General features: G+C 72.5%; 50 protein-coding genes, 2 pseudogenes and 1 riboswitch (1 of these 53 cut by a window edge). Of the genes and pseudogenes, 17 read left to right on the top strand and 35 right to left on the bottom strand.

The genetic code is table 11. The features are described 5' to 3' along the window. A protein-coding gene (locus Q8A52_RS36030; RefSeq protein ID WP_316759304.1) for a SixA phosphatase family protein crosses the window boundary here: on the top strand, positions 1-13 show its 3' end. 530 nt of this gene lie to the left of the window's left edge; 13 of the gene's 543 nt are visible here — the last part of the coding sequence; the start codon falls outside the window, past its left edge; its stop codon occupies positions 11-13. 54 nt (positions 14-67) lie between these two features. Then, entirely contained in the window at positions 68-694 is a 627-nt protein-coding gene (locus tag Q8A52_RS36025) for a YigZ family protein (RefSeq protein WP_316759302.1), read from the top strand. Positions 695-792: 98 nt separating this feature from the next. Here Q8A52_RS36025 and Q8A52_RS36020 read toward each other — a convergent pair whose 3' ends face one another. Both Q8A52_RS36020 and Q8A52_RS36015 read right to left on the bottom strand, forming a co-directional pair. Then, positions 793-1,809 (bottom strand): MASE1 domain-containing protein, encoded by a 1,017-nt coding sequence (locus Q8A52_RS36020; RefSeq protein WP_316759299.1) that lies wholly within the window; start codon positions 1,807-1,809, stop codon positions 793-795. A 131-nt stretch (positions 1,810-1,940) separates the two neighbouring features. Then, a complete protein-coding gene (locus tag Q8A52_RS36015; RefSeq protein ID WP_316759297.1) occupies positions 1,941-3,275 on the bottom strand; it encodes a PP2C family protein-serine/threonine phosphatase in 1,335 nt (444 codons plus the stop codon). 278 nt (positions 3,276-3,553) lie between these two features. Here Q8A52_RS36015 and Q8A52_RS36010 point away from each other — a divergent pair, with 278 nt between their 5' ends. Further along, positions 3,554-4,717 carry an exonuclease SbcCD subunit D gene (locus Q8A52_RS36010; RefSeq protein ID WP_316759294.1) on the top strand — a complete coding sequence of 388 codons (1,164 nt, stop codon included), beginning with the start codon at positions 3,554-3,556 and terminating at the stop codon, positions 4,715-4,717. Continuing rightward, positions 4,714-7,707 (top strand): SMC family ATPase, encoded by a 2,994-nt coding sequence (locus tag Q8A52_RS36005; protein ID WP_316759291.1) that lies wholly within the window; start codon positions 4,714-4,716, stop codon positions 7,705-7,707. The genes Q8A52_RS36010 and Q8A52_RS36005 overlap by 4 nt, the downstream gene beginning before the upstream one ends. A 2-nt stretch (positions 7,708-7,709) precedes the next feature. Here Q8A52_RS36005 and Q8A52_RS36000 read toward each other — a convergent pair whose 3' ends face one another. Continuing rightward, positions 7,710-8,156 carry an Lrp/AsnC family transcriptional regulator gene (locus Q8A52_RS36000; protein ID WP_316759288.1) on the bottom strand — a complete coding sequence of 149 codons (447 nt, stop codon included), beginning with the start codon at positions 8,154-8,156 and terminating at the stop codon, positions 7,710-7,712. 94 nt (positions 8,157-8,250) lie between these two features. Here Q8A52_RS36000 and Q8A52_RS35995 point away from each other — a divergent pair, with 94 nt between their 5' ends. Continuing rightward, a complete protein-coding gene (locus Q8A52_RS35995; RefSeq protein ID WP_316759285.1) occupies positions 8,251-8,724 on the top strand; it encodes a rhodanese-like domain-containing protein in 474 nt (157 codons plus the stop codon). Between the two features lie 24 nt (positions 8,725-8,748). Continuing rightward, positions 8,749-9,264 carry an immunity 21 family protein gene (locus Q8A52_RS35990; RefSeq protein ID WP_316759284.1) on the top strand — a complete coding sequence of 172 codons (516 nt, stop codon included), beginning with the start codon at positions 8,749-8,751 and terminating at the stop codon, positions 9,262-9,264. A 139-nt stretch (positions 9,265-9,403) separates the two neighbouring features. On the opposite strand, the gene Q8A52_RS35985 is transcribed toward Q8A52_RS35990, so the two are convergent. Continuing rightward, positions 9,404-11,095, bottom strand: coding sequence for a DUF885 domain-containing protein (locus Q8A52_RS35985; RefSeq protein ID WP_316759282.1), 1,692 nt, complete (start codon positions 11,093-11,095; stop codon positions 9,404-9,406). Positions 11,096-11,128: 33 nt separating this feature from the next. Continuing rightward, positions 11,129-11,632, bottom strand: coding sequence for an Lrp/AsnC family transcriptional regulator (locus tag Q8A52_RS35980; RefSeq protein ID WP_316759279.1), 504 nt, complete (start codon positions 11,630-11,632; stop codon positions 11,129-11,131). Positions 11,633-11,691: 59 nt separating this feature from the next. Here Q8A52_RS35980 and Q8A52_RS35975 point away from each other — a divergent pair, with 59 nt between their 5' ends. After that, entirely contained in the window at positions 11,692-12,897 is a 1,206-nt protein-coding gene (locus tag Q8A52_RS35975; RefSeq protein ID WP_316759276.1) for a trans-sulfuration enzyme family protein, read from the top strand. A 94-nt stretch (positions 12,898-12,991) separates the two neighbouring features. On the opposite strand, the gene Q8A52_RS35970 is transcribed toward Q8A52_RS35975, so the two are convergent. The 5 genes from Q8A52_RS35970 to pdxR all read right to left on the bottom strand — a co-directional run bounded on the left by Q8A52_RS35970 (position 12,992) and on the right by pdxR (position 21,872). Continuing rightward, positions 12,992-14,419 carry a GNAT family N-acetyltransferase gene (locus tag Q8A52_RS35970; protein WP_316759273.1) on the bottom strand — a complete coding sequence of 476 codons (1,428 nt, stop codon included), beginning with the start codon at positions 14,417-14,419 and terminating at the stop codon, positions 12,992-12,994. 89 nt (positions 14,420-14,508) lie between these two features. Then, positions 14,509-17,163: a DUF7824 domain-containing protein gene (locus tag Q8A52_RS35965; protein ID WP_316759270.1), complete on the bottom strand. Its 2,655-nt coding sequence runs from the start codon at positions 17,161-17,163 to the stop codon at positions 14,509-14,511. Beyond that, positions 17,160-18,566, bottom strand: a complete 1,407-nt coding sequence (locus tag Q8A52_RS35960) for an SWIM zinc finger domain-containing protein (protein WP_316759267.1) — start codon at positions 18,564-18,566, stop codon at positions 17,160-17,162. The genes Q8A52_RS35965 and Q8A52_RS35960 overlap by 4 nt, the downstream gene beginning before the upstream one ends. Positions 18,567-18,707: 141 nt before the next feature. Beyond that, positions 18,708-20,294 (bottom strand): alkaline phosphatase D family protein, encoded by a 1,587-nt coding sequence (locus tag Q8A52_RS35955; RefSeq protein ID WP_316759266.1) that lies wholly within the window; start codon positions 20,292-20,294, stop codon positions 18,708-18,710. 147 nt (positions 20,295-20,441) lie between these two features. Further along, the gene (gene pdxR, locus Q8A52_RS35950) at positions 20,442-21,872 is read right to left on the bottom strand and encodes a MocR-like pyridoxine biosynthesis transcription factor PdxR (RefSeq protein ID WP_316759264.1); all 1,431 of its coding nucleotides are present in this window, start codon (positions 21,870-21,872) and stop codon (positions 20,442-20,444) included. Here pdxR and Q8A52_RS35945 point away from each other — a divergent pair. After that, positions 21,863-22,705, top strand: a pseudogene (locus Q8A52_RS35945) (EamA family transporter); the annotation flags it as partial. The gene pdxR and the pseudogene Q8A52_RS35945 sit on opposite strands and share 10 nt — an antisense overlap. A gap of 93 nt (positions 22,706-22,798) precedes the next feature. Here Q8A52_RS35945 and Q8A52_RS35940 read toward each other — a convergent pair. Together Q8A52_RS35940 and Q8A52_RS35935 are read right to left on the bottom strand one after the other, a co-directional pair. Next, positions 22,799-23,629 (bottom strand): alpha/beta fold hydrolase, encoded by an 831-nt coding sequence (locus tag Q8A52_RS35940; RefSeq protein ID WP_316759261.1) that lies wholly within the window; start codon positions 23,627-23,629, stop codon positions 22,799-22,801. 108 nt (positions 23,630-23,737) lie between these two features. Beyond that, positions 23,738-24,391: an NADPH-dependent F420 reductase gene (locus Q8A52_RS35935; protein ID WP_316759258.1), complete on the bottom strand. Its 654-nt coding sequence runs from the start codon at positions 24,389-24,391 to the stop codon at positions 23,738-23,740. A gap of 122 nt (positions 24,392-24,513) precedes the next feature. Between Q8A52_RS35935 and Q8A52_RS35930 the strand changes: the two genes are divergently transcribed. Then, a complete protein-coding gene (locus Q8A52_RS35930) occupies positions 24,514-25,398 on the top strand; it encodes an RNA polymerase sigma-70 factor (RefSeq protein ID WP_316759255.1) in 885 nt (294 codons plus the stop codon). A 239-nt stretch (positions 25,399-25,637) separates the two neighbouring features. Continuing rightward, positions 25,638-26,399: a GntR family transcriptional regulator gene (locus tag Q8A52_RS35925; RefSeq protein ID WP_316759252.1), complete on the top strand. Its 762-nt coding sequence runs from the start codon at positions 25,638-25,640 to the stop codon at positions 26,397-26,399. Between the two features lie 400 nt (positions 26,400-26,799). Here Q8A52_RS35925 and Q8A52_RS35920 read toward each other — a convergent pair whose 3' ends face one another. The 3 genes from Q8A52_RS35920 to Q8A52_RS35910 form a co-directional block, all read right to left on the bottom strand. Then, on the bottom strand, positions 26,800-27,957 hold the full coding sequence (locus tag Q8A52_RS35920) for an ROK family transcriptional regulator (RefSeq protein WP_316759250.1): 1,158 nt from the start codon (positions 27,955-27,957) through the stop codon (positions 26,800-26,802). 99 nt (positions 27,958-28,056) lie between these two features. After that, entirely contained in the window at positions 28,057-28,719 is a 663-nt protein-coding gene (locus tag Q8A52_RS35915; RefSeq protein ID WP_316759247.1) for a response regulator transcription factor, read from the bottom strand. 14 nt (positions 28,720-28,733) lie between these two features. Continuing rightward, on the bottom strand, positions 28,734-29,888 hold the full coding sequence (locus Q8A52_RS35910; RefSeq protein ID WP_316759245.1) for a sensor histidine kinase: 1,155 nt from the start codon (positions 29,886-29,888) through the stop codon (positions 28,734-28,736). A gap of 107 nt (positions 29,889-29,995) precedes the next feature. Here Q8A52_RS35910 and Q8A52_RS35905 point away from each other — a divergent pair, with 107 nt between their 5' ends. From Q8A52_RS35905 to Q8A52_RS35895, 3 genes are read left to right on the top strand one after another with little or no spacing between them, the layout of a single operon-like run. Beyond that, positions 29,996-30,916, top strand: a complete 921-nt coding sequence (locus tag Q8A52_RS35905) for an ATP-binding cassette domain-containing protein (RefSeq protein ID WP_316759243.1) — start codon at positions 29,996-29,998, stop codon at positions 30,914-30,916. A gap of 2 nt (positions 30,917-30,918) precedes the next feature. Continuing rightward, on the top strand, positions 30,919-31,641 hold the full coding sequence (locus Q8A52_RS35900; RefSeq protein ID WP_316759241.1) for an ABC transporter permease subunit: 723 nt from the start codon (positions 30,919-30,921) through the stop codon (positions 31,639-31,641). 41 nt (positions 31,642-31,682) lie between these two features. Beyond that, on the top strand, positions 31,683-32,123 hold the full coding sequence (locus Q8A52_RS35895) for a hypothetical protein (protein WP_316759240.1): 441 nt from the start codon (positions 31,683-31,685) through the stop codon (positions 32,121-32,123). Positions 32,124-32,127: 4 nt separating this feature from the next. On the opposite strand, the gene mug is transcribed toward Q8A52_RS35895, so the two are convergent. The 11 genes from mug to Q8A52_RS35840 all read right to left on the bottom strand — a co-directional run bounded on the left by mug (position 32,128) and on the right by Q8A52_RS35840 (position 43,769). Continuing rightward, positions 32,128-32,673: a G/U mismatch-specific DNA glycosylase gene (mug, locus tag Q8A52_RS35890; RefSeq protein WP_316759356.1), complete on the bottom strand. Its 546-nt coding sequence runs from the start codon at positions 32,671-32,673 to the stop codon at positions 32,128-32,130. Then, the gene (purB, locus tag Q8A52_RS35885) at positions 32,670-34,112 is read right to left on the bottom strand and encodes an adenylosuccinate lyase (protein WP_316759238.1); all 1,443 of its coding nucleotides are present in this window, start codon (positions 34,110-34,112) and stop codon (positions 32,670-32,672) included. Before purB ends, mug begins: the two co-directional genes overlap by 4 nt. 144 nt (positions 34,113-34,256) lie before the next feature. Further along, on the bottom strand, positions 34,257-34,604 hold the full coding sequence (locus Q8A52_RS35880; RefSeq protein ID WP_316759235.1) for a DUF4326 domain-containing protein: 348 nt from the start codon (positions 34,602-34,604) through the stop codon (positions 34,257-34,259). A 5-nt stretch (positions 34,605-34,609) separates the two neighbouring features. Beyond that, positions 34,610-35,401, bottom strand: coding sequence for an SGNH/GDSL hydrolase family protein (locus Q8A52_RS35875; protein ID WP_316759233.1), 792 nt, complete (start codon positions 35,399-35,401; stop codon positions 34,610-34,612). Between the two features lie 69 nt (positions 35,402-35,470). After that, positions 35,471-36,484, bottom strand: coding sequence for a hemolysin family protein (locus Q8A52_RS35870; RefSeq protein WP_316759231.1), 1,014 nt, complete (start codon positions 36,482-36,484; stop codon positions 35,471-35,473). Beyond that, on the bottom strand, positions 36,481-37,821 hold the full coding sequence (locus tag Q8A52_RS35865; RefSeq protein WP_316759228.1) for a hemolysin family protein: 1,341 nt from the start codon (positions 37,819-37,821) through the stop codon (positions 36,481-36,483). The genes Q8A52_RS35870 and Q8A52_RS35865 overlap by 4 nt, the downstream gene beginning before the upstream one ends. Positions 37,822-37,975: 154 nt before the next feature. Continuing rightward, positions 37,976-38,440, bottom strand: coding sequence for a GNAT family N-acetyltransferase (locus Q8A52_RS35860; protein ID WP_316759225.1), 465 nt, complete (start codon positions 38,438-38,440; stop codon positions 37,976-37,978). Positions 38,441-38,497: 57 nt separating this feature from the next. Next, positions 38,498-39,385 carry an LLM class F420-dependent oxidoreductase gene (locus Q8A52_RS35855; protein WP_316759222.1) on the bottom strand — a complete coding sequence of 296 codons (888 nt, stop codon included), beginning with the start codon at positions 39,383-39,385 and terminating at the stop codon, positions 38,498-38,500. Between the two features lie 78 nt (positions 39,386-39,463). After that, positions 39,464-42,031, bottom strand: coding sequence for an ABC transporter permease (locus Q8A52_RS35850; RefSeq protein ID WP_316759220.1), 2,568 nt, complete (start codon positions 42,029-42,031; stop codon positions 39,464-39,466). Positions 42,032-42,035: 4 nt separating this feature from the next. Then, positions 42,036-42,845, bottom strand: coding sequence for an ABC transporter ATP-binding protein (locus tag Q8A52_RS35845; RefSeq protein ID WP_316759217.1), 810 nt, complete (start codon positions 42,843-42,845; stop codon positions 42,036-42,038). Between the two features lie 201 nt (positions 42,846-43,046). Next, positions 43,047-43,769, bottom strand: coding sequence for a class I SAM-dependent methyltransferase (locus Q8A52_RS35840; protein ID WP_316759216.1), 723 nt, complete (start codon positions 43,767-43,769; stop codon positions 43,047-43,049). Between the two features lie 131 nt (positions 43,770-43,900). Between Q8A52_RS35840 and Q8A52_RS35835 the strand changes: the two are divergent. Further along, a pseudogene (locus tag Q8A52_RS35835) lies at positions 43,901-45,136 on the top strand (helix-turn-helix transcriptional regulator); the annotation flags it as partial. 72 nt (positions 45,137-45,208) lie between these two features. On the opposite strand, the gene bioD reads toward Q8A52_RS35835, so the two are convergent. The 3 genes from bioD to bioB are packed head-to-tail and all read right to left on the bottom strand — an operon-like array spanning position 45,209 to position 48,435. Continuing rightward, on the bottom strand, positions 45,209-45,925 hold the full coding sequence (gene bioD, locus Q8A52_RS35830; RefSeq protein WP_316759214.1) for a dethiobiotin synthase: 717 nt from the start codon (positions 45,923-45,925) through the stop codon (positions 45,209-45,211). Between the two features lies 1 nt (position 45,926). Continuing rightward, positions 45,927-47,207, bottom strand: coding sequence for an adenosylmethionine--8-amino-7-oxononanoate transaminase (locus tag Q8A52_RS35825; protein WP_316759210.1), 1,281 nt, complete (start codon positions 47,205-47,207; stop codon positions 45,927-45,929). Beyond that, on the bottom strand, positions 47,200-48,435 hold the full coding sequence (gene bioB, locus Q8A52_RS35820; RefSeq protein WP_316759208.1) for a biotin synthase BioB: 1,236 nt from the start codon (positions 48,433-48,435) through the stop codon (positions 47,200-47,202). Before bioB ends, Q8A52_RS35825 begins: the two co-directional genes overlap by 8 nt. A gap of 147 nt (positions 48,436-48,582) precedes the next feature. On the opposite strand from bioB, the gene Q8A52_RS35815 reads away from it, so the two are divergent. Beyond that, positions 48,583-49,710: an 8-amino-7-oxononanoate synthase gene (locus Q8A52_RS35815; protein WP_316759206.1), complete on the top strand. Its 1,128-nt coding sequence runs from the start codon at positions 48,583-48,585 to the stop codon at positions 49,708-49,710. A gap of 75 nt (positions 49,711-49,785) precedes the next feature. Here Q8A52_RS35815 and Q8A52_RS35810 read toward each other — a convergent pair whose 3' ends face one another. Then, positions 49,786-50,010: a DUF397 domain-containing protein gene (locus Q8A52_RS35810; protein ID WP_316759205.1), complete on the bottom strand. Its 225-nt coding sequence runs from the start codon at positions 50,008-50,010 to the stop codon at positions 49,786-49,788. A gap of 9 nt (positions 50,011-50,019) precedes the next feature. Beyond that, entirely contained in the window at positions 50,020-50,886 is an 867-nt protein-coding gene (locus Q8A52_RS35805) for a helix-turn-helix domain-containing protein (RefSeq protein ID WP_316759203.1), read from the bottom strand. A 213-nt stretch (positions 50,887-51,099) separates the two neighbouring features. On the opposite strand from Q8A52_RS35805, the gene Q8A52_RS35800 reads away from it, so the two are divergent. Further along, positions 51,100-51,558 (top strand): ATP-binding protein, encoded by a 459-nt coding sequence (locus Q8A52_RS35800; RefSeq protein WP_316759201.1) that lies wholly within the window; start codon positions 51,100-51,102, stop codon positions 51,556-51,558. A 3-nt stretch (positions 51,559-51,561) separates the two neighbouring features. On the opposite strand, the gene Q8A52_RS35795 is transcribed toward Q8A52_RS35800, so the two are convergent. Then, positions 51,562-52,485 (bottom strand): LysR family transcriptional regulator, encoded by a 924-nt coding sequence (locus Q8A52_RS35795; protein WP_316759199.1) that lies wholly within the window; start codon positions 52,483-52,485, stop codon positions 51,562-51,564. 88 nt (positions 52,486-52,573) lie between these two features. Here Q8A52_RS35795 and Q8A52_RS35790 point away from each other — a divergent pair, with 88 nt between their 5' ends. After that, positions 52,574-53,194: a LysE family translocator gene (locus tag Q8A52_RS35790; protein WP_316759197.1), complete on the top strand. Its 621-nt coding sequence runs from the start codon at positions 52,574-52,576 to the stop codon at positions 53,192-53,194. 69 nt (positions 53,195-53,263) lie between these two features. Here the strand turns inward: Q8A52_RS35790 and Q8A52_RS35785 are convergent, their stop codons facing one another. The 3 genes from Q8A52_RS35785 to Q8A52_RS35775 form a co-directional block, all read right to left on the bottom strand. Beyond that, positions 53,264-53,737 carry a C40 family peptidase gene (locus Q8A52_RS35785; RefSeq protein WP_316759196.1) on the bottom strand — a complete coding sequence of 158 codons (474 nt, stop codon included), beginning with the start codon at positions 53,735-53,737 and terminating at the stop codon, positions 53,264-53,266. Positions 53,738-53,740: 3 nt separating this feature from the next. Continuing rightward, positions 53,741-53,947, bottom strand: a riboswitch (cyclic di-AMP (ydaO/yuaA leader). A 320-nt stretch (positions 53,948-54,267) separates the two neighbouring features. Beyond that, on the bottom strand, positions 54,268-54,576 hold the full coding sequence (locus tag Q8A52_RS35780) for a hypothetical protein (RefSeq protein WP_316759195.1): 309 nt from the start codon (positions 54,574-54,576) through the stop codon (positions 54,268-54,270). 8 nt (positions 54,577-54,584) lie between these two features. Continuing rightward, a complete protein-coding gene (locus Q8A52_RS35775) occupies positions 54,585-55,220 on the bottom strand; it encodes an ATP-dependent Clp protease proteolytic subunit (RefSeq protein ID WP_316759194.1) in 636 nt (211 codons plus the stop codon). Between the last annotated feature and the right edge of the window lie 69 nt (positions 55,221-55,289).

The following is a 55,289-nucleotide window of genomic DNA, read 5'->3' as shown; positions in this document are numbered from 1 at the left end:
GAAGAAGGAGTAGGCCCGGGAGCGGGGGCCGCCGGGGCCACCGCGGCAGTCCGCATAGGCTGTCCGGATGCAGGACGAGTACCGCACAGTCGCCCACGCGGGCGTGCACGAGACCGAGGTCAACCGCTCCCGCTTCCTGTGCGCCCTCGCCCCGGCGGCCACCGAGCAGGAGGCCCAGGACTTCATCGCCGCGATCCGCAAGGAGCACGCGGACGCCACCCACAACTGCTGGGCGTACGTCATCGGCGCCGACGCCTCGACCCAGAAGGCCGGTGACGACGGCGAACCGGGCGGCACGGCCGGCGTCCCGATGCTCCAGATGCTGCTGCGCCGCGACATGCGGTACGTCGTCGCCGTCGTCACGCGCTACTACGGCGGGGTCAAGCTCGGCGCGGGCGGCCTCATCCGGGCGTACGGCGGGGCGGTCGGTGAGGCCCTGGACGCGCTCGGCACACTCACCCGGCGCCGTTTCAGGCTGGCCACGGTGACCGTGGACCACCAGCGCGCGGGCAAGGTGCAGAACGACCTGCGCTCGACCGGACGCGAGGTGCGCGACGTCCGCTACGGCGAGGCGGTCACCATCGAGATCGGCCTGCCGGACGCCGACGTGGACGCCTTTCGCGCCTGGCTGGCCGACATCACTGCCGGGACGGCCGGGTTCGAACTGGGCGGGGAGGCCTACGGGGACGCGTGACGCGTGACGCGTGATGCGTGATGCGTGACGGGTGATGCGTGACGGGTGATGCGTGACGGGTGATGCGTGATGCGTGATGCGTGATGCGTGATGCGTGATCACACCGGTTTCGCGGTCCGTCCGCCGTGTTCCTCCTCCTGGCCCTGGCCGTCGGGAAGCATCGGGTGGTGATCACCGGTGGCGATCTTGGCCACCATGTCGGCCAGCTGCCCGCAGGCGCGCGCGATCTCCACCTGGATCTGGTTGCGCTCGGTGACGGCTGCCGCGAGCAGAAGCGCGGTCAGCGCGGCGGAACCATTGAACGCCTGCAGGGTGATCATGTTGGTGAGCAGGTCGTGACCGGCGAACGGCCCCGATGCCCGGCTGGCGGAGATGATCGCGAAGGTCGAGACCGCCAGTGCGCAGGGCGCGGCCCCGGCCAGCTGGAAGCGGAAGGCCGCCCAGATCAGCAGGGGGAAGCCGAGGAACAGCAGCGGCGCGCGACTGGTCTCGAGGAGACCGATGCCGACCGTGGCCGCGACAAGGAGCAGCGCCTCCCCCCAACGGGCCGGTGGCACGTCCCTCGGCAGGCGTGCCGAGCGGAGTACGAGCAGGACCGGCGCCACCACCAGGACGCCCATCGCGTCGCCGGTCCACCAGACCGACCACGCCGGCCAGAAGTCGTCGGGGCTCAGCACACCGGCCAGGCGCAGGGTCCCGCAGCCGATCGTCGAGCTGACCAGCATCCCGGCGAACGCACCGAGGAAGATGAGCGCCAGCGCATCCCGCAGACGGTCCAGTTCGACATGGAAATCCGCACGACGGAGCAGCACGTACGAGCAGATGGGCGCGAGGGTGTTGCCCGACGCGATCGCGAGCACGGCCAGGGTGGTCGGCCCGAGCGTGACGTTGACGAGGAAGGCGCCGAGCGCGATCCCGGGCCAGACCCGGGGGCCACGCAGGAGCAGGCTCGCCAGGGCGATACCGGTCGGCGGCCACAGAGGGGTGATCTGGCTGCGCACCAGCTGCTGGAGCAGCCCCATCTTGGCCGAGCCGAAATACAGCCCGGCGACCACGCAGATCTCCAGGACAGCCAGACTGCCGCGCCGGAGCCGTTCACGCCGCTCGACACTCATCGGGCGACCTCCGCATCGACATCGCCACGAGGTCCATCATCCGTCCGATCCGTCGGATCCTCCATGGCAGGCATGACGCTCACAGCAGAGACGGCCGGGTCGGCATCGGCCACCGGCGGGAGGCCCGGGGGTCAGACGGGCGGGGTGCGCAGGGCGAGAATGGCCATGTCGTCGTGTCCGTCACTGGGGTGCTGATCGGCCAGCACCTGGACGAACTCGTGCAGGGGCAGATGGGCATGCGCGCCGGCGAGAGTGCCGAGCGCGTTCAGGCTCGCGTCGATGGAACGGTGGGGGTCCTCGACCAGCCCGTCGGTGAAGAAGACCACGGTGGCGTCCGGGGGCAGGAAGCGTGAGTGGTCGGGGCGCGGTTGCTCGGGGTCTACCCCCAGCGGCAGCCCGGGCTCGGCGAACAGATATTCGGATTTCTGCTCCGGGGTGATCAGCAGGGGCGGGACATGGCCCGCGGTGCTCCAGTGCAGCCGCCAGCCCGGTCCCTCCGGCTCGATCCGCGCCAGTGTGGTGGTGGTGACGGGATTGTTCGTGATGGCCTGCAGGGTGCGGTCGAGCCGGGCGAGGACCGCGCCGGGCGTATTGCCCCGGTCGAACAGCAGGGCACGCAGCATGTTGCGGGTGGAGGCCATGGCGGCGGCGGCCCGCAGATCGTGGCCGACCACGTCACCGATGACGACCGCCACGACGTCGTCGGGCAGCGGGACGGCGTCGTACCAGTCCCCGCCGAGCTGACTGGGCTCGGCGGCGGGCCGGTAGATGGCCGCGGCGGTGAAGGGGCGCAGGTCGGGGAGGGTCGGCAGCAGAAGCCGCTGGAACTGCTCGGCTCCGACGCGAACCTGTTCAAACAGGCGGACGTTTTCGATGGCGATACCGGCGGCGCTGGCGAGGGCGACGAGGACGTTCTCGTCGTGGGCGTCGAAGGGCAGTCCGTCGAGTCGCTCCGAGAGATAGAGGTCACCGTAGATCTCGCCGCGGACGGTGATGGCGACGCCGAGCAGGGTGCGCAGACCGGGGTGGCCGGGCGGGAATCCGACGGAGGCCGGATGGGCCCGGATGTCGTCGACCCGCAGGGGCCCGGGATGGCGGATCAGGTGGCCGAGGACACCCATACCGCGAGGCGGGTCGGTCCCGGCCAGGTCGGCGCGTTCCTGCTCGGACAGACCGGCGGCGATGAACCGCGTCAAGCGCTCTCCGGACTCGCCGAGTACGCCGAGTGCTCCGTAGCGGGCGCCGACCAGGTCCATGGCGGTGGTCACGATGCGGTCCAGCACCGCGGGCAGCTCCACCTCCCGGCTGATGGCCACCACCGCGTCCAGCAGGCCCTGCAGCCGGTCCATGGCGTCCAGCAGGGAACGCAGCTGCTCGTCGATCCGGCCCAGCTCGGCACGCAGACGCAACTGCAGGTCGGGAAGGTGTGGCTGCCGGGGTCGTTTCCCTTCCTTGTCTCGTGCCATCGGTCTCGGTCGCCTCCAGCCCACGGATCCGCTCATACAGCGTCTCATCCGAGAGGCGTAAAAGGTGCAAATATCAATTTTCTGGTTATGTCATGCCTACTTGGATGATCCCGGATGTATCGAGTCATGTGCCACCGGATGTGAGTGACACATCGAGGTCCGTGATGGATCAGGCACCCAGAGGCGTTAGCGTGGTGGGTGCTGACCGCGAGTCTGTTGCCGGTCGGTGCTGGTCCGGGGGGCGTCGGAGGGGGAAGCGTGCGGGGCGGAGCGGTTTCTTGAGATTGCTGCACACGTCCGACTGGCATCTGGGCCGGGCGTTCCACCGCGTGAACATGCTGGGCGCCCAGGCAGAGTTCATCGGTCACCTCGTCACCACCGTGCGCGAGCGCGAGGTGGACGCGGTGGTCGTGTCGGGAGACGTGTACGACCGCGCGGTGCCCCCGCTCGCCGCCGTCGAGCTCTTCGACGACGCCCTGCACCGGCTCGCTGCGCTGGGCGTGCCCACGGTGATGATCTCCGGCAACCACGACTCGGCCCGCCGGCTCGGCGTCGGCGCCGGTCTCATCGGGCGCGCCGGTATCCACCTGCGGACCGAACCGACCGCCTGCGGTACGCCGGTCGTGCTGGCGGACGCCTTCGGGGACGTGGCCTTCTACGGGCTGCCGTACCTCGAACCGGCCCTGGTGAAGGACGAGTTCGGGGTCGAGAAGGCAGGCCACGAGAGCGTGCTCGCGGCCGCCATGGACCGCGTCCGCGCCGACCTCGCCGCACGTCCGCGCGGCACCCGCTCCGTGGTCCTCGCGCACGCCTTCGTCACCGGGGGCGAGGCCAGCGACAGCGAACGGGACATCACCGTCGGCGGAGTTGCCGCTGTACCGGCCGGGGTCTTCGACGGCGTGGACTACGTCGCCCTGGGGCATCTGCACGGCTGCCAGACCATCACCGAGCGGGTGCGCTACTCGGGCTCCCCGCTGGCCTACTCCTTCTCGGAGACGGATCACCGCAAGAGCATGTGGCTCGTCGACCTCGGCACCGACGGCCCGGTCGGCGCCGAGCGCGTCGACTGCCCGGTCCCGCGGCCGCTGGCCCGGATCCGCGGGACGCTGGAGGAACTCCTCGCCGACCCCGCCCTCGCCCGCCACGAGGACGCCTGGGTGGAGGCGACGCTCACCGACCCGGTCCGCCCCGCCGACCCCATGGCCCGGCTCACCGAGCGTTTCCCGCACACGCTCAGCCTCGTGTTCGCCCCGGAGCGCGCCCCGGACGACCCCGACGTGTCGTACGCCGGACGCCTCGCGGGCCGCAGCGACCAGGAGATCGCCCAGGACTTCGTGGCCCATGTACGGGGTGCCGGTCCCGACGGGCGGGAGCAGGCGGTGCTCCGAGACGCGTTCGACGCGGTGCGCGCGGACGACGTCGTACGGGAGGTGGCGCGGTGAGGCTGCACCGGCTCGATGTGACCGCCTTCGGTCCCTTCGGAGGCAGCCAGCTGGTCGACTTCGACGCCCTCTCAGCCGCCGGGCTCTTCCTGCTGCACGGACCGACGGGCGCCGGAAAGACCTCCGTCCTGGACGCCGTGTGCTACGCGCTCTACGGCTCCGTGCCCGGGGCCCGGCAGACCGGCCAGGGCCTCTCCCTGCGCAGCGACCACGCCGACGCGGGCACCCGCACCGAGGTCCGCCTCGAACTGACCGTCGCCGGACGGCGGTTGGAGGTCAGCCGGCAGCCACCCTGGGAGCGGCCCAAGAAGCGCGGCTCCGGTACGACGCTGGACAAGGCCCAGAGCCGGCTGCGCGAGTACGACGCGGCGGCCCGCGCCTGGAAGGACCTCAGCCGCTCGCACCAGGAGATCGGGACGGAGTTCGAGCAGCTTCTCGGCATGAGCCGTGAACAGTTCTGCCAGGTCGTCCTGCTGCCCCAGGGCGACTTCGCGCGCTTCCTGCGGGCCGACGCCGAGGCCCGCGGCAGACTGCTGGGCCGCCTCTTCGACACCCGGCGCTTCGCCGAGGTGGAAAAGCGCCTCGCCGAGCGCAGGCGCGCCACGGAGGCACGGGTGAGGGACGGCGACGCCGCGCTGCTGGCCGACGCGCACCGCATGCAGCAGGAGGCGGGCGACGCCATGCCGCTGCCCGAGCTGGCCCCGGGGGAGCCGGGCCTGGCCGACGCCGTGCTGGGCGCCGCGGCCGTCGCCCGCAGCACCGCCCGGGAACGGCTCACCCTCGCCCACTGCCGCCTCACCGCTGCCGAGTCCGCCCAGGCCGCCGCGGACCGTGTGCTGGCCGACGTACGCGAACTGGCGCGGCTGCAAGGCAGGTTCGCCGAGGCGCGGCAGCGGGCGGCGCAGCTCGAGGGGCGGTCCGGGGCCCACCGCGAGACGCAGACGCGGATGGAGCGGGGCCGTAAGGCGGAGACGGTGGCACCGGCCCTGGAACTGCGGGAGGCCGCCGACGCCGAACACCGGGCAGCGGCCGCCGCCGAGGCACGCGCGCGTGGACCGCTGCCCGAGACCTTCACCGACGCCGGACCCGCCGGGCTGGCCGCCGCCGCCCGCCGGGCCGCCGAGGAGCTGGGCGGCCTGGAATCGGCCCGCCGCGCGGAACAGCGGCTCGCCGAGATCGCCGAGGAACGCGCCGGACTGGACCGTCAGGAGCGCGCCGACGAGGACGTGCTGCGGGACGCCGCGGGCTGGCTCGCCGAATGGGATGTCACGCGCGCGGGACTGCAGGCCCGGATCGACTCCGCGCAGGAGGCCGCCACCCGGTCCGAGCAGCTCGCCGTACAGCGCGAGCCCGCGCGGCGGCGGCTCAACGCGGCCCGGATGCGCGACCAGCTGGCCGGTGACACCGAGGCCGCCCAGAAGCGGACGCTCGCCGCCGAGCGGCAGGCCCTGGAGACCCGGGCCCACTGGCTCGACCTCAAGGAACAGCGCCTGAACGGCATCGCCGCCGAACTCGCCGCGAACCTCACCGACGGCGAACCGTGCGCCGTCTGCGGGGCCACCGAACACCCCGCGCCCGCCCGCAGGGTCGCCGGGCACGTCGACCGCGAGGCCGAGGAGCGCGCCCTGGCCGCCTCCCGGCAGGCCGACGAGCAGCGCGCCGAAGCCGAGCGGCGCCTGGGCGTCGTACGGGAAGCCCTGGCCGCCGCCACCGCCGAGGCGGGCGACGCGCCCACGGCCCGGCTCGCCGCCGAGGCGGACGAGCTGGAACGTGCCTACACACAGGCCCGCCGGGACGCCTCCGGGCTGCACCCCGCACACGAGGAGCTGCGGCGGGCCGAGCGCGAACGCGAGCGTCGCCAGACCGAGCTACGGCAGGCCGAGGTCGGCACCGCCTCCCGGATCGCCCGGCGGGACACCCTGGAGCGCGAACGAGTCGCCCTGGAAGAGGAGTTGGCGCAGGCACGGGGCACCGCCGGCAGCGTGGCCGCGCGGGCCGCGCAGCTGGAGCGTCAGGTCGCGCTGCTGACCGACGCGGCCGATACCGCGCGCGCCGCCGAGGACACCGCCCAGCGGCTCAAGGACGCCGACGCCCGCCTCGCCGACGCCGCCTACCGGGCCGGCTTCGAGACCCCGCAGGCAGCGGCCGCGGCGCTCCTCGACGACGCGGAGCACCGCGAGCTCCAGCGGCGCCTGGACGCCTGGCACGCCGAGGAGGCAGCCGTACGCTCGGTCCTGGCCGAGGCCGACACCGCGGCCGCCGCCCAGCAGCCGCCGGCCGACCTCGAGGCGGCCGAGCGGGAAGCGGCCGCGGCCGCCCAGCGGCTGCGCGACGCGGCCTCCGCCCGCGACTGGGCCGCCCGCTGCTGCGCCGAACTCGACCGGCTCTCCGCCCGGGCGACCGACGGCGTACGACGGCTGGCGCCGTTGCGCGAGGAGTACGACCGGGTGGCCCGTCTGGCCGCCCTCACCGCGGGCACCTCGGCGGACAACGAACGCAAGATGCGCCTGGAGTCGTATGTCCTTGCGGCCCGACTCGAACAGGTCGCCGCCGCCGCCACTGTGCGGCTGCGGCGCATGTCCTCCGGCCGCTACACCCTCGTCCACTCCGACGACCGCACCGGCCGTGGCCGCAGCGGGCTCGGGCTGCATGTGGTCGACGCCTGGACCGGGCGCGAGCGGGACACGGCCACGCTGTCGGGCGGCGAGACGTTCTTCGCCTCCCTCGCGCTCGCCCTCGGCCTCGCGGACGTCGTGACGGACGAGGCCGGCGGGGTCCGCCTGGACACGCTCTTCATCGACGAGGGCTTCGGCAGCCTGGACGACCAGACCCTGGACGAGGTCCTCGACGTGCTCGACTCCCTGCGCGAACGGGACCGCAGTGTCGGCATCGTCAGCCATGTCGCCGATCTGCGGCGCCGGATCCACGCGCAGCTGGAGGTCGTGAAGGGGAGAACGGGATCGGTGCTGCGGCAGCGGGGTGCCGACTGAACTCAGCGCCCCAGCGGGCGCCGGGGCAGGGGTGACGAGTACACGACGCTCGTGGTGACCGAGCCGAGGGCGCCGATCTTCCCCGAGATCGCTTCCAGATGGGACATGGACCGCGCGGCGACCTTGATGACGAAGCAGTCGTCGCCGGTCACATGGTGCGCCTCCAGGATCTCGGGCGTCGCGGCCACCAGGTCGTGAAAAGGCTTGTAGTTGCCGTTCGGGTACCTGAGCCGCACGAACGCGAGAATCGGCAGGCCCAGGCGCTCGAGGTCGACGACCGCCGCGTACCCCTGGATGACGCCGGCCTCCTCCAGCCGGCGGACCCGCTCGGTGACGGCACTGGAGGACATCGAGACGGCACGGGCGAGTTCCGCGAAGCTGGCGCGGCCCTCGCGTTGCAGGACGTCGAGGATGTGCCAGTCGGTGGCGTCCGGGGAATAAGCGGTCATCCCCGAGAAATAGCAGGGGAATCCCCGGCCGATCAAGCAGAACCCCGGGGATCCCCGCTTCAGGGAGCGGGCCGGGGGCCATAGATTTTTTGCCATGAGCACCAACACCGTGAACCCCGTCCTGCGGGTCGCCCCCGCCGCCCCCGCCGAGGCCGCCGCCCATTTCCGGGCGAGCCTCGCCTTCCACGCCGACGTCTCCGACGTGGCCGCCGCGCTCGCGGGGGACGGCGATCCCGGCTTCGTCGTCCTCGACTCCCGCTCCACCGAGTCCTGGGACCAGGGCCACATCCCCGGCGCCGTCCATCTGCCGACCGCTCTCATCCCCGAGCAGGCCGAGCAGCTCCTCGACAAGTCCGTGCCGGTGGTGACGTACTGCTGGGGTCCCGGCTGCAACGGCGCCACCCGGGCCGCCCTCGCCCTGGCCGAACTCGGCTACCGGGTCAAGGAGATGCTCGGCGGATTCGAATACTGGGCGCGGGAAGGTTTCGCCTACGAGACCTGGCAGGGGCCGGCGAACCGGGACGCCGACCCGCTGACGGCACCCGTGGCGGGCGAGTGCGGCTGCTGACACCCACCCGTGTAGGTTCTGCCCATGGCTCGATACGCGGATCCAGGCGTACTGGAGTGGGTGGAGTCGGGCGGCGGCCCGCTCATAGCCGTCCCGGAGGCGGTGCTGCCGTTCTGGTCCGGGGCCGACGGCGAGGAGATGGACACCGACTACGACCGTGCGTGCGAGGTCGACGGGTACGTCGGTCTGCTCCCCGTCGGCGACAGCGCGGCCCTGGTGCTCGGCGACGAACCGGCCGCCACCTCCTTCCTGGCCGACCACGGCACCTTCGTACGGTGGAGTGCGGCGAACTCCGAGGACGATCTGCTGGCCGGAATTCCCGCCGCCCTCCACGCGGCCGCATGGGAGGACGAGGTCGGCTGGGACGTGCCCGGTCCCGTCGTCCTGTTCGACTCGGCCTGGTCCGGCACGGACACCGCCCACCAGGAGCACCTGAGGGTGCCGCTGGCACCGGGCCGGTACGCGGTGCGTGCCGCTTACGCCCAGCCGGGACCGGAGACCTGGGTCGGACTCGTACAGCTGCGGCGGCTTCCGCACTAGGACCTGCCCGGCCGATCAAGTCGCAGGAAACCAACGGTGGCCGGGTAGCTCGCGTCTGCGGCATGATCGGCCGGACAGGTCCCAAGGGGCGGCCGGTGACCGGCGGCGCCCACGAGGGCGTCGCCGGTCCCGCTCTCGATCAGAGCTGGGACAGCTCGTCCACCAGGTCGTCCAGGCCCAGTGAGCCCTGGGAGAGGGCCGCCATGTGCCAGGCCTTCAGGTCGAAGGCGTCGCCGTGCCGCTTGCGCGCGTTCTCCCGGCCCAGCAGCCAGGCCCGCTCGCCGAGCTTGTAGCCGATCGCCTGGCCCGGGATGGTCAGATAGCGGGTCAGCTCGCTCTCCACGAAGTCCGCCGGGCGGCTGCTGTGCGCGCCGAAGAACTCCTGGGCCAGCTCCGGCGTCCAGCGCTCACCCGGGTGGAAGGGCGAGTCCGCCGGGATCTCCAGCTCCAGGTGCATGCCGATGTCCACGATCACGCGGGCCGCGCGCATCATCTGCGCGTCGAGGTAGCCGAGGCGGTGCTCCGGGTCCGTGAGATAGCCCAGCTCGTCCATCAGACGCTCCGCGTACAGCGCCCAGCCCTCCGCATTGGCGCTCACCCCGCCGATCGTGGCCTGGTAGCGGGAGAGGTCCTTGGCCACGTGCGCCCACTGCGCCAGCTGTAGATGGTGACCGGGCACGCCCTCGTGGTACCAGGTCGACACCAGGTCGTACGCCGGGAACCGGGTCTGGCCCATCGTCGGCAGCCAGGTGCGGCCGGGGCGCGAGAAGTCCTCCGAGGGGGCCGTGTAGTACGGGGCTGCCGCGCCGCCGGGCGGTGCGATGCGCGACTCGACCTTCCGCACCCGCTCGGCGAGTTCGAAGTGCGTGCCGTCCAGGTCGGCGATCGCACGGTCCATCAGCCCCTGCAGCCACTCGCGGACCTCGTCGACGCCCTCGATGTGCGTGCCGTGCTCGTCGAGGTGCGCGAGCGCCACCCACGGCGTCTCGGCACCCGGCAGGATCTTCTCGGCCTCCTGCTTCATCTCGCCGAGGATGCGGTGGAACTCCGACCAGCCGTACGCGTACGCCTCGTCCAGGTCCAGGTCCGTGCCGTTGAAGTAGCGCGACCAGCGCGCGTACCGCTCGCGGCCCACCGTGTTCGCAGAGCCCTCGATGGCCGGTGCGTAGACGTCCCGCAGCCAGTCCCGCAGCTCCACGACGGCCGCGGTCGCCCCGCGGGCGGCCTCGTCCAGCTCCGCGCGCAGCGCCTGGGGCCCGGCCGAGACGAAGTCCTCGAACCAGCCGCGGCCCTGGCCGTCGGTGTCCGACCACTCCGTGAGCTGGTCGACGAAGGTGGCGGTCGGACGTGGCGCCGCGTACAGCTTGCGCTCCAGACCGAGCGCCAGGGACTCGCGATAGCCGGCCAGCGCGGCCGGGACCGCGCGCAGCCGCTCGGCGATCGCCGACCAGTCCTCGTCCGTCTGCGTCGGCATCACGGTGAACACGTCGCGCACCACATGTCCGGGCGTGTGCAGGTTGCCGATCGCGCGCAGGCTCTCCTCGGCCTCGTGCACCGCGAGTTCGGCGCTGAGCCGCTCGCGCAGCAGACGCCCGCAGCGGCGCTCCACGTCGCTGTCCGCCCCGGGCTGCCGCTCGGCCTCGTCCAGCTTCGCGAGGGTGGTCCGCGCCAGCTCCGCCAGGGCCTGCTGGCCCGCGGGAGAGAAGTCGGGCAGCCTGCTCGCACTCTCCTTCACTCCGAGGTACGTGCCGGTGACCGGGTCGAGGGCGACGAGTTCGTCGACGTAGGCGTCGGCGACCTCACGGGGCAGCGGGCTCTTGGTCTCAGACATGCCGCCCATCCTCATACGGCGACGATGTCTGCGTCACCCATGTATTGCTGATTCAGCTGTGGGCGTGGCCGGGGGCAGCAGGGGGCCGCACTCCCACTGCTGGAAGATCAACCGGGTCTCCACCCGAGCCACCTCGCGCCGGGCCGTGAACTCGTCGAGGACCAGCCGCTGCAGGTCCGCCATGTCCGCCACGGCCACATGCACCAGATAGTCGTCGGGTCCGGTCAGATGGAACACCGTCCGTGACTCCGGCAGGGCGCGGATCCGCTCCACGAAGGGGCCCACCAGCTCCCGCCGGTGCGGCCGCACCTGCACCGAGAGCAGCGCCTCCAGACCGCGCCCCAGCTTGGCCGGATCGAGCCTGAGCTGATGCCCGAGGATCACGCCCGAGCGGCGCAGCCGGGCAACCCGGTCCAGACACGTCGACGGCGCCACGCCCACCTGGGTGGCGAGGTCGCGATAGGTGATCCGGGCGTCGTTCTGCAGCAGGCGCAGCAGATGCAGGTCCACCGGATCCAGTACGACAGATTCGGCCATTGGCCGAACGTAGCACGGTGTTCGATTCCTGTGGCCCGCTCGGTGTTCACCCTCTGCCCATGGACTCAGCGAGCACGGGTGCCTACGACGCCGTAAGCACCGCATCGAGAGCACTGGCCACCGAGGCCGTGCACGCCGGCCGCGACGACCTCGCCCGGCAGGGCCTGCACGCGCCGCCCATCGACCTGTCCACCACCTACCCCTCCTACGACAGCAGGGGCGAGGCCGCCCGCATCGACGCCTTCGCCGCCACCGGCGCCGCCCTGGACGGGATGCCGGTGTACGGGCGGCTGGGCAATCCGACCGTGGCCCGCTTCGAGACCGCGCTGGCCCGGCTGGAGGGCACCGAGTCCGCGGTCGCGTTCGCCAGCGGGATGGCGGCGCTGAGCGCGGTTCTCCTCGCCCGCTCCTCGACGGGCCTGCGCCACGTCGTCGCCGTACGTCCCCTGTACGGCTGCAGCGACCACCTGCTGACCGCCGGACTGCTGGGTACGGAGGTGACCTGGACCGATCCGGCCGGGATCGCGGACGCGCTGCGCCCGGACACCGGCCTCGTCATGGTCGAGACCCCGGCGAATCCGACACTGGCCGAGGTCGATCTGCGCGCGGTCGCCCACGCCTGCGGCACTGTGCCGCTGCTCGCCGACAACACCTTCGCCACACCCGTGCTCCAGCGCCCGGCCGAGCAGGGCGCCCGGCTCGTGCTGCACAGCGCCACCAAGTACCTCGGCGGGCACGGCGACGTGCTCGCGGGTGTGGTGGCCTGTGACGAGGAGTTCGCGCGGCAGCTGCGGCAGATACGGTTCGCCACGGGCGGCGTGCTGCATCCGCTGGCCGGCTATCTGCTGCTGAGGGGACTGTCCACGCTGCCGGTGCGGGTGCGGGCCGCCTCCGCGAGCGCCGCCGAGCTGGCCCGGCGCCTCGCCGCCGACCCGCGTGTCGCGCGGGTCCACTATCCGCGGATCGGCGGGGCGATGATCGCCTTCGAGGTCCAAGGTGACCCGCACGAGGTCATCGCCCGGGTCGGGCTGATCACCCCGGCCGTGAGCCTGGGCAGCGTCGACACCCTGATCCAGCATCCGGCGTCGATCAGCCACCGCATCGTGGACGCGGAGGACCGGCGCGGAGCCGGAGTGAGCGACCGGCTGCTGCGGATGTCGGTCGGGCTGGAGGACGTCGAGGATCTGTGGACGGATCTGGACTCCGCGCTGGGGGAGCACGGTGAGGCGTCGTCGACGGCGGAACTTCAGGCGGCCGTGAGCTGAGGCCTGACACGGGGCAGGTCGACGGGTGAACGGCCCGGCGGGGTTCCGCCGGGCCGCTCGCCGTTCGCCGAGCGGGAGCTCGGCCCTGCCTCTCTCAGTCCCGGCGGGCCGGCCCGCCGAACTGCTCCTGCCTGCCCTCGTACGACAGCAGCGAGGTGACCGGGCCGGTGCCCAAGCGGGCCGTGATGACCAGCGTGCCCTCCTCGATCTGGTAGTCGAGGGGCAGCCCCAGACCGCGCATCGCGGTGACCATGCCGGTGTTGGACGCCTGCGTCACGGCGTACACGCTCTCGCAGCCGGCCTCGACCGCCAGCGCCACCAGGCGGCTCAGCAGTTCGCCGCCGATGCCGCGCTGCTGCCACTCGTCCTCGACGAGCAGCGCGACCTCCGTCTCGTCGCCGTCCCACAGCAGATGACCGAGGCCGACGATACGGCCCGACGCCGTCTGCACAGCCAGCGTGCGCCCGAAACGCGGGCTCAGCAGGTGGTTCAGATAGCGGTCCGCGTCACCGATCGGCCCGTGGTAGCGCATCGCGAGTGTCCGCGCCGAGCACCGCTCGTGCATCGCCTTCGCCGCCTCGACGTCCCGCGTGTCGGCCCGGCGCACGGTGATCGCGTTGCCCTCGGGCAGCGTCAGCACGTCCTGGCTGCGCGGGATGCGCGGGCCGAGCCGGGCGTCCAGCTCCACCAGTGCCCGCGCCCGCGCGAACTCGGTCGGCGTGAACGGCAGATAGGGCCGCTCCACGGTGATGACTCCGCCTTCCGGTGCCCGCAACCGCATCACGGTGTCCTCGAGCGCTCCCTCGGCCGGCACCTCCTCCGGCGCGCGGCGGCCGCCGAACGGCGTGGCGGGCAGCGAACGGATGGTGCACCGTCCCAGCAACTGCCGCAGTGCCAGCGGAAGTTCCGCCGCGTCCAGCGCGGTGCGCGCCGCCAGGCCCAGGACCCGGGTCGGGGCGTCCACCAGGTCGTGCGCGTCGGCCCGCTCGATCCAGGTGCTCGTGCCCCCCGCCTTCGCGACCGCACGGCTGATCTCGGCAGCCGGGAGCACACCCGGGGCGCGCAGCAGGAACTCGTCCACCGTGCCCTCGGCGAGCGGATGCGCCTGCAGGCTCAGGATGTCGACCCGCTGCCCGGCGAGAGCCGTGCACAGCGCGGCCAGCGAGCCCGGTTCGTCCTTCACCGTCGTCCGCATCCGCCACAGCGCGCTTGCCCCGGCCACCGCCTGGGGCGTCGCCGCGCGCTCGTCGGACGGCCCGGCCTGGGTGATCGGCCGGGCACCGGTATCGCTCGTCGGCGGTGCGTGACCATGGCGCCGTGACCACCAGATGTGGAACCCTGCCGTCGCGGCCAGCGCCACCGCCGAGATCAGCAGCAGTGCCGGGCCGTCGGGCCCGTGCCCGATCAGGTTCGCCACCACGTCCGCCACCGCGACGGCCGTGAACAGAGCGGCGAGTTCGACGACGTCCCGTCGCCAGTGGTGCACGGGACGCCCGTGCTTTGCCCGCGTCACATCAGACATTCCTCGATTCATGCAACCACTGTGAAGGAACGGTGTTGCGTGATCACGAACGACTTGTGACCGATGGGTAAAGCATGTTTCTGCCCCTTTTATTGTTCTTTCCAATACCGGGCAGGAGCGGCCAGGGCTTCCTGGAGCCGCCGGGCCTGGGTCACCAACCGCGACGAACCGCGCCGGGCGGCGGTCGCGGCGAGGTGCGGCAGCTCGCCGCGTGCCCCGGACCGCTCGGCGCACTCGGCGGCCACGGCCAGCAGGTCCCCGACTCCACGGGCGGACGTGGTCCCGAGGTCCGCGAGCAGCACGGGCAACGTGTGGCGGAGCATCTCCCATATCGTGGCGTTCGCCCCCGTGGCCGCCGCCGTCCGGGCCGACTCGGCGAGCCGGAGCGGCTTCACCGTGCCGTTCTGCACCAGCAGTCCGAGATCCGAACCCAGCCGCTGTGCGTCGAGCTGTCCGCGCGCGGCGAGCACCAGCAGCGCGTCCACCGCGGCGAGCCGGTCCTCCGCATGCCGGGCGCCCAGCCCGTACGCCACGCACAGATGCACGCTCTCGCCTGCCTCGCCGCCGGACTCGGCCAGCAGCGGGAGGACGCCGACGGGGCCCCGGGTGTCGTTCAGCGTCGCCCTGGAGAGGTCGTGCACCATCCGTGCCGCCACCAGTTCGCGCTGCTCCGGGAGGGCGGCCAGCCAGTGCTGCCGTAGCTCGTCGCTCCAGTGAGAGCAGTACCAGCGGTCCCCGTAGGCGGCGAGCGGACGCCCGAGCCGCTGGAACTCCGCCGGGAAGTCCTCCTGCAGTTCCAGCAGTTCGCCGAGCTCGACCACGATCCGTGTCGCCGAGGTCCGCCGACTGGCCCGGGGCAGGGCGGGACCCCCCGCGGACAGCCGGCGGGCGAGCCGGTCTCCCTCCGCCGTGCCGAGCGCCGCCGCCCGCCGGGCCGCCGCGGCGGCCGCCGTCCGGTCCGTGCGCCGCACCCGCAGGAGAGCCTGCGCGAAGTCGGCCGCCGCGACGCGGGCGCCCAGGCGCCGGTAGGTGTCGAGGCGGTCCACCAGCTCGTCCGGCTCCAGGAGTCCCGTGCTCCAGGTGGGCGTCGACAGCAGCAACGGCAGCGGGTCGGTGCGAAACCGGTACGCCACCTCCCGCAGCCGGGCTTCGAACACCTGGGAGAGGCCGGCGTGTATGCAGCCGGTGCCGGTCGAGCCGTTCCGGAGCGCACGGTGGAGGGTGCTGGTCTTCACTCCTCCGCGCAGCGTCGCTAGAAGGAGGTCGAGAGCGTCCTGGGCGCTGTGGAAGTCGTTGTGCGGGTTGAAGTAAGAGTCCGCGTGCCGCCACTGGCCCGGTTCCGCGGTGTGCCAGTGGCGTCGGCCGATCACCGGCTCGAGCGCGTCCAGCAGGGCGTCGAGGTTCCGATGGGCCTGGCGCACCAGGCCGTCCAGGGCCCGCTCGAACGCGGCAACGTCACCGCCGGCGGCCAGCAGGGCGCTCACCTCTTCGGCCAGTTCGACCGCCGTCTCGGGCGCCGCCGCGAGGCGCACCGGCTCCGGGGCGGGCGGCAGCACCTCCTCGTACACCGCCGGCTCCGGGTCCACGGCCGTGATGCCCAGGGTGTCCACCGCGCGGGTGCGCAGGGAAGGCGTCAACTGTTCCACCGCGAAGGTCAGTTCGGTGCGCAGGGCGTCGGAGTCGAGTTTCTTCATGTGGCGCTCGACCAGTTTGAGTGCCCGCTCCTGCATCTGGGTGTCCTCGTGCCCGAACGCCTGGGCCGCGACGGGGAGCAGCTCGGGCGCCGTGGACGGATCGAGGGAGAGCACCTTGCCGAGCAGCACGAGCTGGGCCCGCACCAGCTTCTTCTCGCTGCGGAACAGCAGAGCTTCGGAGGCCTCGGCCAGCAGGCGTGTGGTCAGCTCGCCGACCAGCGCGAGGGAGGCCAGGACCGACTGGGCGTGGGCGGCGACGGGGGAGGCGGCGTCGCGAGCCAGGGCGATCCAGTCGGCCGTCCGCTCCCGCTCCTCCTCCCGGGTGAGGCCGAGCATTTCGAGCAGGGGGAGGAAGACCCGGTGGTCGGTGGGGCCGCCGCCGCGCAGGAGGCGGGCGACACAGGCGTCGACCATGGTCTTGCGGTCCAGCGATCCCTTCCGGGTGAGCTCGGCGAGGGCGCTCTGCCAGGAGTTCGGTCCGTCGCCGAACAGCCACCGGACCTCCCTGAGGTCCGTGAGCTCGAAGAGGCCGGCCACGAGCCGGGCCAGATCCGGCTCACCGCGCAGCCGGTCGAGGATCGAGCCCTGCCCCCAGGAGCCGCCGATGTGCCGGATCCAGCCGACCACATAGGCCTCCGTCACCGGAACGTCGCAGCCCGCCCGGTGCACCAGCCCGGACATCAGCTCGTACGGCACGTCCGCGGACACCGGCCGCTGCGCGAGCCGGTGCGCCACATCGGCCAGCCATGCGCCGCCACGGCCCTCCAGCGCCTGCAGCAGCAGCTTGGGCGACGCCTGCCACCAGCGCATGTCCGAGCCCGACAGCCAGCTCGCGGCGGCCGCCGCTCCCGTGTGACAGGCCGCCCCGGCCGCGTGCAGCGCCGGGTGGGCGTCGCGGGACGAGTCGCCCAGGGGATCGTTCCGCAGCTCCTTGCGGACCGCCTTCAACTCGGGCAGCAGCGCCCGCCGTTCTGCGTCCGTCATCCCCTTGAGCAGGCGCAGCGTCTCGGACGTCCGCCCCGCCCGCACCGCCTCCAGCACCGCACTCATCGCGCACCCCCGTCGACTCCCGCGAACTCCTGTCCCACCACGGCACCCCGCCGCACCATCCGCACCGCCAGCGCGTGCTTGCACGGCCCGCGCCCACCGCGGTACTTCGCCCACCACAGACAGCTGCAGCTGAGCACCCCGGCCTCGTCACGCACCCGGTGCACATGGCCGTCCTCGGCGGTCACGGTCCCCAGCGGCCCGTCCAGGGCGACCGCACCCGCGTCCACCAGCGCCCGGGCCGACCGAAGCCGCGGGTTGTGGCGCTCCACGCGCCCGGCGTCGTACGGCAGTTCCCGGTGGAAGTAGGCCGCCTCCGCCGTGTCGTAGCCGACGCGTCCGGAGGTGCCGAGCCGGACCAGGGCCGCGTGGACCCGCTCCGGCGTGAGCCCGGCGGAGTCGGCGAGGCCGGCGACGTCGACGCGGGGCTCCCAGGCCAGCAGCACCTCGATCAGCTCCGCGTCCTCGGCGGCCTCGTCGGTGGCGAGCGCGTCCAGGACGCCGCCCTCGCCGGAGAATCCGCGCGAGGCGTCGGGCGACAGCGTGAGCGTGAGCCGCATGCCCGGCAGGACCACCTCCCAGGCGGCCGCCGTGGCGCCGGCACCGGCGGCGGCCGGGCCGTACACGCGCAGGGCCGTCGCGTGCCGCAGCACCCGCTGGAGCGCGGCCAGCCGCTCGGGGCCGGGCAGGCACACCGCGCCCGGCACCGGCCGGGTCGTCGGCCGCAGCCCGCGGCCCACCGGTACCACCCAGCGGGGACCGCCCACGGCACGCCCTGTTCCGGCGGCCCGGGGCAGCCCGCGCAGGAACCGCACCGCCTCGTCGGCCGGCAGCTCGGCCCGCAGGTCGAAACCTGCCGCTGTCACCTGGGCCTCGGCGAATCCGCGCAGCCAGCGGTCCGGGAGCGGCACCTTCTTCTCCACCACCGGCCCGTCCAGCGTGGTGACGGCCAGTTCCTCGGGGCCCACGCGGAGATGGAGCGGGTCGGCCGTGCCGATCCGGGACAGGGCCTCGCGCAGCGGGTTGTTGACGTCGACGTTCGTCGTCCCATGGCCCACCTCGCCGCCGTCGAGGCCCGGGCCGAGGACGTCCAGGCGCGCGTACACCCCGCCGCAGCCGGAGAAGGACTCGAAACGCAGCCGGTCGCCGTTGCCGGTCACCACCGGGTCGAGCGAGGCGCGCAGCTGCGGCTGGTAGTAGCGCGCGGCCGCCACGTCGGCCACCGCGAGCAGTCCGGCGGCGGCGACCTGAGGCGAGGTCAGAAAGCCCGCGAAGAACCGCGGATGGTCCTCGACACCGGTCGGTGTCGCGCCCCGGGAGGTCTCGAGTCCGAGGCGTCGTCCGTCCGTTGCGGATTCCAGCACGGAGGGTTGGCGATAGGCCACGGCCTGTACGGATCGCGTCATGGAAAAACCGTAGAGGCGACCACTGACAATCGGTCCTGACCTGCGAAAAAGCCCCTCCCGGCGCTGAGTTGGGAGGGGCGGTGCGGTGCCGCGCGCCGGGGGATGACGCCGGTGCGCGGCACAGCGAAAAGAGTACGGGAGTTACTGGCCGACCAGGCCCGGCTGGAGCGTCTGGGTGAACAGCACGGAGCCGTCCTGCTCGCGCAGCCGCACCGTCAGCTCCCCGCTGTGGCCGTCGATGTCGACCTCGCCGAAGAACTGGTAGCCGCCGGCGGGCGAGACGTTCGAGGCGGTCGGCGCCTTCACGAACACCCGCTCCGGACCGAAGGTGTTGTCGAGGGCGTTGGCCGGGAAGGCGCCCGCGTTCAGCGGACCCGAGACGAACTCCCAGAACGGTTCGAAGTCGGTGAAGGCGGCCCGTGACGGCTGGTAGTGCTGGGCCGAGGTGTGGTGCACGTCCGCCGTCAGCCACAGCGTGCCGGTGATCCGCGCGTGCTTGATGAACCGCAGGAGCTCGGCGATCTGCAGCTCACGGCCCAGCGGCATGCCGGGATCGCCCTGGGCCACCGCCTCGATGTTCGGCAGGCCCTCCATCGGGTCGGGCACGACCAGCCCGAGCGGCATGTCGGCCGCGATCACCTTCCACACCGCCCGCGACCGGGACAGCTCCCGCTTGAGCCACTCCAGCTGCTCCCGGCCCAGGATGCCCTGCGGGTCCACGGTCTGGTTGTCGGGGGAGTTGGCGTTGCGGTACGTCCGCATGTCGAGGACGAACACGTCGAGCAGCGGCCCCTGCCGCAGGACGCGGTTCACCCGGCCTTCCTTCGCGCCCGGCCGCAGTGTCGAGACGGGGAAGTACTCGCTGAACGCCCGCCGGGCGCGCGCGGCCAGGACGTCGATGCTCTTCTCGGTGTAGCGGGTGTCCGAGGCGGCGATCACCTCGCCCGGGTACCAGTTGTTGCGCACCTCGTGGTCGTCCCACTGGATGATCGAGGGGACCTGCGCATTGAACCGCTTGAGGTTCTCGTCGAGCAGGTTGTAGCGGAAGTTGCCGCGGTACTCGGCGAGGGTCTCGGCGACCTTGGACTTCTCCTCGGTGGTGATGTTCCGCCATGCGCTGCCGTCCGGCAGGGCCTGGGTGGCCGAGATCGGCCCGTCGGCGTAGATGTTGTCGCCGCTGCAGATGAAGAAGTCGGGGTCGAGCTTCGCCATCGCGTCGTAGATCCGGTAGCCGCCGAGGTCGGGGTTGATGCCCCAGCCCTGGCCGGCCAGGTCGCCGGACCACAGGAACCGCACGCCGTCGCGCCGGTGCGCGGACACGGTGCGGAAGGTGCCCGTCACCGGCTCGCCGGTGCGCCGCGGGTCGTCCGGGTCGGCGAGCAGCACGCGGTAGTGGATCTGCTCGCCGGACGGCAGGCCGCGCAGCCGGGTGGTGCCGGTGAAGTCGGTGTCCGGGCCCAGCAGCGGACCGTGCCATCTGTGCGGCTTGCGGAACGAGTCGGTGGCCGACGTCTCCACGATCATCCGGGCCGGCCGGTCCGAACGCACCCACACGAGACCGGAGTCGCAGGTCACGTCGCCCGTCTGCACGCCCCAGCCCGCCTTGGGGCGCCCGGACAGGGCGAATGCCGGTGCCGCGCCCAGGGCAGTGGGCAGGGCCAGGGCCGCCGACGCGGCCAGGGAGCCGCGCAGGACGCTGCGGCGGCCGGGGAACGGACGATGTGACATGGAAGGGCCTCCTGAACGGGATCCGGCCAATGTGCACTGTCACAACTACTGGTGCGCCGCAGCGCACACGGAAACCACAAGTGAACAACTGGCCCCATCGGCAAGGGAACCGGTGTGCGATTCGGAGGGAACCGGGAGCCCGGGCCGTCACCCGGCGAGCGCCTCGGCCATCAGCTGCACGCCCGCCCTGATCCGCGCCGGCGACAGATGCGCGTACCCCAGGACCAGCCGTACGCCGGAGACGTCGGCACGCGTGTGTGTGCAGGCGCTGAGCGGCCGCACCGCGACACCGGCCGCGGCCATCCGCTCCAGGAAGCGCTCCTCGGGCCCGTACCGCCGCGGCAGTTCGGCGATGGCGTGCAGACCTGCGGCGATCCCCGAGACCCTGGCCTCAGGGAAGTGCGTCTCCAGCGCCGCGACCAGGACGTCGCGCCGCTCGCGGTAGGCGCGCTGACAGCGCCGCAACTGCCGGTCGTAGTCGCCGTGCTCCAGGAACCGCGCGAACAGCGCCTGGTCCAGCGACGGATGCCCGAGATCCATGGTCCGTTTGCGCTCGACCACCTCGTCGGCCAGCCACTCGGGCACGAGCAGCCAGCCCAGCCTCAGGCCCGGGGCGAGGGACTTGCTGACCGACCCCGTGTAGGCCACCCGCTCCGGGTCCAGTCCCTGGAGCGCGCCCACGGGGGCACGGTCGTACCGGAAGTCGCCGTCGTAGTCGTCCTCCAGGACGAGCCCGTCCACCGACCGGGCCCAGTCGAGCAATGCGGTGCGCCGCCGCGCCGAGTACGCGATACCGGTGGGGAACTGGTGGGCCGGCGTCGTCACCACGGCGCTGACACCCGAGACGCGCAGCGGGTTCAGGGCCAGGCCCTCGCCGTCCAGGGGCAGGGGTACGGTGCCCATGCCGGCCGCGGCGTAGAGGGCCTCGTGCTGCGGGCTCCCCGGGTCCTCGACGCCGACCGTGCGCATCCCGCGCGCGTGGAGCACGAATCCCAGCAGGGTCGTGGCCTGCGCGACCCCCGATACGACCACGATCCGCTCCGGGTCGGCGGCCACGCCCCGGCGACGGACCAGCAGTTCGGCGAGGGCGGTGCGCAGCCGGGGCAGTCCGCGTGGGTCGGGGTAGCCGAGGTCGTGGTGCGGCAGGTCCGCCAGCACCGCGCGCTGCGCCGCGGCCCAGGCGGCGCGCGGGAACAGCGACAGGTCCGGTGTCCCCGGGACGAAGTCGGCGCGTGCACCGGGGGAGCGGGGCGCGAGGTCGCGCGCACGGGGCGAGGCCGCACGAACGCTGCCGCCCACCCACGTCCCCGCTCCCCGGTCGCTGCGCAGATAGCCCTCGGCCGTCAGCTGCTCGTACGCCTCGGTGACCAGCCCGCGCGACACCCCGAGATCGGCCGCGAGGTCCCGGCTGGACGGCAGCCGTGTGCCCGGCGCGAGCCGTCCCGAGCGGATCGCCTCGCGCAGGGCTGCCTGGAGGGCGCGGCCACGCGCGCGTGCCGGCGCCGACGCTGCCGGGAGCAGCAGTTCCCACGCGGCGGTGCCCGTCAGGCCGCCCGGATTGGTCCCCGATGACGTCATGGAAGTGGACCTTAAACCGGGCCGCCGCGCTCCCTAACGTCGCCGTCATGAACGCGACCCGTCGCGGCGCCCTGCTCGCCGCGTTCGCCTGCGTGCTCGTCGGCGGCTCCTTCACCGCCAACAGCCTGCTCGGTGACTACCCGTATGCGGGCGGCCAGTGCCTGCGCTACGGACTGGCCTGTCTCCTGCTGCTCCCGCTCGCCGGCCGGGGGTCGACCAAACGCCTGCGCGGGCTCGCACCCCGCCAGTGGGCCCGCCTCGCCCTGCTCGCGGCCCTTGGCATGGTCGGCTTCAACCTGGCCGTCCTCGCCGCCGGGCGCACCGCCGAGCCGGCGGTACCGGGCGTCTTCGTGGGCTGCGCTCCCGTGGTGGTGGCGGTCGTCGTCCCGTTCCTCCACGGCCGCCGTCCGCGGCGCGTCGTGCTGTATGGGGCGCTGCTGGTCGCCGTCGGCGCGTTCACCGTGCAGGGGTGGGGCCGTACCGACGCGGCCGGGATCGTCTTCTCCGCCTGTGCCCTGGCCGGTGAGGTCGGGTTCGCGGTTCTCGCGGTCCCCGTGCTGCGGCCGCTGGGACCGCGGCTGCTGTCCGCCACGGTGAGCGCAGTCGCCGCAGCCGAGTCGGCGGTCGCCGGTGTCGTCCTCGACGGGGACGGGTGGCTGCGGCGCCCCGATGCCACCGAGGCCGCCGCGCTGCTGTGGCAGGCGGCGGTCGTCACGGTCGTCGGCTTCGTGTGCTGGTACATGGGCATGCAGCGGATCGGCGCGGAGCGCGCCACGCTCTTCTCCGGGCTCATCCCGGTGGCGGCCGCCTGCACCGCCCCCTTCGCCGGAACCGGCTCCTACGGTCCGGCCCAGGCCGCGGGCAGCGCCCTGGTGGGCGCCGGAGTCGCCCTGGGATCCGGGGCGTTGACCGGGGTCCGGCGCCGGTCAGTGGCTGCCGTCGAGGATCACGCGGGCGACGAGCGCCGGGTCGTCGTTCATCGGGCAGTGCCCGCAGCCGGGCAGCCGCACCAGCCGGGCCCGGGGGATGACCTGCTTGGCGCGGACGCCCTGGCGGCGCACCAGCAGCCAGTCCCTGGTGCCCCAGCCCACGGTGACCGGGATCCCCGGGAGGTCGTCGGTGAACTGGATGGAGGCACCGGCGCGCAGCGTCGCGTCGAATCCGGTGGCCCGGGCAAGCGCGAGTGTCTCGGCGACCACGGCCTCGGGTGAACGGCGGGCCGGACGGGCGTAGATGGTGCTCGTCAGGGCCGTCCGGCCGGCCGCCGTGCGGGCCAGCCGCTCGACGAGCGGCACTGGGAGCTGCTGGGAGATCCGCCGCATCGTGATGAGGACGCCGAAGGCGTACAGCCGCTCGGCCTGCGACCAGAACCCGGCGGGGGAGAGGGCGGTGACGGACCGTACGAGCTTCTCGCGGCCCAGCTCCAGGGCCAGCAGCCCGCCCAGCGAGTTGCCCGCCACGTGCGGGCGGTCCAGCTCCAGTGCCTCGAACAGGGCGGCGAGTACGGCGTTGGTGGTGGGCAGGTCGTAGGTGAGGCCGTCCGGCAGACCCGGGGACGCGCCGAAGCCGGGCAGGTCCACGGCGATCACATCGCGCTCGGTCGCGAGGATGTCCACCACGGGGTCCCACGCCTGCCGGTGGTGGCCGATGCCGTGCAGCAGAACCAGCGGGTCACCGGTCCCCACGCGCGCGTAGGAGACGGTCACCGGCTGCTGGCCGTGCGGGGAGGGGACCGTGAAGGAGACGGTGGCGGACATGGGGGTGCTCCTCGTCTGGACTGGCCGATGGACGCCGTAGACAGCTTGTCAGCAATTGCTACCGGCGGGTAGCCCCCAGTCGCGGCGTGTCGCGCCGCGGTACTGGCCTCAACGCGCTGTGCGGACCTGCACGTTGAAGTCGGCGTGGCCGAGGCTCTGAAGCAGATTCATCCACAGAGGCAGATACATCTCCAGGGAACGCGCCGCCTGGATACCGCCCAGGTCCAGCACTCGTTGGGCCGGCCAGCCGAACTCGCCGAGCAGGGCCGTCACCTGTTCCTTGGCGTCGGCGTCCTCACCACAGAGGAACATCTGGTGCTCGCCCGGCACCCGCGCCGGATCCACCATCACCTGGCAGTTGACGGTGTTGAGCGTCTTCACCACGCGCGCGTGAGGGAAGGCCCGCTGGATCCGCTCGCCCACGCTGTCCGACTCGACGGGGTCCAGCCGCAACCGGCCCTCCTCGAAGGCCAGCGGGTTGGAGACGTCGACGACCACCTTGCCCTCGAGATTCGCCGCGCCGGCCGCCTCCAGAGCCGCCTGCGCCACCCGGCCGCCCACGGCGTTCACGATCACCTCGGCGGCCGCGGCCGCCTCCGCGAACGTCCCGGCACTCGCCCCGGCGCCCGCGTCCCGCGCCCACTTCAGAGCGGCCGGATTGTCCTTCGTGCGCGAACCCAGGGTCACCTCGTGCCCCAACCGCACCAGCTTGCCGCCGAGTGTGCGGCCCACCTCGCCCGTACCCAGCACCGCGTACCGCATCGGCCACCTCCCGTGCCCCGTCCGCCGACCGCCGACGGTCCGCCGATCATTGTGGTCCGGGCGCGCCCTGGACGGGTCGATTCCGCCTGGACAGCGCGGGTTGTGTCGGATGGGATGGAGGCGTGAGCGCCGACACAGTGACCGACGTCTTCGAAGAGCACCGTCCCGTTCTCATGGGCGTCGCCTACCGCATGCTCGGACGTGTGGCCGACGCGGAGGACGTCGTCCAGGACGCCTGGCTGCGCTGGTCCGGCGCGGACCGCGGCGACGTGCGCGAACCGCGTGGTTATCTGGTGCGCGTCACCACCCGGCTGGCCATCGACCGGCTGCGGCAGATCCGGGCGCGGGACGAGGCTTACGTCGGCCCCTGGCTCCCGGAGCCGTACGTCACCGACTTCGGCGACACCGTCCCGGACACGGCGGAGCGCGCCGTGCTGGCCGATTCCGTCTCCCTCGCCGTGCTCGTCGTGCTGGAGTCGCTGTCCCCGCTGGAGCGCGCCGTGTTCGTCCTTCGGGAGGCGTTCGCCTATCCGTACGCCGACATCGCGGCCATGCTCGACCGCGGTGAGCCGGCGGTGCGTCAACTCGCCGGGCGGGCCCGCCGGCATGTCGACGAGCGGCGGCCGCGCTACGTGGTCGACCCGGCCCAGCGCCGGGACCTGACCGAGCGTTTCCTCACCGCGGCGGCCGAGGGCGACATCGAGGGCCTGATGTCGCTGCTGGCCCCCGATGTGCGCCTGGTCGGCGACAGCGGCGGCAAGGCGAAGGCACCGCTGCGGGTCCTGGAGAGCGCCGACAAGGTGGGCCGGTTCGTCATCGGCGCCGCGCGCAAGGACGGAGCCGGACTGTCCTTCCGCCTCCTGGAGGTCAACGGCGGCCTCGCGGTGCTGGCCCTGTCCGGGGACAAGCCCGACAGCGTGCTGCAGATCGACGCCGCCGACGGCGTCGTCCGCGCGGTGTACATCATCCGCAACCCCGACAAGCTGCAGTCCCTGGCGGCCCGCTGAGCCGTACCGCCCGAGGCCTCCGTCACGTGACGGAGGCTTTGCCGCGATGTCACGAACACGGCCCCGTGAGAACGCCTCATGAACGCTCCGCGGCGCCGGTCCTGTGCGCTGCGTAAGGGATCGAGGATTGGTCTTGACCAAGGGTGGGGGCCGCCCTATGGTCGCAGATAAGTGCAACAACCTTTAATAAACAAGGGCGCCAAAAACGCCGCCGGACCACGGCGATTGCGGAGGACAGGGTGGGGACCACGCAGCTGGAACCGGTGCCGGAACCGAAGTACTGGCACCTCAAGACCGTGCTCAGTGAGGCACTCGACTCCGAGTTCTCGGTCGGCGAGATCCTGCCCAACGAGCGCGATCTCGCAGCCCGCTTCGGCGTCGCCCGCGCCACGCTCCGCCAGGCCCTCGAACAGCTCGAGCTGGAAGGCCGGCTGCAGCGCCGCCGCGGCGTCGGGACGACCGTCGCACCGCCGCGCGTCGGCGTGTCCGTCGGCGCCGAGCAGCACGTCTGGCCGGGCGCCGCCGGTGACGCCTGGCAGCCCGTCGACAGCACGCGGGCGGCGCCGCCCGCCGCCGTCGCCACCGCCCTGGGGACCGGCCCCGAGGAGCCCGTGCACACCGTGCGCCGCTCCCGTGTCTCCCACGGCCAGCCGGTCGCCGCCGAACTGCTCTACATCCCGGCCTCCTCGGTGCCCGATCTGTCGGCGATCGACGCACCGAACGGCACCGCACGCGCGCGTGCCGTCCTGCGCGAACTGCAGCGCCTCGAGCTGGAGAGCCAGGACCGCTCCGTGGAGCTCGGCTCGGCCCGCGCCGACGACGCCAAGGAACTCGACCGGCTACCCGGCGCGCCCGTCCTCGTCGTCACCACCCGCTTCTTCGCCGAGGGCCGCACCGCCGCGCTCTCCGTCGCCACCTACCGCGCGGACACCTGCCGGCTCACCTTCGGCGACTCCGGCGGCGTGGAGATCCACCACGGACCCGAGCGGCAGGCCTCGTAACCCCGCGCCGCCTCCGCCCCGGCACAAGCCCCCAGAACCGCACCGACCGGGCCCCGGAACCCCACCGGGGCCCGGCGCGCTTCCCTGCCGCCGGCTCGCAATCCACCGCAGCGCTGTCGGGGCGGGGCGCGTCGGACGCGGAGCCGCCGAGGGTGTTGGTGGGCCCTGGGACCGACGCCGCCCGGCAGCCGTCGGGCCTGGGGCGTTGCTCCCTAAGCCGACAGCGGTGCCTCGTCGGTGCTCGGGTCGCCGCCGGTTGGCCGATGTCGCGGGCGGCGCGCTTCACCGGTGGCAGCCCCCGGCGCTCCGCAGCAGCCGTACGCAGCGCGGGCGGCCCGTACGGCGGTGTCGACGTCCTCGGCGGTACCGGCCGGGACCCGGCCGCGCACGTCGCCCGGAGTCAGCGCCGCGCGGTCACCGTGCCCTCCACCGCGAACAGCTGTTCCTCCACATGGTCCAGGGCGAGCCGCAGGGCGCCCGTGGCCACGGCCGCCTCGCCCAGGAGGGAGAGCGTCACCTTGGGGGGCCGCAGACAGTAGCGGGCCAGTTCATGGCGCAACGGCTCCAGCACGCCGTCCAGACCTGCCGCCCACCCGCCGACGACGACCAGCTCCGGGTCGAGGGCCAGGACGAGCGCCGCCACGTCGTGGACCAGCCGCTGGATGAAACGGTCGACGGCCGCGCGGGCCCGCTTGTCGCCCTCGCGCGCGAGCGCGAAAACCTCCGCCACCGCCTGCTCGTCCAGCGGGTGCAGCGGCTCGTCCGTGGTGGACAGGAGCGTCTCCGGGGTCGCCTCCCGGCCCAGCAGGTGCAGCGCGCCGATCTCGCCGGCAGCCCCGCCGTACCCGCGGTGCAGCCGCCCGCCGATCAGCGAACCGGCGCCCGGGCTCAGTCCCGCCAGGACGAACACGATGTCGTCCGACTCGGTCGCGGCGCCCTTCCAGTGCTCGGCGACGGCCGCGGCGTTGGCGTCGTTCTCGACCAGGACCGGGCACTTGAAGGAGCGGCTGAGCCGTTCGCCGAGCCGCAGGCCCGTCCACTGGGGCAGCGCGGTGCCGAGCCGCACGGTGCCGTCGGCCTCGACGATCCCCGGTGTGCCGACACCCACCGCACGCAGCGAGCCGCGCGCGACCCCGGCCCGGCGCAGCAGCTCGGCGACGGCCGTACGCAGGCGCTCCAGGCGCTCGTCCGCGTCGGCCGTCTCGTCGACGTCCTTGGCCTGGGCGCCCAGCACCCGGCCGTCCAGGTCGGCGAGGAGCGCGGTGACGCGGTGCGCCCCGATCTCCAGGCCCAGCAGATGTCCGGCCTCGGCCCGGAACCGGAACCGCCGCGCCGGCCGCCCCTGACGCCGGGTGACGCCCTCTTCTGCGGCCTTCTCGACGACGAGACCGCCCTCGATGAGCCCCTCGACGACGCCCTCGACGGTCGGCCGGGACAGTCCGGTCACCCGGGTGATCTCGGTGAGCGTCGCACAGTCCGTGGCACGCAGTGCGTGCAGCACCACCGCGGAATTGATCCTTCGCAGCAGCGAGGGATCGCCGCCGGTCAGCCGCCCCAACGTCCGTCCTCCCAGCTCGTGCGCGTGTTGGGCGGATCGTACTCGGCACGGCGGAGCCCGGCGAGTGCCGGGCCGCCCCGGACCCGTGGGCGCACCGGATCAGCCGGGGGCCACGAAACCCGACTCGTACGCCGTGATCACCGCCTGGGTGCGGTCCCGGGCGCCGAGCTTCGCCAGTACGGCGCTGACATGCGACTTGACCGTCTCGGTGCCGACGACCAGGCGTTCCGCGATCTCCGCGTTCGACAGCCCCCGGGTCATCAGCCGCAGCACCTCGGCCTCCCGCTCGGTCAGCCGGGCCCGCTCCAGCGCGGCGCGCGCCGCCCGGTTTCCACCGCCGTCGCCGTACTGTGCGGCAAGTTGGCGCACCGACGCGGGGAACAGCAGCGACTCGCCCGCGGCGACCAGCCGCACGGCGTGCACGATCTCGGCGGGCCGGGCCCGCTTCAGCAGGAACCCGTCGGCGCCCGCGCGCAGTGCCTCGTACACGTACTCGTCGTTCTCGAACGTGGTCACCACGAGGATCTTCGGCGGATCGTCGACGGTGCGCAGCACCACGCGCGTGGCCTCGATCCCGTCGAGCAGCGGCATCCGCACGTCCATGGCGACCACATCGGGCCGCAGCTGCCGGACCAACGGGATCACCGCCGCCCCGTCGGCCGCCTCGCCGACCACTTCGATGTCGGGCTGCGCCTCCAGCACGGCTCGCAGACCGGCGCGGACCAGGGGTTCGTCGTCGACGAGAAGAACGGTGACCGGCATCCGCCAAGCCTAGATCACCGCAAGGGCAGTTCGGCGTGCACCTGCCAGTCGCCCTCGTGCGGTCCGGTGTGCGCGCGGCCGCCGAGCAGGGCCGCGCGCTCGCGTATGCCCCGCAGCCCGCTGCCCCGGCCGGGTCCGGGCACCGGGGCCGTGAGCGGATTGCGCACCTCCAGCGCGAGGGTGCCCCCGGCGACCGTGACACGGACCCGCACGGGCACGGCCCCCGCATGGCGCAGCACATTGGTGAGAGCCTCTTGGAGGATGCGGTAGCCCTCGCGGGAGACCGGTCCGGGCACCGTCTCCACGGGACCGGTCACCTCGGCGTCGACCTTGGCGCCGGAAGCGCGCGCGGAGTCCAGGAGCCGGTCGGCGTCGGCCAGGGTGGGCCGGCTGCTCACCGGCCGTTCCGACTCCCGCAGGACACCCAGCACCCGCTCCAGGTCCTCCAGCGCCGCCCGCCCCGTCTCCTCGATGGCGCCCAGGGCGCGGTCGGTGAACTCCGGGTCGTCGGCCGTCCGCGCCGCGCCCGCCTGCACCACCGCCACCGTCAGCGCATGCCCGATCGAGTCGTGCAGCTCACGGGCGATGCGAGTGCGCTCCAGGAGCTGCTCGGTCCGTTCCTCCAGGGCGGCGAGCCGCTCGGAGGCGGACGTACCGAGCAGTCGCCGCGCCACGGCGGTGACGAGCTCGCCGAGCCCCACGAGGGCGCCGTAGAGCGCGACCAGGGGCAGCGGGATCAGCAAGGCGTAGGCCCAGTGCGGCTCCGCCCGGTTCAGCACCGGGATGTCGGCGGGAACCTGTCCCCACGCCATGCTGCCGAGTTCGTACGCGAGCAACGGCAGCCACACCGAGACCATCGAGGTGGCCACGCCCAGGATCAGCCGCACCTCCATCCACAGCACCGTGCGCAGTCGGTCCGGCCAGGTCGCCGACGGCGTCGCGGAGATCCCCGGCTCCTCCACGCCGGGCGTGAGCAGCAGCCGAGCCTGTACGCCCTCGCCCATCCGCACGACGGCGAGGAGCCCGATCGGAACGAGCACGAGCGCGGGCACCCACGGCTTCGACGAGTCGATGAACATCCACACGCTGAAGATCAGCACCGGCAGCCACAGATGCAGCAGTCGCGTGTACGTCGTCCCCCGCGTCAGCGGGCGCAGAAAGCGGGCCATCGGACCATCGTGGCAGGTGGCGCCGACAACAGGCCTCCCCCGGGCGGGGGAGACGATCTCCACCGGCGAGGGAGGAACCAACGCCCGTGAGGCGTCAGGGTGTTGCCATGACCAGCATCGACGTACGAGACCTCACCAAGGAGTACCGCAGCCGACGGGCCGTGGACCAGCTCACCTTCAGCGTCCGCCCCGGTCGCGTCACGGGCTTTCTCGGCCCCAACGGCGCCGGGAAATCGACCACCATGCGGCTCGTCCTCGGCCTGGACCGGCCGACCTCCGGCACCGCCACGATCGGCGGCCACGCCTACGGTGAACTCCGCGAGCCACTGCGCACGGTGGGCGCCCTGCTCGACGCGCGGGCCGCGCACGGCTCCCGCACGGCACGCGACCATCTGCGCGCCCTCGCGGCCGGCAACCGCATCCCGGACCGCAGGATCGACGCCGTGCTGGAACAGACCGGACTCGCCGCCGTGGCCCGGCGCCGGGTGAAGACGTACTCGCTCGGTATGCGCCAGCGGCTCGGCATCGCCGCCGCCCTGCTCGGCGACCCCGAGGTGATCCTGCTGGACGAGCCCGCCAACGGCCTCGACCCCGAAGGCATCGTCTGGATCCGCACCCTGCTGCGCGCACTGGCGGCGGACGGCAGGACCGTCCTGGTCTCCAGCCACCTGATGCACGAGACCGCCGCCTTCGCCGACCACCTCGTGATCCTCGGTCGCGGCCGCCTCCTCGCCGACACTCCCGTCCAGGACTTCATCCACGCACGCGTACGACCCGAGGTCAGGATCCGCACCAGCGACGATGCCGCGCTCGGTGACCTGCTCACCCGGCACGGTCACGACACCTCCCGGGGCGAGGACGGGACGTGGACCGTACGGCACGCGCGCGTGGACGACCTCGGCCGCCTCATGTCCGAGGCGGGCGTGCCCGTACTGGAACTGGCCGCCCGGGAGGCCACCTTGGAGCAGGCCTACTTCGATCTGACCGCGACCGAGGCCGAGTTCACCACCCAGCCCCAGGAGGCCTGACCATGCCCTTCGCACCCGTTCTGCACGCGGAGTGGATCAAGATCCGGACGCTGCGCTCGCTCGTCGGCAGCCTGGCGGCGATCCTCGTCGCCACCGCTGCGTTCTCCGCGCTGGCCTCCTCCTCCGCGGACGCGGGCACCGACGACGTGGACCCGCTGTTCTCGGTCTTCTTCGGCATCAGTTTCGGGCAGATCGCCGCGATCGCCTTCGGTACGACGGCCCTGTCCTCGGAATTCCGGGGCGGCGCGCTGCGGCTGACCCTGTCGGCCGTGCCCGACCGGCGGCGCTGGTTCGCCGCGAAGGCCACGGCGATCGCACTGCCCGTCCTCGCCGTCGGGCTCGTCACCGGGGTGGTGACCCTGCTGGTGGGCAAGGCCGTCCTCGGCGCTTCCGGGCCGACCTGGACCGAGGGAATGCGCGGCGTGCTCGGTTGTGGCCTGCACCTCACGCTGATGGCGCTGTTCGCCGCCGGACTCGCGGCCGTACTGCGCAGCGGCGTCGCCACCCTCTCCATTCTGATCCCGTTCCTGCTGATCGTGTCCTTCGTCATCGGCGACCTGTCCGCGGGTGTCGCCGACTACCTGCCGGACCGGGCCGGCCAAGTGGCCCTGCACAGCACGTGGGACGGCTCCCTCGGCCCCTGGACCGGCCTCGCGGTGACCGCGCTGTGGACGGCGGCCGCCCTGTGCGCGGGAGCCTGGAGCATCCAGCGCAGGGACGCCTGACAGCCCGCCAATTGTCAGTGGGGCCCGCTTTACTGGATCACATGGACATCGTGAACTGCCTTGCTGTGATCGAGCGGCTGTGCGCCCGGGAGTTCCCCGCGGCGGACGGCAGGACCGATGTGGGCACGGGCGGGCCGGGGTACCTGATAGCCGAGTTACAGACCAGCGGCGACTTCTACGAGGACGACGGCACCGAGCGGGAGGAGACGGAGGCGCAGTACGAGGCCGACCGGGACGCGTTGGCGGAGCGGCTCGCCGAGCGGTGGGGACCGGCGGACGTGTTCAGCCTGGACAGCGTGTTCCGGCGCGGCCTTGAGGGGGAGGAGCCGGCGGAGCCTTGGGACACTCTCGCCTCGCACGTCCCCGATGTGCATGCGTGGCGGACGGAGTCCGGCCGCTGGGTCGCGCTGGGCGTGTCCCAGTGGGACACCGAACTGCCCTTCCAGCTGCTGGCGGTGGTCACCGAGACCGACCCGCCCTGACCCGTCAGGTCCGCGCGGCCTCCCGCAACCGCCCGAACTCCTCCGCCATCGTCGCCGCCGTCCAATGGGCGTTCAGCCCGCTGGGATTGGGCAGCACCCACACACGCGTGTCCCCGATCGTCCGCTCCTGAGGCCCCACCTGGGCCCCGCGGTCCCCGAAGGCGGCCCGGTAGGCGGTCACCCCGACCACGGCCAGCCACGTCGGCCGCAGTCGCGTCACCTTCGCCGACAGCAGTCGCCCGCCCTCCGCGTACTCCTCCGCCGTCAGCTCGTCGGCCCGGGCGGTCGCCCGCGCCACGACGTTGGTGATGCCGAGACCGTACGACAGCAACTCCCGCTGCTCCGCGGGCTTCACCAGCCTCGGGGTGAACCCGGACAGGTGCAGGACCGGCCAGAACCGGTTTCCGGGACGGGCGAAGTGGTGTCCCGTCGCCGCCGTCATCAATCCGGGATTGATCCCGCAGAACAGCACCCGGAGACCGGCCGCGACCACGTCAGGGACGAGACGGTCGCGGGCGGCCTCCAGTTCCGCCTGGGTGAAGCGGGTCAGAGGATCGCTCCCGGGGTGTACCCGGCGGCCTCCGGGTGCTGCTTGACGATCTCCTGGATGCGGCCGACGACGACACCCACCTGGTCGGCGGCGGCGCCGGTGAAGGACAGCTTGTCGGCCATCAGCTCGGCGAGCTGCGCGCGGTCGAGCGGGAGGCGCTCGTCGGCGGCCAGCTTGTCGAGCAGGTCGTTGCGCTCGGCGCCCTGCTCGCGCATCGCCAGCGCGGTGGCGACCGCGTTCTCCTTGATCGCCTCGTGCGCGACCTCGCGGCCGACGCCCGCGCGCACCGCGCCCATCAGCACCTTGGTCGTGGCGAGGAACGGCAGGTAGCGGTCGAGCTCACGGGCGACGACCGCCGGGAAGGCACCGAACTCGTCGAGCACGGTCAGGAAGGTCTCCAGCAGACCGTCGAGCGCGAAGAACGCGTCCGGCAGCGCGACTCGGCGCACCACCGAGCAGGACACGTCGCCCTCGTTCCACTGGTCGCCCGCCAGCTCGCCGGTCATCGAGGCGTAGCCGCGCAGGATGACCATGAGGCCGTTGACGCGCTCGCAGGAGCGGGTGTTCATCTTGTGCGGCATCGCGGACGAGCCGACCTGGCCGGGCTTGAAGCCCTCGGTCACCAGCTCGTGCCCGGCCATCAGCCGGATCGTCTTGGCCAGCGAGGACGGCGCGGCCGCCAGCTGCACCAGAGCGGTGACGACGTCGTAGTCCAGGGAGCGCGGGTAGACCTGCCCGACCGAGGTGAACGCCCGCGAGAAGCCGAGGTGCGCCGCGATCCGGTCCTCCAGCTCGGCGAGCTTCGTCGCGTCACCGCCCAGCAGGTCCAGCATGTCCTGCGCCGTACCGACCGGGCCCTTGATGCCGCGCAGCGGGTAGCGGGACAGGAGTTCCTCGACCCGGCCGTGGGCGACGAGCAGCTCGTCGGCCGTGGTCGCGAAGCGCTTGCCGAGGGTCGTGGCCTGGGCGGCGACGTTGTGGGACCGGCCGGCCATGACCAGCTCGGCGTACTCGCCGGCCAGCTTGCCCAGCCGCGCCAGGACGGCCACCGTACGGTCGCGCATCAGCTCCAGCGAGAGCCGGATCTGCAGCTGCTCGACGTTCTCCGTCAGGTCGCGGGACGTCATGCCCTTGTGCACGTGCTCGTGCCCGGCGAGGTCGTTGAACTCCTCGATACGGGCCTTCACGTCGTGCCGGGTGACCTTCTCGCGCTCGGCGATCGAGGCCAGGTCGACGGTGTCGAGGACGCGCTCGTAGTCGGCGATCGCCTCGTCCGGCACCTCGATGCCGAGGTCCTTCTGGGCCCGCAGCACGGCGAGCCAGAGCTGCCGCTCCAGCTTCACCTTCTGCTCGGGGGACCAGAGCGTGGCGAGCTCGGCGGAGGCGTAACGTCCGGCGAGGACGTTCGGGATGCGGGGCTTGGCGGGCGCTGGAGTCACGTGTACGGATTCTACTGGCGATTCGTGCAGGCCAGCGCCACGGGGCCGTTCGGCGGAACCTACAAGGGGCCGATGAGGCCCAGGGCACGTCGTCCCCGAGGCCTGGGCCCTGTCGTCAAATCCCCGCCTGCCCGGCGACAGGACCTAGGACAGGGCGTCCGTGTCGGCCAGTTCCGCCAGCACGTCCGCATGGCACGGCTCGGGTGCGCACCAGCAGGCCAGCGTCTTCCCGCGCAGCTCCGGCACCAGGTCCAGCAGCTCGGGCCGCTCCAGCAGATACGCCCGGTACATCGCCATGACCTCGGCCCGGGTGCCGTCCCGCTTCTTCTTCGGGGTGTCGTAGGCGAAGGGGTTGTACAGCGGGTGCCGGGGCAGGTCCCAGCCGCCCATCGTCCAGCGCCGGCCGACGTAGACCACGTCCTCGGGGGCGTACTCCAGCCGGGGGCCGAACTCGTGGATCCGGCCCCGGACGTTGATCACCCGTGTGGTCACGGCCGCTACGCCGCCGGACCCTCGTAGGGCAGCAGCTCCGGCCGCTTCGCCGGGCGGCCGTCCCCGGACGAGCGGCCGGTCAGGCGGCGGCCGATCCACGGCAGCAGGTGCCGCTTGGCGAACCGCGCGTCCGCGACCCGCCGGGTGACCCAGCCCGGCGGCAGAGTGGCTTCCATCGGCGTGTGCCACTCGGTGTCCTCGGGTGCGTAGCCGAGCGTCTGCCAGACCGCCTCGGCGACCCGCCGGTGCCCCTCGGCCGTCAGATGCAGCCGGTCCACGTCCCACATCCGGGGGTCGGCCAGCGAGGGCGCCCCGTAGAGGTCCACCACCAGAGCGCCGTGCCGCTGCGCCAGCTCGTCGACGCAGGCGAACAGCTCTTCCATGCGCGGCCGGAACCGCTCCAGGACCGGGCCCTGGCGGCCGGGGCTGCGCATCAGCACCAGTTGCCCGCAGGCGGGCGCCAGACGCTCCACGGCCTCCGTCAGCAGGCCCCGTACCCGTTCCATGTCGCACTTGGGCCGCAGCGTGTCGTTGAGCCCGCCGACCAGCGTGATCACATCGGGGTTCATCGCCGCCGCCACGTCGACCTGCTCGTCGACGATCTGCCCGATCAGCTTGCCCCGCACCGCCAGGTTGGCGTACCGGAAGCCGGGGCTGCGGGCGGCCATTCGCGTCGCGAGGAGGTCGGCCCAGCCTCGGTAGGAGCCGTCCGGCAGCAGGTCCGACATGCCCTCGGTGAAGGAGTCGCCGACCGCGACCAGGCTGGTGTGCGTGGGGTGCGTGGGATTCGTCTGCATGGCGACAGCGATGGTATCCCGGCTCCATACCCATCGGTCGGTCGGCCCCGGACCGCCCGCGTGGGCCGGTCAGGCGTGCTGCCCGAAGAGCTCCCGCAGCACGTCCTCCATCGTCACCAGCCCCGCGAGCCGTCCGTCCGAGCCGATCACGCCCGCCAGGTGCGTACGGCTGCCCCGCATCGCCGTGAGCACGTCGTCCAGCGGGGTGTTCTCCCGCACACGCGCGATCGGCCGCATGTCCCGCAGCCGGAACGCCTCGTCGCGCGGTGAGGCGTCCAGCGCGTCCTTGACGTGCAGGTAGCCCACGATCCGGCGGCCCTCGTCCACCACGGGGAACCGGGAGAAGCCGGATTCCGCCGAGAGCCGCTCCACCTGCTCCGGTGTGACACCCACGCGCGCGTAGACGACGCGTTCCAGCGGGACCACCACGTCCTGCACCGGCCGGCTGCCCAGTTCCAGGGCGTCGTGCAGCCGCTCCCGCGCCCGGTCGTCGATCAGACCCGCCTCGCCCGCGGCCCTGACGATCTGGGCCAGTTCCGCGTCCGAGAAGCTCGCCGTCACCTCGTCCTTGGTCTCCACCCCGAGCAGCTTCAGCAGCCCGTTCGCGCAGGCGTTGACCGTGAAGATCACCGGACGCAGCGCACGGGACAGGGCAACCAGGGGCGGGCCGAGCAGCAGCGCGCTGCGCACCGGTTCGGCGAGCGCGATGTTCTTCGGCACCATCTCGCCGAGCAGCATGTGCAGATACGTCGCCAGCGTCAGCGCGATCACGAAGGACACGACGTGACCCGCGCCCTTGGGCACGCCCAGCGCATGGAACACGGGCTCCAGCAGATGCGCGATCGCCGGTTCGGCGACCACACCCAGCACCAGCGTGCACAGAGTGATACCGAGCTGGGCGGCCGCCAGCAGCGCCGACACATGCTCCAGGCCCCACAGCACGGCCTTCGCGCGCCGTTCGCCCTGCTCGGCGTGCGGCTCGATCTGGCTGCGGCGTACCGAGATCAGCGCGAACTCGGCTCCGACGAAGAAGGCGTTGGCGATCAGCGTCAGCAGACCGATCAGCAACTGTACGGCGGTCACTTCGCGTCCTCCCCCTGCGCCCTCTGCTCGTCGTCGAGCGGCGCGTGCAGCAGCACCCGGGCCGCCCGGCGCCCCGAGGCGTCCACCACGTCCAGCCGCCATCCGGCGACCTCGACGCGATCACCGGTCCGCGGTATGCGGCCCAGCGCCGTCGCGACGAGGCCGGCCAGCGTCTCGTACGGCCCCTCGGGCGCGCGGAGACCCACGCGCGCGAGCTGGTCCATGCGGGCGGCACCGTCCGCCGAGTACAGCGTCCGGCCCTCCTCGTCGGCCCCGGCGGGGGCGAGATCGGGGGTCTCGTGCGGGTCGTGCTCGTCCCGCACCTCGCCGACGACCTCCTCGACGATGTCCTCCAGGGTCGCGACGCCCGCCGTACCGCCGTACTCGTCGATGACGACGGCCATCGTGCGCTTGCCGGAAAGCCGGTCGAGCAGCCGGTCGACGGTGAGCGACTCGGGGACCAGCAAAGGCTCGCGCATCACCTGGGAGACGGGCCGGTGCGGCCGCTCGTCGGCGGGCAGGGCCAGGACGTCCTTGATGTGGGCGATGCCGACGACCGAGTCGAGGCTGCCGCGGTAGACGGGGAACCGGGACAGTCCGGTCGCCCGGGTCGCGTTCGCCACGTCCTCGCAGGTGGCCTGGACGTCCAGGGCGACGACCTGGACGCGCGGCGTCATCACGTTCTCCGAGCTGAGGTCGGCGAGGTTCAGGGTCCGTACGAACAGTTCGGCGGTGTCGGCCTCCAGGGCGCCCTCCTTGGCGGAGTGCCGGGCCAGCGCCACCAGCTCCTGGGGTCCGCGCGCGGAGGCCAGCTCCTCGGCGGGCTCGACGCCCAAACGGCGCACCACGTGGTTGGCCGTGCTGTTGAGGTGGGTGATGAAGGGGCGGAAGGCGGCGCTGAACAGGCGCTGCGGATTGCCCACCCTTTTCGCCACGGCCAGCGGCGAGGAGATCGCCCAGTTCTTGGGCACCAGCTCGCCGACGACCATCAGGAACACGGTCGACAGAGCCGTGCCCAGCACCAGCGCGACCGAGCTCGCCGTGGTCGAGGAGAGTCCGAGCGCCTCCAGCGGGCCCGCGATCAGTCTGGCGATCGACGGTTCGGAGAGCATGCCGACCACCAGGTTGGTGACGGTGATGCCGAGCTGCGCGCCGGACAGCTGGAACGTCAGACTCCGTACGGCCTTGAGGGCGCCCGCCGCGCCGCGCTCGCCGCGCTCGGCGGCCCGCTCCAGCTCGCCGCGCTCGACCGTGGTCAGCGAGAACTCGGCCGCGACGAAGGCGCCACAGGCGAGCGAGAGCAGCACCGCCACGAGCAGGAGGAGCACTTCGGTCATCGGGTCACCTCCGTCCCATCGTCGGCCAGGGCAGGGGGGAGCGCGCGATGTCGTTGACCGGGAGGCTCGCCCATGGGCGGACGCTCACACCTTTCGTCGGAGGGCCGAGTGGCCGGAACCGTTTCCCTCAATAGTAAAGGATGGGCAAAGTCGCTCAGTCGGTCAGCGGTTTCACCCAGCGCCGCCACTGCTCCTCCGGCGCGTAACCGGCCGCCCGCCAGGCGTGCTGAGCCGTCTCGTTGCGGACCAGCACCATGGCGTCCGCACGCCGGCCGCCCAGCCGTACGAACCGTTCATCGGCGGCGGCCAGCAGCGCCGAGCCGATGCCCTGCCGCCGCCGCTCGGGATGCACGGCGAGCCGGTACAGATGACAGCGCCAGCCGTCGAAGCCCGCGATCACCGTGCCGACCAGCTCCCCTTCCCTCCCCCGGGCTCTCGACTCCGCTCCACGAGTGGGGACCCTCATCGCCAGGATGAGTGCCTCGGGGTCGCGTCCGATGAGCCGCTCCAAGCCGTCGCGGTCGTCGCTGATGCTCGTACCCTCCGCGGCCGACTTCCAGAAGGCCAGCACGGCGTCGAGGTCGTCGGGTCCGGCGGCCCGTATGCGCAGTTCCGTCATGCGGGCGATCACACCACGGGCCACGGAACCCGACGCGGAATTCCGGCATGCGGACGGCTATGCGCCGCGCAACTCCGCGATCACCGGCGCGAACTCCTCCATGTACGGCTCCAGCACGGTCAGATACGAGAACCCGTACCGCTCGCGCCGCGCCCGCACCTGCTCCACGACCCGCTCCGGCGGACCGGCCAGCACGACGGGCAGCTCCAGCGCCTGTTCGGCGGTGAGCTGCGGCTGGCGTTCCAGCAGTGGCTTGAGCGCGGACTCGGGGTCGTCGGTGAGGGCCACCGTCTGGAGGAGCAGGTTCAGCTCGGCGGGCTCCGTGCGTCCGGCCGCGAGTTCCCGGTAGCGGCCCACGCGCTCGTCCAGCTCCTCGGGTGGCATGGGCCGCAGCCGTCCCGTCGTGCTCCCCGGCACCAGCCCGACCCCCGTGAAGCCGGCGATGTCGGCGTGCGCGGCGGCCAGCCGCAGTACGCGGTCGCCGTTGCCGCCGACCAGCAGCGGGACCCGTGACTGCGCCGGGCGGGGCCGGTGGTCCGCGGAACCGAGCAGCCGGTCCAGTTCCTCGACCGTGCGCCGGAGATGGTCCACCCGCTCGCGCGGCGAGCCGTAGGGCAGACCCGCCGTGTCGTGCTCCGCCCGGACATAGCCGGTGCCGAGCCCGAGTTCCAGGCGGCCGCCGGTCAGCGCGTCGGTCGTCGCCACCTCACGTGCCAGCAGAGCCGGGTTCCAGAAGCCCGCGTTGAGCACGAACGTGCCCAGGCGCGGCCGCTCGGTCGCCTCGGCGGCCGCCACCAGCGCCGGGAATGGCGCGGGCATGCCGAGGTGGTCGGGGACGAGGATCACGTCGTACCCGAGCTCCTCGGCGCGCCGGCACTTCGCGCGCCACTGCGCGGTGGGCGCGGGAGTGAGCAGGTTGACCCCGAAGCGGAACGGACGCGGCATGAACTCTCCTCAACGGCACGCGACTTGGGATTCCGCCGCGATTCCGTCAGTCATGGACGATGGCGGCCGGCACTTTCATCACTCGTGCGCGATGGCCGCCAGCACATTCATGCGGGAGGCACGCAACGCCGGCAGCAGCGCCGCCACGATGCCCACGACCGCGGAGCCGATGACGACCGCGACGATCGTGCCCCAGGGGATCGCGAGCGCCGTCATGCCCTGCAGCGCCAGCACCTGCTGGGTGCACACGCCCCACACCAGCCCCAGCGCCAGCCCCAGGACCGCGCCGAACACCGCGATCACCACCGACTCCAGCCGGATCATCCGGCGCAGCTGCCGCCGGGCGAGCCCGATCGCGCGCAGCAGGCCGATCTCCCGCGTGCGTTCCACGACCGACAGGGCGAGGGTGTTGACGACACCCAGTACCGCGATGACGATCGCCAGCCCGAGCAGCGCGTACACCAGGTAGAGCAGCACCGCGATCTGGTCGTGGACCAGCTTCTTGTAGTCGGCCTGGTCGCGCACCTGCACCTGCGGATACTCGGCGAGCGTCTTCTCCAGGCGCGAGCGCAGCTGGTCGGCGGAGGTGCCGGGGGACTTGTTGACGTACAGGGACGCGTCCTGGCCGCCGGGCACGTACTTCTTGACCGTGCCGATGCCGAAGAAGAGCCCGCCCTGCATGCCGAACCCGCCGGAGCCGGCCTGGTCGGTGAGGGCGCCGACCTTCATCCCGGTCGTCCGGCCGCCCGGGAACTCGACCGGGATCACACTGCCGAGGCGCACCTTGTGGTCCTTGGCGAAGTCGGAGTCCATGCCGAGGCTGCCGTCCGCCAACGCGGCCGCGGTGTTGCCGCTCGCATAGGTGACGTGGGCGACGTCGTCGACCTGGGAGTCGTATCCGGCGGCGGTCGTCTCGATCCGCTTGCCGTCCGGCAGCCGCACCGCCACTGGCGCGAACCGCTGCCGTACGACCAGGCCCACACCCTCCGTGCCGCGCACCTTGTCGGTGATCTCCTGTGTGAACGGCAGGAAGTTGCTGTTCTGCACGACGAAGTCGGCGCCGAGCGTCTTGTCGATCTGCTGGTCGAACGACTTGGACATGGAGGCGCTCGCCACCGACATCCCGCCGACCAGGGCCAGTCCGACCATCAGGGCGGCCGCGGTGGCGCCGGTGCGGCGCGGGTTGCGCAGGGCGTTGCGCTGGCTCATCCGGCCGATCGAACCGAACAGCGCGGGGAAGGCCCCGCCGAGGACGCGGATCACCGGCCGGACGAGCAGCGGTCCGGCGATCACGGTCGCGATGAGCGTCAGGACGACACCGAGGCCGAGGAACGAGGCCGCCGAACTCGTCCTGCTCGCGCCCGCGCAGCCGGCGAGCGCGGCTGCGCCGGCCGCCCCGACGACGGATCCGACGATCGCCCGCGTGCGCAACGGCCGTCCCACACCGGCGATCTCGGCGTCCGCGAGCGCGGCCATCGGCGACACGGTCGCCGCGCGACGGGCGGGCAGATACGCCGCGACGAAGGTGACACCGACACCGACGACGTACGCCGCGACGGGGGTCGGCCATCCGACGACCATCTCGGTGGCCTTGAGATTCATGCCGAACGCGCTCATCAGCTTGATCAGCCCGAACGCGAGCCCGATCCCGGCGGCCAGACCCAGCGTGGAGCCGACCACGCCGAGCAGCACCGCCTCGGTCAGCACGGACCGCCGCACCTGGCGCCGGTCGGCGCCCAGGGCACGCAGCAGGCCCAGTTCGCGGGTGCGCTGGGCGATCAGCATGGAGAAGGTGTTGACGATCAGGAAGATGCCGACCAGGACCGCGATCCCGGCGAAGCCGAGCATCACGTACTTGATCACGTCGAGGAATCCGCCGAGGTCGGCGGCGTCCGACTTGGCCTGCTCGTCGGCGGTCTTCAGGTCGTAGCTGCCGGTGCCGACCGCCTGTCCGACGCGCTGCTTGAGCACGTCGTCGGTCACGCCCTTCGCCGCGTCCACCGAGATGGCGGTGGCCCGGTCGGCGGAGCCGAGCAGTTCGCGGGCGGCGACCGCGGGGTCGAGGAAGACCAGCGCCGCGCCCGGGTTGGTGGTGGTGAAGGTGGCGATGCCGACGACCCGCACCTTGAAGGTGCCCGGTTGCGCCTGCACGGTCAGCGAGTCGCCGATCCGTACGTGCTTCTTGTCGGCGGTGTCCGCGTCGAGCAGCGCCTCTCCCGCGCCGCCCGGGGCGTGGCCGGAGGTCAGCTTCACCGGACTGCGGTCGGTGACGTACCAGTCGGTGGCGATGGTCGGGGCGCCCGTGGTCGGGCCGACGGACTTGTTCCTGCTGTCGACCACCACGATGTTCTGCACGGACACGTCCGCGTGGGTCGTCGCGACCCCGTCCACCTTTGCGACCTGGTCCGCGAGGGCCGCGGGGACCGTCTGCACGGCGCCGGTCGGCACGGACGACTTGAGGTCCTCCTTCGGTCCCACCGTCACATCGGCGGCGGTGGAGGCGAAGAGCCGGTCGAAGGTGCGGCTGACCGTGTCGGAGAAGATCAGGCTGCCCGCGACGAACGCCACGGACAGGACGACGGCCAGCGCGGACAGCAGCAGCCGTCCCTTGTGGGCGAGGAAGCTTCTGAGGGTTGCCTTCAGCACGGGGTCAGTCCTCCTCGGCGGCGCTGTCGCCGTCGAACGAGCCGCGCGCCACGTCGAACCGCTTCATCCGCTCCAGCACCGCCTCCGCCGTCGGCTGCTCCATCCGGTCCACGATCCGCCCGTCGGCGAGGAAGAGAACCAGGTCGGAGTGGGCGGCCGCGCCCGGGTCGTGGGTCACCATGACGACGGTCTGGCCGAGGTCGTCCACGGCGTCCCGAAGGAACCCCAGGACTTCGAGGCCGGCGCGCGAGTCGAGGTTGCCGGTCGGCTCGTCGGCGAAGATCAGCTCGGGCCGGGAGGCCAGCGCCCGCGCACAGGCGACCCGCTGCTGCTGCCCGCCGGACAACTGCGTGGGCCGGTGCCTCAGCCGGTCGCGCAGCCCGAGGGTGTCGATGACCTGGTCCAGCCACTTCTCGTCGGGCTTCTTGCCCGCGATGTCCATGGGCAGGGTGATGTTCTCGGCCGCGTTCAGCGTCGGAATGAGGTTGAACGACTGGAACATGAAGCCGATCCGGTCCCGGCGCAGCCGGGTCAGCTCCCGCTCCTTCAGACCCGTGATCTCGGTGTCGCCGAGCCACACCTGACCGGCGGAGACGCTGTCGAGCCCCGCCAGACAGTGCATGAGGGTGGACTTCCCGGAGCCCGAGGGCCCCATGACCGCGGTGAAGCGGCCACGGGCTATGTCCACGTCCACCGAGTCGAGGGCGCGCACCGTGGTCTCGCCCGAGCCGTACGCCTTCGTCAGACCGCGCGCGCGGGCGGCGATCCCGTCGGCCGACCGCCCCGGCGGGTGCTCCGCAGCAGGTGTGGACAAGGCCGCCTCCTCGCTCGCCTGGACTTCAGCACTCCCTTGCCGCGGCCGAGCCTAGTGTGACGGTGGGCACAGCCGGTATCCCCCCTGTGGCCGAGGCGGTCTCCGCCCCAGGAAGGGTCCCTGATACCGGTGTAAGGGGCAACCTCCACCCGTGGGCGGACAGTGGGCGCCGCGGGACCGGCTTTCTGCGCCGTCGCCGGATCAGCTCTCCGCCGCGCCGGATTCGCGATCGGCGGCCCCCTCGCCGAGGGCGGGGCGCCGGGCCGAGCCCAGGACGCAGTACGACGTGGGCAGCTTCGGCCCCTTCTCCGGCATCAGCACCTGCCGGTAGGGGCCGAGTTCGAACCCGGCCTCGCGCAGTGCGGCGACCGGTTCGCGGGCCAGGTGGCAGCCGCCGCTCAGCCCGGGCCACAGTGTGCGGTCCAGGGCGCGCTGGGTGAAGGCCATCGCCCGGCCGCCGCCCCGGCCGTGCTCGAAGAACCGCACCTCGCCGCCGGGCCGCAGCACGCGCCGCAGCTCCCCGAGGGCACGCGGCACGTCACGGACGCTGCACAGCACCAGGGACAGCACGGCCGCGTCGTACGCCTCGCTCTTCACCGGCAGCGCCTCCGCCGCACCCGGCACCACGTCCACCGGCACCTCGCAGCGCCGGGCGGCCTGCAGGGCCAACTGCCGCAGCAGGCGCTCCGGTTCGATCGCGACCACCTCCGACACCGTGCCCGGGTAGTGCGCGAAGTTCAGTCCGTTGCCCGCGCCGATCTCGATCACACGCCCGGACAGTCCGGCGAGCAGCCGGTCACGCACCCGGGCCATGCCGAGTCTGGTCTCGGCCCGTGTACTGACGCGGGCGTAGCAGCGGGCGAACAGCGGGTGGTGGACGGGATCCCGCGCCAGCTTGCCGGAGTCCGCGGGTCGTATCCCCATGGCAACCTCCCAGACAGGACGGCCAGGTCGGGCCTACGGGGATTGTCCCCCGTGCGGGCCCGTCACACCCCCGCCGTTGGGCTCATGCGATGAAGTCGCGCACCTGTTCGTATATGCCGTGGTCGTTGATGGTGCTCGCACTGGCCATCGAAGCCGCCGTCTACACCGGGGACCTGAGGAGATGCCGGGAGGCGTTCGTCGTCGCCCACTGGCTGGGCGTCGCACCGCCCGGCGCCCTCGCCGGCCTCTGTGCCGCCGTCGAGGGCCGCTACGAGGACGCCCGTGCCGTACTGAAAGCGTCAGCGGGCCGGTGCGGGCCCGGCGGCGACCCCACCTTGCTGATCCACTCCGGTATCGCCGCCCTGATGCTCGGCGACCACACCCGCGCCGCGACCGCCACCCTCCGGGCCGCCGCCTCCGCCCGGGCGCGGGGCACCCCCGTCACCGCCGTACAGGCGATGGAGTTCCGCGCGTACGCCGACTTCTGGACCGGACGGACCCGCGCCGCCGAGGCCGCCGCACAGGACGCGCTGGGCCAGGCGTACGCCACCGGGCAGGACAACGGGGCCTGTCATCTGCGGGCCGCCCTCGCCACGTTCGCGGCGGTCACCGGTGACGAGGACGCCTGCCGGGAGCGCGCCGGGCCGCCCGCTCGCACGCCCTCGCCCGCGGCCTGGGCCTGCCCGCCGCGCTGGCCCAGTGGGCGCTCGCCTTCCTGGACCTCGGCAGCGGCCGGTACCCCGCCGCCGCGGCCCGGCTGCGTGCAATCGCCCAATTCGGGCCCGGTCACGGTCACCGTGCCATCCGGCACCTGGCCACCCCGCACTACGTGGAGGCCGCCGCACGCACCGGGGACACCCGGGTCGCGCGCGCCGCCCACGCCGACTACCAGCGCTGGGCGAGCGCCGTCCGCAGCCCCGACGACGCGGCGTTCGGCGCCCGCTGCCGGGCCCTGCTCGCGCCCGGCGCCACGGCCGTGGAGCACTACCGCACGGCCCTCGACCTGCACGCCCGTGGCACCCGCGACTTCGAACGCGCCCGCACGGAACTGCTGTTCGCGGGCCAGCGCCCTGGAGGCCTTCGAGTCCTTCGGCGCCCCGCACTGCGCCGCACAGGCCCGCGCCGAACTGCGGGTCCTGGGCACCCCGGTACAGGCGCCCGCCGCCAGGGATCCGGCCGCCCTCCTCACCGCCCAGCAGCTGATGGTCGCCCGCATGGCCGCCGAGGGCGCCACCAACCGCGAGATCGCCGACCGCCTCGCCCTCAGCCCCCGCACGGTCGACCACCATCTGCGCGGCGTCTTCGCCCGGTTGGGCATCCGGTCAAGGATCGAGCTGGTACGGCTGCTCGCGCAGGGAGCCGGCTGAGGCGCTCCGGACACAGGCGCGGGGCCGCCCCGACAGAAGCGGCCCCACGTCCGAGCCACGGGACTGCCGTCCCTACGGGGCCTCTCGCACCCGGAACGCCTCCGCGTCCCAGCTGCCGTCCAGCCGAGGTGACAGCCAGCCCGGAGCCGCACCGCGGAAGTCGGCGGGCGCCAGTGCCCCGGCCCCGGCGGGCAGCGCGCCCAGCAGCGGAGCGGCCGCCACCTCCGGCAGGTCCGCGAGGTTGCAGCGCGAGGCGAGGTCGGGCTCCTCCGGCCAGCTGCCGATCACCACGCCGAGCAGCCCGATCTCCCGGGACCGCAGTTCACGCGCCGTCAGCTCGGTGGTGTTCAGGGTGCCGAGCCCGGCGCTGGCGACGATCAGCACGGGCGCGTTCAGCAGCCGCGCCGCGTCCGCCAGCGTGCCGCCCGCCGCGTCGAACCGTACGAGCAGCCCGCCCGCCCCCTCGACCAGCACGAGGTCGTGGTCGGTGGCCAGCTTGGCGGCCGCCTCGGCCACCTCGTGCGGGTGCACGGGTGCGAGCCCCGCCCGCCGCGCCGCCGTGCCCGGGGCCAACGGGTCCGGGTAGCGCGCCAGTTCGGTCACGGTCATCGCGCCCGCGAGACGCGCGACCTCGTCGGCGTCCCCGCGCTCGTCCGGCCCCACCCCGGTCTGCGCGGCCTTCAGCACGGCCACCGACCGACCGGCCGCGAGCGCCGCGGCGGCCACCGCGGCGGTCGTGACCGTCTTGCCGACCTCCGTGCCCGTGCCTGTGATCACCAGTACCGGCATCTCATCCCTCCCGCGCCGCCGCGCACACCGCGCGCGCGATCCGCGCCACGTCCGCGTCACCCGTCACGTACGGCGGCATCGTGTAGATCAGATCGCGGAACGGCCGCAGCCACACGCCCTCCCGCACGGCGGCCCGCGTGGCCGCCGCCATGTCCACCTCGTGGTCGAGCTGTACGACCCCGATCGCGCCCAGAACCCGGACGTCCTTCACCCCGGGCAGGTCCGCGGCCGGGGCAAGTCCCTCCCGCAGGCCCGTCCCGATCCGCTTGACCTCGGCCTGCCAGTCCTGTCCGAGCAGCAGCCCGATCGAGGCACAGGCCACGGCGGCCGCCAGCGGATTGCCCATGAACGTCGGACCGTGGGCCAGCACCGGCACCTCGCCCTGCGAGATGCCGTCGGCCACCCGCGGGGTGCACAGGGTGGCCGCCATGGTCAGATAGCCGCCGGTCAGCGCCTTGCCCACGCACATCACGTCCGGTGTCACGGCCGCGTGGTCCGCCGCGAACAGCGCGCCCGTGCGGCCGAAACCGGTCGCGATCTCGTCGAACACCAGCAGCACGTCGTGCGCGTCGCAAGCCTCGCGCAGCACCCGCAGATAGGCGGGGGAGTGGAAGCGCATCCCGCCCGCACCCTGCACCACCGGCTCGACGATCACGGCGGCCAGTTCGCCGGCGTGCCGCTCGATCGCCGCGCGCAGCTGCTCGGCGTACGACTCCTCGTACTCGGCGGGCGGCGCGTCCGTGAACACCTGGCGCGGCAGGATGCCGGACCACAGCTGGTGCATGCCGCCGTCGGGATCGCACACGGCCATCGGCTGCCAGGTGTCCCCGTGGTAGCCGCCCCGCCAGGTCAGCAGACGTTGCTTCTCCGGTCGGCCCAGCGAACGCCAGTACTGCAGGCACATCTTGACCGCGACCTCGACCGACACCGAGCCGGAGTCGGCCAGGAAGACATGCTCCAGACCGTCTGGTGACATGTCGACAAGGAGCTTCGCGAGCCGGACGGCGGGCTCGTGCGTGAGCCCGCCGAACATCACATGGCTCATCCGCCCGAGCTGCCCCTGTGCCGCCTCGTTGAGCACCGGGTGGTTGTAGCCGTGGATCGCCGACCACCAGGAAGACATGCCGTCGACGAGTTCGCCCGAGCCGTCCGCGAGCTTCAGCCGCACCCCGCTCGCCGACTCCACGACGAGCGGTTCGGCGCGCCCGGGCATCGGACCGTACGGGTGCCACACGTGCCGTCGGTCGAGCTCGAGCAGCTCGGGCACGCTGAGGTCAGGCATTGGGAGCGAGATCCGTTCCGGCACCCCGGCGGCGCACGGCGACCAGATCGGGTCGCGGCTCGTTCACCTGTGCGGTGGCGTCCGCCGGCGCGGCGGCGACGGAACCGCAGACCCCGCCGCCTTCGTGGGAGCCGCAGCCGGCACTCTCGTGCGAACCGCAGCCGTCGCCCTCGTGCGACCCGCAGCCCGCCTCGGCGTGCGAACCGCAGCCGCCCGCGACAGCCGCGCGGTGCTCCGGAAGCGTCACCTGGTCGGAGCCCTCGACCTCGAACCCGGCGTCCGCGATCATCTCCAGGTCCGCCTTGCCGGCCTGGCCCTCGCTGGTGAGGTAGTCACCGAGGAAGATCGAGTTGGCCAGGTTCAGCGCGAGGGGCTGCATGGTGCGCAGGTGCACCTCGCGGCCGCCCGCGATCCGCACCTCGACGTCCGGGCAGACGAACCGGACCATCGCCAGGATGCGCAGACACCGCTGCGGGGTGAGGTTCCACTCCTTGGCGAGCGGGGTGCCCTCGAACGGGATCAGGAAGTTCACCGGCACCGAGTCCGGGTCGAGCTCGCGCAGCGAGAAGACCACGTCCACCAGGTCCTCGTCGCTCTCGCCCATGCCCGCGATCAGACCGGAACACGCGGACAGGCCGGCCGAGTGCGCCTTTTGCACCGTGTCCACCCGGTCGGCGTACGTGTGCGTGGTCGTGATGTCCGCGTATGTTCCCTCGGAGGTGTTGAGGTTGTGGTTGTACGCGTCCGCGCCCGCGTCGCGCAGCCGCTCGGCCTGGCCGTCGGAGAGCAGACCGAGACAGGCGCACACCTCGACGCCGTCGTTCTGCTCCTTGATCGCCTTGATGGTGTCCGACACCCGGTCCACGTCCCGGTCCGTCGGGCCGCGTCCGCTGGCCACCAGACAGACCCGCTTGGCACCCCCGGCCAGGCCCGCGGCGGCGGCCTGGGAGGCCTCGTCGGGCTTGAGCCAGGTGTACTTCAGGATGCCGGCGGTGGAGCCGAGCCGCTGCGAGCAGTAGGAGCAGTCCTCGGGGCACAAGCCGGACTTGAGGTTGACCAGGTAGTTAAGTTTTACGCGCCGGCCGAACCAGTGCCGGCGCACCTTGCCGGCCGCGGCCACCACATCGAGCAGGTCGTCGTCGGAGGTGGCGAGCACGGCGAGTGCTTCGTCGCGGGTCGGCAGCTCGCGCCGAAGCCCCTTGTCCACCAGCGTGTTCAGCAGGTCCATGAGGTCCGATCCTGTCCTACGGGACCGCCCCGGGCCAAGGAGAGTTTGCACAACGGAGACGGATCACCGTGTGGGTATTGCCACACCCTGGGCGGCTGGGCGTCCGGCTAGTGTCTGTCCGCTACCTACAAAAGCCCCGGAGGACCCATGGCGTTCGGCTGGATCGACGACCAGGTGGAGCAGCGCCGCCGCGCCGGACTCGTACGGACGCTGCGCCCCCGCCCCGCCGACTCGCCCCTGTTGGATCTGGCCAGCAATGACTACCTGGGACTGGCCCACCACCCCGAGGTCACCGAGGGAGCCGCGGCCGCCGCGCGCACCTGGGGCGGCGGTGCCACCGGGTCACGGCTGGTCACCGGTACGACCGAGCTGCACACCGAGCTCGAGCGCGAGCTGGCCGGGTTCTGCGGCTTCGAGGCGGCCCTGGTCTTCTCCTCCGGCTACGCCGCCAACCTCGCCGCCGTCACGGCACTGGGCCCGCACGGCTCCCTGATCGTCTCCGACGCGGGCAACCACGCCTCCCTGATCGACGGCTGCCGGCTCGCCCGTGGTGCCAGGCAGGTCGTGGGGCACGCCGACCCGGACGCGGTGCGCAAGGCGCTCGGCACGCACGAGGGGCCGGCGATCGTCGTCTCGGACACGGTGTTCTCGGTCGACGGGGACGCCGCGCCACTGGCCGCGCTCGCGGCGGCGAGCCGGGAGCACGGCGCCGGGCTGGTCGTCGACGACGCCCACGGACTCGGCGTCCTGGGCGACGGCGGGCGGGGAGCCCCAAACGCGGCCGGACTCGCGGGCGCCGAGGACGTCGTCGTGACCGTCACCCTGTCGAAGTCGCTGGGCAGCCAGGGCGGCGCCGTGCTCGGTCCCGCCCGGGTGATCGACCACCTGGTCAACGCGGCACGGACGTTCATCTTCGACACGGGCCTGGCCCCCGCCGCGGCCGGCGCGGCCCTGGCCGCCCTCCGGCTGCTGCGCCGTGAGCCGGCCCGGGCGGAGCGGGCCCGCGAGGTGGCCGCCGAACTGCACGCACGCCTGACCGCCATGGGTCTGGAGGCGGTACGCCCGGACGCCGCGGTCGTCTCCGTGCGTGCGCCGTCGCCCGAGGAGGCGGTGCGCTGGGCGGCCGACTGCCGAACGGCAGGCCTGGCCGTGGGCTGTTTCCGTCCTCCTTCCGTGCCCGACGGCATCTCACGGCTGAGGCTGACCGCCCGCGCGGACCTCTCCGAGGCCGAGATCGAACGCGCTGTACGTGTGATCGGCGAGGCGCGACCATGAGTCGGCGTGACACGGCCGTGCGCCGCCTGGGCGGAACCGATCAATAGCGATCGGTCGGATCGGGTCGTACGGGGATCAGCGGAACGTGGCCAGGAACCCCGCCCAGCTCTCGGGGGAGAAGAGCAGCGCGGGTCCGGCCGGTGCCTTGGAGTCGCGCACGGCGAGCAGTCCGGTCAGCGGACCGGAGCGCGGCCGTGCCGCCTCCACGCAGTTGTTCGCTCCCGTGCTGTAGCTGCTGCGCAGCCACCGCACGCCGTGCAGATCGGTACTGGAAGGTACGTTCCGAGGCAGTGCAGACATGGTGCCTCCTTACGCGCCGTCAGCTATCCCGGCGATGTAATCCAACGATTCCTCGGGCGAAAGGGCGTGGATCCGAAGGGTGTTGAAGGCCTCGGAGTAGGCCTGGAGGTCTTCTTTCCGTTCGAGATAGAGGCTACTCGTCAAGTGGTCGAGAACAACCACATCCAGATCAGCCGTGCTCGGAAATGAGAAGATAACGAAAGGGCCCGTGATGCCGATGTGAGCGCCGGCGGCGAACGGGAGAACCTGAAGCCTCACTTGGGGCAGTCGCGCCGCCTCTACCAGCCGTTCCAGCTGCCGCGCCATGACGCCAGGGCCGCCCACCTCCCGCCGCAGCACCGCCTCGTCCAGGACGGCACTCAGCTCCAGCGGCGGCTGTGACCGCAGCACGTCCTGCCGGGCCAGCCGCACCTTGACCAGCGCGTCCAGCCGCTCCTCGGCGTCGTCGAAGCCGCTCACGGCCGCCCGGGTCACCGCGCGGGCGTACTCCGGCGTCTGCAGCAGCCCCGGGACCACCGATGTCTCCAGCGTGCGCATCCCGCGCGCCTGCGACTCCAGGCTGATGAAGTCCCGGTAGGCGGGCGGCAGCACCCCGCGGTACGCGTGCCACCAGTGGTGTCGGCCGCCGACGTCGTCCGAGCCCGCCAACACCATCAGCAACTCGCGCAGTTGGCCGTCCACCACGCCGTACGCGTCCAGGAGTAAACGCACATCGGCCGGTTTCACCCCACTGGTGCCCGTCTCGATTCGGCTCACCTTCGACTGGTGCCAGCCCACCAGCCGGGCCGCCTCACCACTCGTGAGGCTCGCGCCGGTGCGCAGCGCGCGCAGTTCGGCGCCCAGTTTCCGGCGGCGTACCGCGGGACCGTTCTGCATGGGCTACTCCCTACTCCCTTCGAGCCGCCCAAATACGGTCTGCCGTCGCAGAGTTCACCGCTTCGAGCGACAGATATATGCATATCTTGGTGGATCGCCCCCGTGACACGTGCCGTAATGGCAGTCTGACGACGAAGCACCAGTCCGGGACCGTACTCGAACCATCCGGCTCCGTGCCGGACTGCGGTCCCGTGGGAAAGGGACGACGTCGTCATGGCAGACCATCTGGAAGCATCCGTCACTCTGCCGAGCGATCCCGCCTCGGTCTCCGCGGCCCGTTCCTACGCGCTGGCCACTCTCGCGGAATGGGGCCTGCCACCGGACACGGAAGTGGCCGACACGGTCCGGCTCATCGTCTCCGAACTCGCCACCAATGCCGTACAGCACACCTTCGGTCAGTCACCCACCTTCACGGTGGACCTCGTGCTCGATCGTGACGAACACCTGCGCATCGGCGTCACCGACAGCCATCCGCGCTTCCCGAAGAGACTGCCCGCCGCCGTCCAGCAGGACAACGGCCGAGGCATGGTGATCATCCGCTGGCTCACCGCCGAATGCGGCGGCAAGCTACGGGTCAGGCCCACCCGCGAGGGCGGCAAGACCGTCTCCATCGAACTTCCCTGGACGGTACCCGCCCAGCCGGTCACGGCGGCGGGACAGCAGGAGCCGTAGCACTCAGGCCCCCGGCGTCCGATACGCACGCCCGAACGCCCCGCGCAGCAGGGCCCGGAAGGTGTCGGCGGCCGGAGCCACCTCGTCGGCCCGGAACGCGACCGAGATCGTCCGGCGCAGTTCTCCCGCTCCCAGCGGGCGCACCCCGACCGGAGTGACCGCCGTCCGCGCCACCATCTCCGGTACGACGGCCACGCCGAGCCCGGCACTCACCAGCGCGCACACCACGGCGTACCCCGGGGTCGGCACCAGCACGGACGGCGTTGCCCCCGCCCGGGCCAGAAGCGCCTCCACTCCCTGCCGGGCGGGCAGTTCCGGCGCCATGCTGACCAGCGGCTGACCCGCCAGCCCCGACAGCGGCAGCCGGGAGGAGTCACTGCTCAGCGCATGCCCCGGGGCGGTCACCAGGACCAGCTCCTCGACCAGCACCGGCTCCAGACCCACCGAGGACGGCACCGGAACCGGCTCCGCCGGGTGATACGCGTGCGTCAGCGCCAGGTCCACCTCCCCGGCCGCCACCGCCGCCACGCCGGTCGGCGGATCGTAGTCGGCCACCGACAGCTCCACATCAGGATGCGCCCGGTGGAACGCGCTCAGCACCGGCGGCAGCAGATGGGTCCCGGCCGTCGGAAACGTACCGAGCCGGAGTGTGCCGCCCGACAGACCGGCCAGCCGGGCCAGTTCGTGCCGGGCCTGCTCCAACTCGTCGAGCACCCGGCGGGCCCGGGCCACCAGCAGCTCGCCCGCGTCCGTCAGCCGCGCCCCGCGGTGGTGCCGGACCAGCAACGCCGTCCCCGCCTCCCGCTCCAGCTTGGCCAGCTGCTGGGAGAGCGCCGGGGGTGTGTAGCCGAGCCGCTCGGCGGCACGGGTGATGGACCCCGCCTCCGCCACCGCGACGAGGGCGGCGAGTCGGATGGGGTCGTACATACCGGTTGCCCGCCCAAAGGAATGCTTAAGGTTCACCCAGGATATCCGAAATACCTGCTGAAGGCCCGTCCGCGGGAGGCTGGGGGCCATGGACGGACAGCTCATCGCCTTCACCGGGATCGCCGCCGGCATGGTCGCCATGCCCGGCGCCGACTTCACGGTCGTCGTACGCAACGCACTGGTCTCCCGCCGGGCGGGCATCGCCTGTGCGCTCGGCATCGCGGGCGGGCTGCTCGTCCACACGGCTCTGGTGGCCGCGGGGGTCGCCGCGGTCCTGGTCGCCGTGCCCCCGCTGTTCCGCGCCCTGCAACTGCTCGGCGGCGCGTATGTGCTGTATCTGGGCGGACGGACGCTGTGGTCGCTGCGGCAGCCGCAGAGCGGCGACACGGACAGCGGCACTCCGTCGGCCGCGCACCCGCTGCGTCAGGGGTTCATGACCAATGCCCTCAACCCCAAGGCCTCGCTGACCTTTCTCAGCCTGCTGCCCCAGTTCGTACCGGCGGGCAGCTCCGCGCTGCCCAGGACCCTGCTGCTCGCACTGATCGTGATCGGGCTGACCCTGGTGTGGTTCCCGACGGTGGCGCTGCTGGTGGACCGGCTCGGCCGGTGGCTGCGCCGGCCGCGGGCCGCCATGGCTCTTCGGTCGGCGACCGGTGTGGCGCTGACGGTTCTGGGCGCGGCCCTGCTCCTCGAACCGTTCCTGACGTGACACCAGGTCAGGCCGGAGCGGGACCCGAGGGGGTGACGGCGCCACAGGCCTGCCACCCCCTCGGGCGGGTCAGCTGACCCGGCCGTACCAGACGCTCCTCGTCCAGATCTTCTGCAGCTTCACCACGTCCCCGGTCTTCGGGGCGTGCCAGATCTTCCCCTTCCCGGCGTAGATCCCCACGTGGTACACGCTGGAGCCCGAGTGGAAGAAGACCAGGTCACCGGCCTTGCGGTGCTTGGCCGAGATGTGGTGGGTCTTGTTGTACTGCTGGGCGGCCGTACGGGGCAGGGTCTTGCCCGCCTTCTTGTACGAGTACAGCGTCAGCCCGGAGCAGTCGAACCTCCGCGGCCCGGTGGCGCCCCACCTGTAGGGGGACCCCTTCTTGGAAGCCGCGACCTGGAGTGCCTTCGTCGCCATCGTCGCGGCCGATGCGTCGGCGGCGACACCCGGAACCACGATCGAGCCGCCCACGGCGGCGATGGTGAGGGCCGAGGCCGTACCGGCCCGGGCCATGAGCGACGGGACACGATTGAGCGCAGTCATGCGCAACCCTTCGTCAGCCGCCTGTGAAGGATGACCTGTCGGATTCGGGCTGGCGAAGTAGCCCGGCCGCGTTGCCGCGGCTTCACCCCAAGGGCTGCTCGGAACGAACAAACAGACGAACGAACATCCGTTCCGGCGACCCGTCTTGCTTGGGTCCTCCACTCCTGCCGATCCACTCCTGTCGACCGGTCATCCGGGCGGCGGCAGGACTCGGCGTCCGCCCGGACCGCCCCGCCGCTGTGGCGGGGGCTTGTCGTCAGACAGGGATCTTCACTCACAGGTGTCCGAAAATCCCAATGGAATCGGGGATTTGTGGCGTTACTCACCACTCAGCCGTTCGGGTGGACACCGCTGTGTTCGAGTCAAGGTCGAGGGGGTCGGGGACCCCCGGACCAGCGCGGAAGCGTCTCACCGTCCCCCTCGGGCAAGCGTGTTGCGCAACCTCCACGGCCTTGGAAACGGACCCGCGACTACTCCAAACAGCGGTACACCTTTTGGGTCGTTTCAACTCCGTTCCGGACGGCAGTGCGTCAATCGGCGGCGTCGGGTGGGACGGTGACCCTCGCCGTCCGGCGTTCGCCGTCCAGCACCCGCAGTGCGCGCGCCAACGTGGCCGCGTGCAACTCCGTCTCGCCGCGCTGGTGCATGAGGGTCAGCGCGTCGCGCAGCTCCACCGCCGCACGGACCAGCGCCTGGGCGGCCCGCAGCCCGCGGTAGGTGTCCTCGTGCTGGGCCGGATTGATCCGGCCCAGGAGGTCGACCACATCGAGGTAACGGTCGATCAACTCACCCTCGGCCCGCGTCAGGGCAGGCAGCGGAGGCAGCTCCGGAGGCAGCATCCGCCGGCTCACCCCGCGTCCCGAGCGGCGCGGGAGGCCTTGCGGCTGGGGATGATCCCGTCCACCAGCCCGTGCTCCAGCGCGCCCGGCGCGTCCAGGATCAGATCCCGCTCCAGGTCCTCGTGGACCTGCTCCGGGCTGCGTCCGGTGTGCCGAACGAGCATTTCTTCGAGGAGGGTCCGGGTCCTGGCCAACTCCTCGGCCTGGATGACGAGGTCACTCGGCTGGCCCTCCACCGGCTCGGGCAGCGAGGGCTGCCCGAGCAGCACACGCGCGCCGGGCAGCGCGAACCGCTTGCCCGGCGTACCGGCGGCGAGCAGCACCGCGGCGGACGAGCCGGCCTGTCCCAGGCAGATCGTCTCCACGTCGCAGCCGACGTACCGCATCGTGTCGTAGACGGCCGCCATCGCGCTGAACGAGCCGCCGGGCGAGTTCAGATACAGCGAGATGTCCCGGTCCGGGTTGTCGTGCTCGAGATGCATGAACTGCGCCATCACGTCGTTCGCCGACGTGTCGTCGATCGGCGTGCCCAGGAAGACGATCCGCTCCTCCAGCAGCTTCGAGTACGGATCCAGCGTGCGGTGACCCGTGCTGGTGCGCTCGGTGAACTCGGGCAGGACATAGCGGGCGGACGGTCGGGACATGGCGTACCCCTCCTTGCGGCAGAGCCGTCTCCGGCAGAGCTCTCCGTATAAAATGTACAGGACGTACAG

It is taken from the genome of Streptomyces herbicida, assembly GCF_032656585.1.
GTDB lineage: Bacteria > Actinomycetota > Actinomycetes > Streptomycetales > Streptomycetaceae > Streptomyces > Streptomyces herbicida.
Note: the sequence above shows the minus strand (reverse complement) of the source record. Positions and strands in the feature narration are given on the sequence as shown.

What these genes read in the sequence shown, in the direction of transcription:
- Q8A52_RS35875 (WP_316759233.1), bottom strand. Translation starts at nt 35,401, where the DNA reads ATGCAGACGAATCCCACGCACCCCACGCACACCAGCCTGGTCGCGGTC.
- Q8A52_RS35975 (WP_316759276.1), top strand. Translation starts at nt 11,692, where the DNA reads ATGGACTCAGCGAGCACGGGTGCCTACGACGCCGTAAGCACCGCATCG.
- bioB (WP_316759208.1), bottom strand. Translation starts at nt 48,435, where the DNA reads ATGGACCTGCTGAACACGCTGGTGGACAAGGGGCTTCGGCGCGAGCTG.
- Q8A52_RS35905 (WP_316759243.1), top strand. Translation starts at nt 29,996, where the DNA reads ATGACCAGCATCGACGTACGAGACCTCACCAAGGAGTACCGCAGCCGA.
- Q8A52_RS35915 (WP_316759247.1), bottom strand. Translation starts at nt 28,719, where the DNA reads ATGCCGGTCACCGTTCTTCTCGTCGACGACGAACCCCTGGTCCGCGCC.
- pdxR (WP_316759264.1), bottom strand. Translation starts at nt 21,872, where the DNA reads ATGACGTCATCGGGGACCAATCCGGGCGGCCTGACGGGCACCGCCGCG.
- Q8A52_RS36015 (WP_316759297.1), bottom strand. Translation starts at nt 3,275, where the DNA reads ATGGCACGAGACAAGGAAGGGAAACGACCCCGGCAGCCACACCTTCCC.
- Q8A52_RS35960 (WP_316759267.1), bottom strand. Translation starts at nt 18,566, where the DNA reads ATGACGCGATCCGTACAGGCCGTGGCCTATCGCCAACCCTCCGTGCTG.
- Q8A52_RS35810 (WP_316759205.1), bottom strand. Translation starts at nt 50,010, where the DNA reads ATGTCTGCACTGCCTCGGAACGTACCTTCCAGTACCGATCTGCACGGC.
- Q8A52_RS35855 (WP_316759222.1), bottom strand. Translation starts at nt 39,385, where the DNA reads ATGCCGCGTCCGTTCCGCTTCGGGGTCAACCTGCTCACTCCCGCGCCC.
- Q8A52_RS35815 (WP_316759206.1), top strand. Translation starts at nt 48,583, where the DNA reads ATGGCGTTCGGCTGGATCGACGACCAGGTGGAGCAGCGCCGCCGCGCC.
- Q8A52_RS35980 (WP_316759279.1), bottom strand. Translation starts at nt 11,632, where the DNA reads ATGGCCGAATCTGTCGTACTGGATCCGGTGGACCTGCATCTGCTGCGC.
- Q8A52_RS35940 (WP_316759261.1), bottom strand. Translation starts at nt 23,629, where the DNA reads ATGTCCGCCACCGTCTCCTTCACGGTCCCCTCCCCGCACGGCCAGCAG.
- Q8A52_RS35910 (WP_316759245.1), bottom strand. Translation starts at nt 29,888, where the DNA reads ATGGCCCGCTTTCTGCGCCCGCTGACGCGGGGGACGACGTACACGCGA.
- bioD (WP_316759214.1), bottom strand. Translation starts at nt 45,925, where the DNA reads ATGCCGGTACTGGTGATCACAGGCACGGGCACGGAGGTCGGCAAGACG.
- Q8A52_RS35840 (WP_316759216.1), bottom strand. Translation starts at nt 43,769, where the DNA reads ATGGGGATACGACCCGCGGACTCCGGCAAGCTGGCGCGGGATCCCGTC.
- Q8A52_RS35900 (WP_316759241.1), top strand. Translation starts at nt 30,919, where the DNA reads ATGCCCTTCGCACCCGTTCTGCACGCGGAGTGGATCAAGATCCGGACG.
- Q8A52_RS35780 (WP_316759195.1), bottom strand. Translation starts at nt 54,576, where the DNA reads ATGCTGCCTCCGGAGCTGCCTCCGCTGCCTGCCCTGACGCGGGCCGAG.
- Q8A52_RS35785 (WP_316759196.1), bottom strand. Translation starts at nt 53,737, where the DNA reads ATGACTGCGCTCAATCGTGTCCCGTCGCTCATGGCCCGGGCCGGTACG.
- Q8A52_RS35985 (WP_316759282.1), bottom strand. Translation starts at nt 11,095, where the DNA reads ATGTCTGAGACCAAGAGCCCGCTGCCCCGTGAGGTCGCCGACGCCTAC.
- Q8A52_RS36025 (WP_316759302.1), top strand. Translation starts at nt 68, where the DNA reads ATGCAGGACGAGTACCGCACAGTCGCCCACGCGGGCGTGCACGAGACC.
- Q8A52_RS35955 (WP_316759266.1), bottom strand. Translation starts at nt 20,294, where the DNA reads ATGTCACATCGTCCGTTCCCCGGCCGCCGCAGCGTCCTGCGCGGCTCC.
- Q8A52_RS35825 (WP_316759210.1), bottom strand. Translation starts at nt 47,207, where the DNA reads ATGCCTGACCTCAGCGTGCCCGAGCTGCTCGAGCTCGACCGACGGCAC.
- Q8A52_RS35790 (WP_316759197.1), top strand. Translation starts at nt 52,574, where the DNA reads ATGGACGGACAGCTCATCGCCTTCACCGGGATCGCCGCCGGCATGGTC.
- Q8A52_RS35805 (WP_316759203.1), bottom strand. Translation starts at nt 50,886, where the DNA reads ATGCAGAACGGTCCCGCGGTACGCCGCCGGAAACTGGGCGCCGAACTG.
- Q8A52_RS35860 (WP_316759225.1), bottom strand. Translation starts at nt 38,440, where the DNA reads ATGACGGAACTGCGCATACGGGCCGCCGGACCCGACGACCTCGACGCC.
- Q8A52_RS35970 (WP_316759273.1), bottom strand. Translation starts at nt 14,419, where the DNA reads ATGTCTGATGTGACGCGGGCAAAGCACGGGCGTCCCGTGCACCACTGG.
- Q8A52_RS35990 (WP_316759284.1), top strand. Translation starts at nt 8,749, where the DNA reads ATGGCTCGATACGCGGATCCAGGCGTACTGGAGTGGGTGGAGTCGGGC.
- Q8A52_RS35935 (WP_316759258.1), bottom strand. Translation starts at nt 24,391, where the DNA reads ATGCGGTACGCGGTGCTGGGTACGGGCGAGGTGGGCCGCACACTCGGC.
- Q8A52_RS35895 (WP_316759240.1), top strand. Translation starts at nt 31,683, where the DNA reads ATGGACATCGTGAACTGCCTTGCTGTGATCGAGCGGCTGTGCGCCCGG.
- Q8A52_RS35865 (WP_316759228.1), bottom strand. Translation starts at nt 37,821, where the DNA reads ATGACCGAAGTGCTCCTCCTGCTCGTGGCGGTGCTGCTCTCGCTCGCC.
- Q8A52_RS35795 (WP_316759199.1), bottom strand. Translation starts at nt 52,485, where the DNA reads ATGTACGACCCCATCCGACTCGCCGCCCTCGTCGCGGTGGCGGAGGCG.
- Q8A52_RS35775 (WP_316759194.1), bottom strand. Translation starts at nt 55,220, where the DNA reads ATGTCCCGACCGTCCGCCCGCTATGTCCTGCCCGAGTTCACCGAGCGC.
- Q8A52_RS36020 (WP_316759299.1), bottom strand. Translation starts at nt 1,809, where the DNA reads ATGAGTGTCGAGCGGCGTGAACGGCTCCGGCGCGGCAGTCTGGCTGTC.
- Q8A52_RS36000 (WP_316759288.1), bottom strand. Translation starts at nt 8,156, where the DNA reads ATGACCGCTTATTCCCCGGACGCCACCGACTGGCACATCCTCGACGTC.
- Q8A52_RS35965 (WP_316759270.1), bottom strand. Translation starts at nt 17,163, where the DNA reads ATGAGTGCGGTGCTGGAGGCGGTGCGGGCGGGGCGGACGTCCGAGACG.
- Q8A52_RS35995 (WP_316759285.1), top strand. Translation starts at nt 8,251, where the DNA reads ATGAGCACCAACACCGTGAACCCCGTCCTGCGGGTCGCCCCCGCCGCC.
- Q8A52_RS35800 (WP_316759201.1), top strand. Translation starts at nt 51,100, where the DNA reads ATGGCAGACCATCTGGAAGCATCCGTCACTCTGCCGAGCGATCCCGCC.